Source organism: Chryseobacterium oranimense (genome assembly GCF_900129755.1).
GTDB lineage: Bacteria > Bacteroidota > Bacteroidia > Flavobacteriales > Weeksellaceae > Chryseobacterium > Chryseobacterium oranimense.
In genome coordinates, this window is sequence record NZ_FQWT01000001.1 from 230,686 (window position 1) to 288,356 (window position 57,671).

Here is a 57,671-nt window from a genome sequence, read left to right on the forward strand (position 1 = left end):
CATTTACCTTTAATGCTGCATATCCTTTCGACTTCAGAATTTTTCCAACGGCATCCAAAAACTTTTTTTTGCTGCGTTCCTTATTCCGGATACTGCCTGCTGCTGATTTTCTTTCCATGATTACAGATTCGATTATACAAGTTTAAGAAATTTTTAATTGTTTTAGACACTACATAGTGTCTTGTTTTGTATATTTGCACAAACTAAACCATTTTATATATATTTTTTAAAAACTATTTATGTTTTAAAAATGACTAATGATGAGGTATTTAAAAGGAAAAGTGATTATCATGCCATTTCAAATACCAAATACAAAGGTAAAAACACTAATGTAAACAGCACCATTTTAATGATGCTGTTTTTCTATTTTAAGACAAATATTATTTTATTTAAATTAAATTTCAAACCTACTGACACTCTCTTGTCACAACCTGACTTTACATTTGTGGAGTATTTAAAAACTTTAAAAAATGAATTTAGTATCAATCCGTATCATTACTTCCAACACCGAAAGCTTAGCAGCATTTTATGAGCAGATCACAGGGCTTTCAGCCATACGGTACACTCCGGATTTCGCGGAGCTGAAAACTCAGAATACCACTCTTGCTATCGGAAGCACTAAAACCCTCCAGTTTTTTGGCGGAGAAAGTATAGCTCAACCTGCTGAAAACCGCACTGCAATCATAGAATTTCTGGTTGATGATGTAGATAAGGAATTTGAAAGGTTAAAAAGTTTTCTATCGTCTACAGTTGTTCAGGAGCCCACTGTAATGCCGTGGGGCAACAAGTCATTGCTTTTCAGGGATCCTGACGGTAATCTGGTCAACTTTTTTACTCCGGTAACAAAAGAATCAATAGAAAAATTTAAAACTGGACCTGAGTAAATATTGCTAAAATGAACGAGAATAGAAGCAACTAACTTTACCCGTTCAGAAATTTGATTTAATTTTCTTAAAAAAGTGACCATTTGATAAATGGTCACTTTTATTGATCTAGTCAGATGAAAAATATCAACCTGAAAGAAAATATGTTTTTATATAAATGATTTGGTATTCATTATAATCAAACCAGCAATACCCAAACACCGATCCAGATTACGATAAGACCGAATATTCTTTCTTATTTGAAAAAACATCAATCATTACCTTTGCAATTCTTTCTTTGTCCTCGTCAGAAAGATTGGAACCTGAAGGCAGGCACAAACTGTTTCCAAATAGCTCCTCAGCTACTTTACCACCATAATATGGGGCATCTTTGAATATCGGCTGAAGGTGCATTGGCTTCCAGATAGGCCGGGATTCTATGTCATCTTTCAGGAATGCCAGACGCAGGTCCTCATAATTTTTTGATGTCTTTGTTTCATCAATGGTAATAACAGACAACCAGTGATTGCTGTAGAAATCGGAATTAGGTTCTGAAAACAGCTCCACTCCCTCGAAATTCTTACAAAGCTCAGCATAAAAGCTATGTACACCCCTGCGGCCTTCCACTCTTTCGTGCAAAACTTCCATCTGTCCGCGTCCTATTCCTGCACTGATGTTACTCATTCTGTAGTTATACCCAATTTCAGAGTGCTGGTAATGTGGCGCTTTATCTCTAGCCTGTGTAGAGAGAAATACAGTTTTATCTTTATCTGCCTGTGAATGGCACACCAACGCGCCTCCTCCTGAAGTTGTAATAATTTTGTTTCCGTTAAATGATAAAATACCAAAACGCCCAAAAGTACCACAAGCTTTTCCTTTATAGGTGGAGCCTAATGACTCGGCAGCATCCTCGATTAAAGGAATATCATATTTTGCAGCAATTGATAAAATTTCATCCATTTTTGCAGGCATCCCATAAAGATGTACTACAATGATCGCTTTGGGTTTTTTACCTTTTGAAATCCTGTCCTCTATAGCTTCCTGTAAAGCCTCCGGACACATGTTCCAGGTATCTTTTTCGGAATCGATAAATACGGGAACAGCTCCCAGATAAACGATAGGGTTAGCTGAGGCGGAAAAGGTCATCGACTGGCAAATAACTTCATCTCCATGACCTACATTGCACTCAATTAATGCCAGGTGTAAAGCAGCAGTTCCGGCAGAAAGTGCAGCTACTTTAACATCTTCATTCAGGAATTTCTCCAAATCCCGTTCAAAACCATCAACATTTGGTCCTAAAGGTGCTACCCAATTGGCATCAAATGCTTCTTTGATGTACTTTAATTCGCTTCCTCCCAAATGGGGAGATGAAAGCCATACTTTTGATTTCATATTTCTACTTTTACTATTCTATATTTTTAAACTTCTACTCTTTATTACTTTTCCGGGATTACCTACTACGGTAGAACCATCCGGGACATCGCTAATAATAACAGCTCCTGCACCAATGGTGCACCATTTTCCGATTTCTATTCCCTGTATTACGCTGGCTCCGATACCGATATGGGTTCCTTCACCTACATATACATTTCCTGCCAGTGCCACATTGGGAGAAATATGGACAAAATCTTCCAGAATACAGTCGTGATCAATGGAAGCGTTGGTATTGATGATACAATGCTTCCCTATTTTTACGGCTGCATTTACAGTTGCACCCGGCATTGCAACAGTACCCTCCCCGATCTTTACTCTTTTGGATATAACCGTCTTAGGGTGAATGAGGGTAACGTAGTTGAAGAGTTCAGCCTGTTTTACTATTCTTTTGCGCGTTTTATTATTTCCTATGGAAATAAGGATATCTATTTCATGTTGAGGAACCTCGTGAAGAACAGGATAGCTTAACACTCTCTCCTTCAAAGGATTTTCATCAATATAAGCTTCTATTTTGTAACCGGTTTCTTCAGCTACTTCAGCTACCACTTTGCCATGACCACTTGCTCCGTATAAATACATATTCTAACTACATTTAAATTAATTATTTCCGTTAAAAACTTCTGCAGTTGCCTGCCCTGCCTGGTTTATACCTTCCTTTTTTATTACTTTTTTTAAAGTAAGAAAGATCACCTTGCAGTCTGTTTCAAAAGACAAATGATCTATATACCAGATGTCCAATTCAAATTTTTTAGTCCACGAAATAGCATTTCTTCCATTCACCTGTGCCCAGCCTGTAATTCCCGGCCGTATTGTATGTCTGCGTTTTTGAGATTCATTATATAAAGGGAGATATTGCGGCAGCAGAGGTCGCGGACCTATAAGCGCCATGTCTCCTTTTAATACATTGATCAGTTGTGGAAGCTCATCCAGGGAAGTCTGACGGATAAAACTTCCAACCGGGGTCAAGCGTTCCGAATCGGGCAGAAAATTGCCCTTTTCATCCTTTCTGTCATTCATCGTCTTAAACTTGATGATATGAAATATCTTTTCATTAAGTCCCGGTCTGGCCTGAAAGAAGAATGGTTTTCCCTGGTTGGCAAAATACAGCAGGATGGTAACCACTATAAAAACAGGCGATAATAAGATCAGTCCTATTAAAGCGATCAGAAAATCTATCATCCTTTTAAAAAAAAATTTATACACGATATTCTCTTTCTTTAACCAGTTTATTATATTCTCCTAATAAAGCCTCCCAAACCAATGACTGCTCGTAACGGGACTGAATCATAGATCTTGCATTGATTTTTAACTGATCATAATAATTCTGGTCCGACATTATTTTTGTCATTGCCTCTCTGAGCTTTTCACTATTTTTTACCGGAACAATTACTCCGTTCTGGTTTTCTATGATAATTTCATTGCATCCGTTGATATCGGAAACAATACTTGGCAACCCCATTGCCCCCGCCTGCATCACTACATTGGGAAACCCTTCCCGATAACTTGGAAAAGCAAGTGCATGGGAAACCGCGAAATAAGGACGGACATCTTTCTGAAAACCTACAGAAAGGATATCGGGATTACGTTCTATTTCTTTCAGGGTGTCCGGATGCAACGGATCCAGCTCCTGCTCCAGAGGACCTACCAACAATAATTTGGAACGACGCTGTGGATTTTCTGCCTTAGTTAAAAGAGAAAATGCTTCAACCAACTCATTAATTCCTTTGTCGCCCACCAAACGGCCTACAAATACAAACACAAAATCTGTATCGTGTATGTCCAGTTCCTTTTTTAAATTTTCTTTCTGCTCATCAGTGATCTGTTCAGGCGAGAAATAGTTCAGATCGATTCCATTCACATTCCCGTTCCCGATAACTTTTAAAGGCTTTGACGTGATTCTGTAATTGAGCAAATCCTTTTTAACACCCTCTCCTTCAGGATAAATATGGGTAGCCGCCCAACATAACAACTGATCCATACTGATAAGAAGCTTCTGCACCGCACCTTTTCTTGTAGGGAAAATAAGCCCCGTAAAAGTGTGGATACGGATAGGCACACCGGCAATCTTACCTGCCAGCATGGTTAAAAGTCCCGCTTTAGGAGTGATGGAATGCACAATGACCGGTTTTTCTATTTTTAAAATTTTATACAATCGGCATAGAGAAACCAAGTCTTTCCAGGGACTTATTCCTCTTTCCATATTTACTTCAATCGTTTTTATACCTTCTCTCTGCTTCAGCTCGTCAAGCAAATGCCCTTCAGAAGTTATTCCCACAACTTCATAGAACTCATTGAGGAACTTTAACTGCCCTTTTAACAGAACATTTAAAGACAATGGTATGGTTGATGTCCGAATTAGTTTCATGTTTAGTATAAGGATTGAATATCTTTCAACAATCTATTTCTGCTTTCTGTAACCAGGCTCATCGACTGGTCCAGCTTCGATTTTATATGATCGTATTCTGAAATTGCCTGATCAAACATCTTGATCAGCAAATCAGGCTGCACATCCTGAATCTGAACTACATAATCATCCAGATTAAAGTCTCCCATTATGCCCAAGGCCTTGTTTCCTCCATATCCTATGGCAATGGAAGGAACCAGAGAGGTCAGTGAAAATATAATGGAATGAAAACGGGTCCCCACGAAAAAGTAGAAATTGGAATAAACCGCTTTCAGTATATCGCAGGATAAATTCTCATTGATCCAGATGATATTGGGATCCTGAATCTTGTCAAGTAAATCTCTTATAGCATTACGGTCATCTTCATGAGAATTCGGACCTAATGACTGGTTACACAATGCTACTTTATATCCTTTATCCAACAAATGCTTCGTAAGGGCTACCACTGAGTCTATGTATTTTTTGTACAGCGCTTCCGGATTCGACAGACCGGGAAAACGCCATGGACGGATCGTCACTCCTACAATTTTGTCCTCTTTTGTCAGATTATATTTCTGCAATATCTTTAGTGCCTCATCCTGGCTTCCTTTTTCCAGGAAAAATCCAAGATCCATTTCTACAGGGATATTTTTTTCCAGCAACTGACCTAAGCTTTTTGAAGAAACATTCTCACGCGCATAAACCAAATCCAACTGGTTGAATACGGTGCGCACCTGCTGTTTAACTGTCAGTCCAATAAAAGGTCCATATGAATTAGGAAGGAAGACAACTTTCTTTCCTAATGCTTTGGCAAGCCTTACATAAAACAAGAAGTACCACATTAGGTAAGGTGCTGTTTTTTCGCCATAAGCATGGATAAAACCGCCTCCTTTTACAAAAATGGTTTTTGCTTCATGAAACTGTTTAACCGTTTGGTAGGTTTTATCATCAAAGGATTTTTTTACTTTTTCCAGATCATTGCATATTTTAATTAAATGCCTGGTATTTTTAAAATCCATTCCTGCATTTCTAATTTGCTTTAAAAGCTCAAGTTTGGATTCTTTTATATGCTGATCAGCCTTATGCTGTCCTCTTCTGGGATGCTTTAGTATATTGGCCAACAACTTAAAACCATGATCCTCGGACTGTTGACACAACAATGCTCTTTCTTCGTCATTTTCACCTGCGTCCAGTATATATACTTCATCATAAAGTCCGGTATCTTTTGCCAGCCTCCAACTTTCCCAGACCAATGCCTGATCTCCTTTATTCAAATCCGTTACTCCCGGTACTATAATAGCATTATTCATTCTATATCAATTTTCCTTGTTTAATCCTGTGTGTATTTTGCTTTACTTTGCGGCTGATGTATACGTTCAGCAATACGCCGAAGGGAATAGCTATTAACGTATACAACTTATTAGGAGAGCCTTTAAAAAAATTCCATTTTTTGGCAAAAAGACAAGAGGATATATAGTGTATTGAGTTCTTCAGCACAACTTTTTTGTTGATCCCATACTTCATTTTTATTTTTCTGTATTCAATAAATGAGTTGGGGCTGTCTTTATATCTTTTATATAATCCGTTGGACAATCCGTCCTGTTGGTATTCTATAATGCAATATATTTCGTTTGAAAGAAGAAATTTATGATTCTGGTCAATCAGGGTAAAGATCCAGCTGACTTCATGAAAAATTTCATTTTCAAAATAAGGATACGGCAGGTACTTTTTATAGACTTCCGTATCAAAAATATATTTTTTGTCACCTTTGATTTTGTAGAGGTCTACCAATTCAGAATAGGTGGATTCTTTTTTATCAGGTAATTGTTCACCCGCTACAGAACCATCTTCATAAGCATCCAGACCGATGATTCCGGCAGAATCGGCTTTTTTATTAGCCTTCCAGAATCTCAGTATTTTTTCAACGGCATCATCCGGTATATAATCATCAGAGTCGATACATGTAAATAATTCAGTATCTATATAGTTTAAAGCTAAAATCTGGGCCGCCAGCTTTCCTTTATTCTTCTGATAGTAGTATTGTATTTCTATTTTACCTTCTTCTATCCACTGCTGAACCTTGTCGGAGGTATGATCGCCGGAGCCGTCATCCACAATGATCCATTTGAAATCAGGATTACTCTGACTGCATAAAGAGTTATAAAGTCTTCCTAAAGTCTTTTCTCTGTTAAAAGTTGGTGTAAAAATGGTGATAGACTTCATGATGCACTCAATTTTTTAAAGATTTTATCAAACTCCTCTACCTGGTTTTTCTTATCATAGTTATTGACGATCAATGCTTTTCCATTACCGGCAATAAAATTATACAGGTCCCTGTCATAGTATAGCTTACAGATGTACTCATAATAATCGTCTACATTATTATGGGTAGCGATATAGCCTGTAAAGTTGTGCAGGATATAATCTGTGACCCCTCCCACCGGATTGGCAATAACAGGAATTTCAAATGCCAAAGCTTCCATAATTACACGGGGTAATCCCTCAGTATCAGATGGATGAATGAGAATATCGCTGCTTTTAAAAATGCTGTATGGATCTTTCTGATTGAGCAGAATTTCTACATGACTGTCAAGTTTATACTGGCTAATCTCTGTGCGGATCTTATTTAAAAAATTCTCTGACACAGGGGTATCATATACGGCCCCCATCAGGATGATTTTAAAATTAATGTTATTATCCTTTAATTTTCTGGCTAAAGAAATTGACAGATCCTGCCCTTTTGCCGGTAAAAAACCACCGCAATGTAAAATCACTACAGGATCGCCTTCCTTACGTGCTACCCGTTCTCTTTTGTACTGTTCAACTTTCGTTAAATCAATTGCATTAGGTACAACAAATATTTTTTCTAACGGAGCCAAACCTCCTGTATAAATTGCCTGTCTTGTAGATTGAGATACTCCGATAAAGTAATCGGAATTATACTTAAACATCAGCTTTTTAAGAAAGCCTATCGAATTATAAGCGAACCAGCCTCTTGCAAAATATGCGATCTTATAATTTTTCCCTTTCTTTAGAATCGAATTGGTTTTGATATTATTAATAATAACCACATCCGGTTTAAAGGTGTTCTGAAATTTTTTAAATTCTTTTTTCAGCCTCACCCAATCCAATAAAAACGAAATAATGTTTACCCCAATTTTAAAGGGATTTTTGGTACTAAAAATCGCAATAGGACTATCGTTCTTCTTTAAAATATGTATTGGGATTTTATTGGCCTGTACATCTTCTACAAACTCACTGCAACTCCCCCAGAAATCTACGATAACCGAATTATGCCCCTCTTCATTTAGTCGTTTCGCCAATTCTATGGTACTTTTACGAGCACCACCATGAATTTGAACGGCTTCAAGGAAAATTATATTCATTTTTATATCACTTTCATTATTGTTATATAATTAGATAAAAATTGAGTTATAAGTTTTTTTTAAAGCTAAGTTTCACATGAATCAATAACCATCATCCCTTCAGGGCTAAAAGCCTGAAAATGTTATGATTATTTTCAATAATTAAAATGATTTTTTTTCAAATCTGTGTGTGCAGATATCAATAGCGATGTAACAAAAATTATCTTTAAAATAATGCAATTATTTAATTAATTTGTTACAATAATCACATTATGAATGAATTTTCTACTACATAAAACAAATATACAAAAAAATAATATCTCACAAATATTTGAATCAAAGTTTATTTTCAATAACTTAAGCAAAAAATTAAAATTTACACTCAAATATTAAATTTATGTGAACTCATTTAAAAAATTATGAACAATTTCATATTCCAGATTCACCTTAGATTCATTCCAATTGAGGGCTGGATCGAAGAATCCCTGGCACTGATCATAAACATACGGCTGAAATCCATAACTGATTTCTACCATTAAAGGCCGGTCTTCAGAATCAAATATAAAATCGTACGCAACGCATATCATTTTCAGCTGCCGGGCAGTTTTAAATGCGATATCCACTGCTTCAAGATTGAATTTTCCCGGTGCAAATTCCAGCCTGCCACTGCCGGATGCCCTGAAATCATTATCCCTGGTATTTCTTTTAAGATAATAGCACTTATCCCCAATTACAATAAGCCTTATATCATAAGTCAGTCCCGGGATAAATTCCTGGAAATAGACATAATTTCTCTGTTTAGGAAAAACCTTGTATTGTCGATCTACAAAAATCCCTTTGAATCCCCATTTCAGGACTCTGAGAAAATTGTGTGTGGTCTTCTGCCTCCAGAATCTCTCGATCGTATCAGTAAAAACCGTCCAGGAATCAAATGCAGCAAACCCGCTTCCAAATGCCTGGTTTACGATTTTTCTGGCCTGGCTTTTCGTTTTAATAAGCTTTACATTAATGGATCCCGCCCCACCTTTTAATTTAAAGACTTTCGGAAAAGATGTCTTTTCTATATACTCTTCCGCTTCTTTCTTATGGTAAAAAACATCTGCCTTTACCAACGGTACTTCCAATGCTTCCAAAAGATATTTCTGGGCCACTTTATCATCAAAATGCCAATAGGCGTCTTCACTCGGAAATGTCTTTATCCCGATCTGGCTGATGGATCTGAACAAGGTTCTCGCATGCAGCATATCTTCATAATAATTCTGGTTGAAATGCCACATAAAGTGGGTTACCTGATGTTCTTTTACCTGTGCAATGATATCATTATCAAAGGCATTTAATAAAACATACGGTATATTTTTCTCTTCCAGATACTCGATCCAGCGATCGGAAAAACTTCCTTTACGGTGATGTATTGCTATCTTCATTTCTTCTTTCTAAAAAATTTATAAAATAATCCTCCACCCATTATGCATCTGGCTAAAGACAAATTAATAGCAGCTCCCAATACAGAGTAAAAATGAATCAGGGGGTATGCCAAAATAAAACCTAAAACAGAAGCAAATAAGGTATTCGTCATGACTAATTTATCCTGGCGGTGAACAATAAAATAATTGAGCCCGAAAATATTATAGAGGGTATAACCAAACAATCCTATGGCCAGTATCAACAGTATCCAGAATGCATTTTCGTAGTTCACATTCAGATACCAGAAGATTAATTTATTAAAAACCAATACTCCGATGATCATAATGCTTATGGTGATCAGCATCATATTTTTGTACCATTGGAAGGCATCTTTTTTACGGTTCAGGAATGGAAAGAACACGCGGGAAAGAATTTCAATCAGGGTAACAATAAGATTCACTACCGTTAAAATAGCCTGATAAATCCCCACCAATTTCGGCGTTCCTAAAATTCCCAGCAGGAAAGTACTGGTGTTATTATACAGGTTAGGCACAAACTGGTTGATGAAAATCGGTGAGTTTGTTTTTATGGTTTTAATGATCAGTTTATAAGGCAGGAAAATGAATTTCAGCTTATATTTCTTTACCAGCACATACTGCCCCACCAAACCTGCTCCTACATAACCTGCACTTTGCAGCAGAGGATAGATCCAGAAATCACTTTCTTTTTTAATAAAAATAAAAACACACAGCGTAAAAAACAGTTTAATCCCCAGGTTCAGATAGGTAATGTAACGCATTTTTTCAATGCCCTGAAAGAACCATTCCGGGAATAATACATAGCCCAGCAAAAGGAGACTTGTATAAAAATAAATTTCCTTGTTTTCGTAAAAAGGCGGATACAGGAAGACTGCAATGGCAATAATAAGCCATGAAAGCAGCAGGAAAAGAGTTTTAATGGTTAAGACCTTACTGTAAATGATATTAAGCTTTTTCGGGCTGTCCCGGTAAATAGCCACATCGCGGGTAGCCGTGATCCTGAAACTGAAATCCGTTAAAGCCGTAAAATAAGCAATAAGCGATGCTGAAAAAACAATAACTCCATATTTTTCAAAGCCGATTACCCTTAAGATATAAGGCAGGGTAACCAGTGGCAACAACATTCCTATTAACTGCAATGCAGATAACGAAACGAAGTTTTCCAACAGCGCCTTCTTGTCTTTCGTATTAAAAATCTTTTTTATCCTGTTCACCATTATTTCAAGGTAATCGTTTCGGTATTATTTTTAAATCGCTGATCAAAGCCGTTTGCATTCCTGGAAGTTGCTCCCAGTTTTCCAAAGTCCATTTTCACATTAACCTGGTGGGAAGCTCCCTTAAATGATCTGAATTTTGCCGTTGCATTATTTTGTGATGAAAAATTACTGACCGTTATATTTCCATTTAGTTGAGGGAAACCTGCATTGGGCTTATCCCTTGTCATCGCCAGTCCAAAGCCTATTTTGGACCCGTTGTCTTTAAAATTGTTTATGGCTACTGAAATGGCCTTCTGCTGTTTGCCCACCATATTTCCCGGGGAAATAATGAGTCCGTAGTTGCCGTTGTTTTCAGTCTCAATATTGTTAAGTTTAACATTTTTTACTTCATAAGAATTGCTGTCCGGCTCAATGTCTATACCGGCCTGAGGATTGGTTCCTGAGGTGTTGGCAATGTAAGCGTTTTCAAGCAGCAGGTTGACCACTCCCCCAATGGTTAATCCGTTTCTGCGGTTATCTTTTAAGATGACATTCTTGATCGTTATATCTGAAGAATTAATGTTGTTCCTGCTTCCGATACAGATCCCGTCTCCCCAGTTGCTTTCAAAATAAGATCCGGTAATGTTGATCTGGCTGGACGACAAAATATAGATCCCCATTCCCCATTCTCCGGTAGTGGATAAGTGTTTGTGCTTATCTCCGGTAATGGTGGGATAATAGATATCTACATTCTGGATATTGAACAAATTTAGCATCCCGTTGCGGTCTTTGCTGTTGGGTTTCATAATCAGCTTCGAATTCTTCTGGAAGAGGATTTTCTGATTGGATTTCAATGCAAGCCCGTTCTCATTAATAAGAACCGGAAAATCAGGCATGATAAGGGTAGAGTTCTCATTGATCCCTTTCTGGATATAGGAAGTATAATCCGTATCTCCTTTTTTAGAATATCCTGCCGGCAAATAAGCCGTTAGATCCTTCGCTTTTTGAAAGTATGTATTTTTGACTGTATCATATCCCGAAAAACGGTCTTTAACATAATATTGACAGCTTCCTAAAAAATATATCAGTACGAAAAATAATAAGATCGGCTTTTTCATTTTGCTAGATTTAATTTGTTAATCATTGTAAAGAATGGTATAAACACAACTAAGTTGATAAATAACGTAGCGGAAAGGGAACCAATATTAATCATCATGGATGTTGCACAGCCAAAAGCTAAAATGATATATAAGAAAAATAAAACCGGTGAATTTGTGGTATAAGCTTTTGTCTCGAATTTAAAGGCCAGGATAGATAAAACAAAGATATAAATGTAAAAGAAGTACATAGAAAAATGATAAAGTCCCGCCACAGAAACCGGTACAATCTGATCCCTGGAACGTCCTGCTCCATAGATATGATTATTGAATTTAATGTTGGTCTTATAATTATCATTTGAAAACTTCGACAGTACAGGTATATTCTGTGTGATATCGGATATAAAATAATAGTATTTGTCAAAAGGGTTTACCTGGTTCTTCTGGTAGGAATCGAATCCTATGGCATAGTTGGCTACTCCGCCAAAATAAGCGTTCAGCTGATAGAGCTTAAAAAAGCCTCCCACATCAGCACTTTTTGCATTACTTGAAAATTTAGCCAGTGATGCTACCAGTAGAATAAGCACAAAGAAAGAAGAGGTATAGGTAACTATTTTCCTTCTGTAAACCGGGTAGAAATAAATAAGCAACAGGATTAAAGGAAAAGAAGCATATACAATACTGAAGCGGCTGATCCCGATAATAATGGTTGCATTGATCAATACAATCAGTATCGAAAGCATCAGCTTTGCGCCCTGCTTTATCTTAAACGAATTGATTAAAGAGAAAATATAAAGAACAATATAGGCCCTCATCACCGGGAACATAATACTGACTAAAGGAGAAACACTTTCCAGATCCCCTGAAATTTTAAGCTTTAAATAAGTAGCAATGTCCCATACGAAGCTTAATTTGTGTAGGAAACTCCTGTTGGTTGCTATAATCAGGATAAACAGGAAGAAAAGGCCGGTGCTAACCGTGTTTAAAGGTAAAAAATCCAGTTTCCCTTTCTGCGGTTTCGGTTCTTTTGATAAAGTACAGATATGATAGGCAATCAGTATAAACAGCAGCTCAATCAGCATCATAGCAACTGCGTAAGCTTCATTAACCGTTGTACTGCCGAATTTCAGCTTGTCTCCCGTGATAAAAAGAAAAGGAATCACCACGTACCGTACAATCTGCTGAATGGTAATGATCCAGAAAATAAAATAGGATTTAAGCTTTACAAAGATGTTTGAAATAAATAAAGTGAAAAAACCTAAACCTATGGGCAAAAAATAAACATCCTGATAGGAAGTATTACTGATCTTCCCATAGATAAAGAAACCTATAGAGAAAAACAAAAAACTTAAAGTGAATAAAACTAACTTATATGATTTATTTACCTCCATGCTCAACAGGCTGCTTACTTCTCAGTTTAAATAAATAGTATAATACGGTACAAACATTTCACAACGGAACAAGTCCGGAAAAGCCGGGAGAAAAAGCAACTTTAGCCTCTTCTCCCGGCTTTATTATATTACAGTCTGGAATCACATTCTTCCAGAACTCCCTTTACATCATAAATAATCCCTTCTTCCTTTAAATAATGGCTCAGATCCATATCCATAAATTCTTTGTGTGCAACCGTAAGGATAATGGCATCGAATTTTTCGTCCGGAATTTCATTAACGACATTCAGATCATACTCATGCTTTACCTCTTCCGGTTTTGCCCATGGATCAAACGTTGTAACGTGTAAAGCGTAGTCCTCAAGCCCGTGAATCACGTCTACAGCTTTGGTATTCCTTACATCAGGACAGTTTTCTTTAAAGGTAATCCCCAGGTTTAAAACTCTCGCCCCATTGATCGTGATTTTCTTCTTGATCATGGTTTTTACCAGCTGGGAAGCCACATACTGCCCCATAGAATCATTAAGACGGCGTCCTGCCAGAATAATTTCCGGGTGATATCCGTTTTCCTGAGCTTTCTGTGCCAGGTAATAAGGATCCACACCTATACAATGCCCGCCTACAAGTCCCGGTTTGAAAGGAAGGAAATTCCATTTCGTTCCTGCAGCTTCCAATACCGCATGGGTATCAATATCTAATAGATTGAAAATTTTGGCCAGCTCATTCACAAAAGCGATATTAATATCCCTCTGTGAGTTTTCAATAACCTTGGCAGCCTCTGCAACCTTGATGGTCGGAGCCAAATGGGTTCCTGCAACGATCACAGATTTATACAGGTTATTTACAACTTCTCCTATTTCCGGTGTAGAACCTGAAGTCACCTTCAGAATCTTCTCTACCGTATGCTCTTTATCTCCCGGATTGATACGTTCCGGCGAATATCCCGCGAAAAAGTCTTCATTGAATTTCAATCCTGAAACTTTTTCCAGAACAGGAATACATTCTTCTTCAGTAACGCCCGGATACACGGTGGATTCATAAATCACGATATCTCCTTTGGATAATACTTTTGCTACCGTTTCCGAAGATTTATATAATGGAGTCAGGTCAGGACGGTTATGCTTGTCAACCGGAGTAGGAACCGTAACAATGTAAATATTTGCATCCTGAATATCCCTGATATCTGCCGAGCAGTACAATCCGTTTTCAGAAGGCTGATTAAAAGGATTTTCCTGCTTTAATACAGCTTGTAATATTTCATTTTCCACTTCCAGAGTATTATCTACTCCTTTATTCAGCTCCTCAATCCTTCCCTGATTGATATCGAAACCTACCACCGGATACTGGGTTGCAAATAATCGTGCTAAAGGCAGACCTACATATCCTAAACCGATAACGGCAATTTTATATTGTTTTTCCACAAAAAGTCTATTTAAACTTGTTTATTTTAAATTTTCCCAATACCAGCTGATGGCTTCTTTCAAACCTTTCTCTATGGTATGGGTTGGCTGATACCCTAATAATTTTTCTGCTTTTTCCACTGATGCCAGAGAATGCGGGATATCTCCCACACGGTTCGGCCCGTAAATAACTTCTACATCGGCAATCTTCTCGTCGAATTCGCTTAGATAGGTCTTAAGGTATCCGATCAGGCTGTTCAGAGTTGTACGGTCTCCTACGGCTGTATTATACACGGTATTCACCGCTTCAGGATTATCCGTAAGCATTGCACGCTCGTTCATCTGAATCACATTATCGATATAGGTAAAATCACGTGAATAATCTCCTGTTCCGTTAATTGTAGGAGATTCGTGGTTGATCAGCTGCTTCACAAACAAAGGAATCACAGCGGCATAAGCTCCGTTCGGATCCTGTCTGCGTCCAAATACATTGAAATACCTCAGACCAATACATTCTATTCCGTAAGTTTTTCCAAATACATCAGCATACAGCTCATTCACATATTTGGTAATGGCATAGGGTGATAACGGCTTCCCGATCACGTCCTCCACTTTAGGCAATGATGCCGAATCTCCATAGGTAGAAGATGATGCTGCATATACAAAACGCTTTACTTTAGCATCACGTGCGGCAATCAGCATGTTCAAAAAGCCGGAAACATTCACATCGTTACTCGTAGCAGGATCTTTGATAGACCTTGGAACCGAACCCAATGCTGCCTGATGCAAAACGTAATCTACATTTTCCACCGCTTTCCGACAAACTTCCAAATCACGGATATCCCCTTCAATGAGCTTATAGTTCGGATTTTCCAGAAAAGGCTCAATATTATGACGGTGTCCTGTTGCAAAATTGTCCAGGCAAACAACATAATGTCCTTTATTTAAAAAATACTCCGTTAAGTTAGAGCCGATAAAGCCCGCTCCGCCTGTAATTAAAATTTTATGCATTTCTATGATTTAAAAATTTTCTTCCACCAGCTATTTTTATCCTTGGTCTGGCTATATCCATAACCGTAGCTATAGTTGTATCCATATCCTCCTGCCCGTCTTGAAACATCATTGATGACAAAAGATACATTAGAAAGTTTAGAATCCCTCACCAGATCGTTGGCGAAATCTATCAGTATATTTTTTGATATTCCTGATCTTACCACATATAATGTTGCATCTGCCGTATCTGCAATGCTCAGGGTATCTGAAACCAGCATCAATGGTGCAGAGTCAATAATAATATAAGCATACCTGGCTGACATCTGCTCAATAAGCTTTTGGTAACGGCCATTGGAAAGCAGCTCCTGTGGATTTGGAGGAATAGTTCCGGCATAGATAACGTCACATGAAGGGTTGGTGGTTGAAGTATGAACAAGATCTTCCACATTTACCGAATCATCATATAAGAACTCTGTAAGACCTTTTCTTTTTACCGGTTCACTGTCGTATCTCTGGATCTGGGGATTACGGATATCCGAACCAATCAGAAGGGCTCTTCCGTTTTTATTTGCTATCGTGAGAGCAAGGTTAACGGATACCAGGGTTTTTCCCTCTCCTTTTACAGAAGAAGTTACCATGATTACTTTAGCCGAATCTTTAGCCGGAAGAACAAATTTAAGGTTTGAAACCAGAACCCTGAACGCTTCTGCCAACTCAGAAAAGTCGTTTTTCTGCACCAGATGGTTTTCATTGTCCTTAAGTGACGGAATATCTACCAGCACGCCCAGTCGGGAACGTTCTTTGATGTCGTCTCTGCTGTAAATTTTGTCATCCAAAAGGAACAACAGATAGAAAATGGCAAAAGGAATTAAAATTCCCAGGAAAAAAGCACCTGGAAAAATAATATCTTTTTTAGGAGATACTGCTGCGTCTTCAGTAAATGCCGGGTTAACAATTTTAGCTTTCGGAACATCTACAGACAGATTAATTGCATTTTCCTCTCTTTTCTGAAGAAGGAATAAGAAAAGCTGTTCTTTAAGATTCTGCTGACGTTCAATTCCCCTGTATACTTTAGATTGTCCGGGAACTTTTTCTATAACACTATTGTTTGTTGTGATTTGATTTTGAAGCTGGGAGATCCCTGTCTGTACGGTTTGTTTCTGCTCACGGATATTATCACGGATAACATCTTTTAAAGAAGCAATTTCCCTGTTCATTTCTATAACAGCCGGGTTTTCATTCGTAGCCTGCTTCAGGGTTTTATTTCTGCTGATAACAAGTAAATTATACTGAGAAATCGTTTGCTCCAGTGAAGGATTAAGCCCCAGGTTTGAAGGCATAAGCTGGTTGTTACTTTTGGAAGCTTCCGCCGACAGCGAATTCAGAAGATCCAGCTGAGCCTGCTGCTGAAGAAGTGCCTTGGTGTTTTCGCTGGTATTCTGCAAGGCCAGCTCTGCCTGAGCCTGTAAATCAACAATACGGTTGCGGTTCTGGAAATCTTCTTTCTGGTTTTCTACTCCGGAAAGGTCTTTGGTGATTACTTCCAGCCTTTTATCGATAAATTCCTGGGTATTCTGAGCCTGAAGGTTTTTATCTCTCTGCCCGTCCAGGTTATATTGTTTGGTAACTTCGTTAAGAATAGCTTCGGATTTTTCAGGAAGAGTTCCTATCAGGCTGATGTCCATTAGCATAGCCTTTTCATCCGGCAGATTTACCTGAATTGTTTTTTCAAGTTTTTTTACTTTTTCAATAGGGTTCCAGAAGATAATTTTATACTCCGATTTTGCAGCAATTGGAGAGTTTCTCTGAAGAATCACTGTTCCGAAATCCAATCTTACAGGAACATTGAAGCTTCCTGTGAATTCCTTTTTTTTATCGTTTTGAAGGGTAAACTGGTCACCCTTTATTTCTGTAATGGTATAAGCGGCCGATACAAACTTTTCTTTGGTATAGTCTAATATCTTTGCCGTAATAGGTACTTTGGAAAAGAGCTGTGAATCTTTGATCTCCCCCGCACTATAGTATTCTACATTCAGATTAAGGTTTTTCACCACCTGCATAAGGATGGGCCTCGAATTCACAACAGCAGCTTCACTTTTCAGCTCATCTGAATTGCCCAGTCCTATTCCCAGGTTATCGAGATCTGCTAACGCTGAAGAAAGATCGTTCTGTTTTTTATCAAATTTAAGCGTGGTTTTGGACTGGTATTTAGGCACACTATACCTCAGATAGATATAAGCACCTGATAAAAAGATCAAAATAGAGGCAATAAACCACGGCCATTTATAGAGGTATTTGGAAATGGTTTTTCTGATGTTCAATTTTTCCTCTTTAGCCTGAAATTCTGTCTGCTGCATATTTTATCGTCTTGTTAAAGCAATAATAAGTGTACCCGCAGTGAGCAAAGCACCAATAATCTGGAATGTAAGTGCCCTGTTCGGGTTGGAATTCGCCTGCACCTGCTTGTTTTTATCCGGCTGTACGTACAATATGTCATTTTGCTTCATATAATAGTACGGCGAGCTTACGATATCCGACCTGGTAAGATCAATATTAACCACCTGATCAGCCCCATCCTCTCCTGTGCGGATAAGCTTCACGTTTGTTCGGTCTCCAAAATCCGTCATATCACCTGCAAGACCAAGCGCCTGGAAAACATTAATTTTTTGGGAAACACTAACTTTTTGCCCCGGTTCTTTCACTTCGCCCAAAACACTTACGTTGAAATTTTTCAGGCTAATGGACACCATGGGATCTGTAAGATATCTTTTAAGACGGGTTTCCAGCTCCTGTTTAAGCTGTACCTGCGTCATTCCCTTAGTATATATGTTTCCTAATACCGGAAAAGATATGTATCCCTCTTCATTCACCAGATATTCACTTGGCTGTACATACTGGTTGATTCCTGTATTAGTATCGCTTCCTACCTTATTGGCTGTATTAAGGTTGAATGGTTTTACTGCAATTTCATCAAGTGCAGAAACCAGGATAAGGAGAACATCTCCTTCCTGAATATGTAAACCCTGAAACTTTGCCCTGGACACTTCCTCTTCCATATTATCCTTCGACATGTATACCATATTCTGTTTGGGCTTACACGATAGTAAAACAACTGATAACAGGATTAGATACGTAATAATAGTTTTATTCATATGTTTTTTTAATCTATTGTTTTAACGCTCAGGTTATTAGAATTTATCATATATGGAGCGTACTACGAATATTTTTATTTATTATTTAAATCTCACGTATACGTGAAAATCTATGACGTGCTCTATTATTTAAAGATTAATTCTTTTCGTAGCAATTTTCGTTCCGATTAAAAGAAATCAGCAAAAATATTTGATTATTTTTATTTCTTTTTTTACATAATTAAAACTATGTTACTGACACACTTCATGTTCCGGTGTTTTATCCAAAATTTCAAATTCTGAATTATTGCTTATAAATTCCGGAACAATTACTTTTAAAATTTTCACGACCTGCAAACTGTCCTTTTTTATAGCCGAACGCATAATCTGCTTACATAAAATCTCGATATCTTCAAACTCCATCAAAGGATCCCTTGAGATCATTATTTTTTCATGATGGGTTGGAATAGTTGTGGAGTTATCTGTTAACAGCTCTTCATACAGTTTTTCACCCGGCCTTAAACCGATAAACTCTATCTTTATATCTACATCCGGTGTATACCCGGACAGCTTTATCATTCTTTTGGCCAGATCCAGAATTTTAACCGGTTTTCCCATATCAAAAACATAGATCTCACCTCCTTTTCCCATGGTTCCGGCCTGAAGCACCAATTCGCAGGCTTCGGGAATGGTCATAAAGTAACGGATGATATCTGGATGGGTAATGGTAACCGGACCTCCTTTTTCGATTTGTTTTTTGAAATGCGGGATAACAGAACCGTTGGACCCCAATACATTTCCAAAACGGGTTGTGATAAATTTCGTAATGTTTCCCGGAGAGTTTTGTAAAGACTGTACAAAAAGCTCAGCCGCCCTCTTGGAAGCTCCCATTACGTTAGTAGGGTTCACAGCCTTATCTGTAGACACCATCACAAAACAGTCCACGTTATATTGTTTGGACAGTAAAGCTAGATTTTTAGTTCCTCCTATATTAACAAAGATGGCTTCATGAGGATTATCCTCTATTAAAGGAACGTGCTTATAAGCTGCAGCGTGGTAAACTGTTGAAAACCGGTACTGCTCAAATAAACTTTCAAGCCTGTAATGGTTTGATATGTCTGCTAATACAAATTTGAAGTTTTGACCGGGAAACTTTTCCAGCAGCTCCAGTTTAAGCTCATACAAAGGAGATTCAGCCTGATCCACCACTACAATAAGCGATGCTCCCAACCGGGCAACCTGCCTCACAATCTCACTTCCTATAGACCCTGCTCCCCCGGTTATCAGAATACTTTTACCGGAATGGGTGCTTTTCACCTCTTCACTTTCTATTTTTATAGGTCTGCGTTCCAGCAGATCTTCAATCTGAAGCGGGCGAATACTTCCTACAAGACCCTCTTCCGTAACTTTGCTAATATCAGACGCTTTCAGTACTTTCAATCCCTTATCCAAAGCAAGATTGATCCATTCTTCCATTTTTGGCCTGCTCATCGTCTCCCTGATTAAAACCGCATCAAAACGGCTGGCCAGATGATCATTTTTAAGAAGTTCTTTTTTATTATATACCTTATGACCTAAAAGCATTGCCTTTTTAGAATCCGACCTGGCACTAAAGAAGCCTGCCAACCTATAGGCATGCCCGGGACTGTGGATAATAGCATTAGCCACCGACACAGATTCATCTTCTACCCCAGCAACAGCTACCCTTAATCCAGAAAAACCATTCCCAGCCCCCATAAACACTTTATAAATCTTCTTGGTAACCATTCTGAAAAAGAACATCAGAAAAACAGAAATGAAGAAAAATAAAAAAAGTGCCGGATACAGATAGACAGGCTTCCCTAAAGTCACGTGCGATATATAGCTTAATCCCAGCAATACCAGAAGAGTACTGCCTGAAGACCATAAAATCCTGAAAAAATCAAAAAAGGTGGAGTATCTTATAATTCCCGCATATGTTTTGAAAAGAAGCATAAACAGAACATTAACAAGAATAACCACAAAGATTTTCTCATTGGAATATTCAGTAAAATTAATTTTTACATGCAGGTTGATTAAGAATAAATACGTGGTTAGTACCGAAAAAGAAACAATTGAGATATCAATAAAAAAAACCAGCCACCTAGGTATATATCTTAATTCTTTGATTTTAAAAACATTCACCATACTACAAAAGACCTAAAACGTTATTTTTTTTGCTTAATTCAACATTTGGTGGTTTTTAATTTTGAGCAAATATAATTAATTATTAATGATATTTTTAAACAATATTTACTATTTTACATATAATACATTATAAATATTACAATATAATTAATCTTTAAATATTTATATTTCATTGCATTACAATAGCTTTAGCTTCAAAACCATATAACAAATACGGATAATATTTAACATTTTTTTAATAGTAATTGCAATGCCATCATGCCGTGAAAAGTAAAATAACAGATAGTGAAAAATTTTATATAATTCAAAAACAAAAGAGGCACTTTTGCATTAAACAACAGCACCTCTTTTTTACAGTTTTCCGCAAAAGATCCGGAACAGCTACCTTCTCATCTTTGCTTTTTAATTCTAATATAGATTTGTTTCAGACTTGTTCACCTATAGAAATAGAACCGAAAAGGTAAAGTATCAGCATTTCAAAAAAGATTAATTACGGATGGAAAACAGTTTAATGCATAAAGGAATAAGACCTAGTGACACTGCCATAAAAATCGCTACTCTGATATAATTAAGAAATTGCCATTTTGATATTCTGTCAGCAATATGATCGGCAAAAGAAGACTGATCTGCCATTTTTTGAAAATCTATAATATTGGGGGCAAAATACATTAAAGTCCAAACCCGCACCATGAAATGGATAAAGAACAATATGACCAGCCAGTTTCTGACCGGATCAATTTTCCAGCAGAAAATAATGGCCAGAATAAATGCAACCTCATGAATTGAATGAAATATTATCCAAAACGTTTTTAAATTCATTCCCTGGCCATCTGACAAGATATTCAGGCTTTGAGGCGGGGAAGCAGACCATTTAGGAACAAAAACAAGAGTTTCAAAAATTTGTGCCCCATTGATAAAAAAATAAATGACGATGGTTATACAAAGCCAGAGCTCAGCCCTGTGTAAATAATTGACTGTTATATTTTCCATGATTATTAATTTTGGTTATTTTTTTAAAGTTTCTGTAAAGTCCTTCATTACATTTGCTGCCAGAAGAAAATAACGCTCGATCACCTGTATTTCTTCTTCAGAAAAACTGCTGATAACAGGGGTTGTTCTCTCTTGCAGATCATTGAAGAATGGCTGAAGAAGCTTCATGCTATTCTCAAAATCAGGAACTATAATTATCTTCCGCCTATCATCTTTAGTCAGCTTCCTATGCAATAATCCTTTTGCTTCCAGACGATCCAGAAGCCCTGTTACCGCTCCTTTCGTTAATCCTGTCAGGTTCGAAACCTCACCTGCCGTCAGTTCTTTATGCTGCAGGATTAGCCCCAGATATTTGTGGTCAGAACCCATTAACCCAGCTTTTCTGGCAATAGTCTCATGCATAAGAACGGAAGCATCCGAATACATTCTGCTTGCAATCCTAAAACGCTCCAGCAATTTATCTAAATTATTGTTCATTTACTAAATAGTTTAGTTACAAAACTAAATATATTTTATCACATATAAAAATTTCTGATAAAATAGAATTGGGATAAGCGTTAAAATCTAGAAGCAATTTAGAATAAAGAATATTGTTTGTTAAATTTTATTTGAATAAACGTTTAACCAAAATTAACAACTCCATCAAACTGAATTAACAATTTGTTCATATTAAAATATATTATTATATATAAAATATTGAATATCAAATGTTTATAGTTTTATATAAAAAATCGCCAAAATTACATTTTTTTCTCAAACCACCAAAAAAACTCCCCTATTGTTTTTTGTATATTTTATAGAATACTTTTGTACCGAAAAATATAAAAATGAAAAGGTCATCCATAAAAGATATTGCAAAACTGGCAGGAGTTTCCGTAGCCACAGTATCTTATGTTCTCAACCGAAAGGAAGGACAGCGAATCAGCGAGGAGACCCGGAAAAAAATTTTCGAAATTGCTGAAACGATTAACTATACTCCCAATAAGATTGCAAAAAGTCTGAAAACCAATAAAACAAAGTTGCTGGGGCTTATTGTTGCAGACATCTCCAATGATTTCTATTCTCATATGGCAAGAAATCTGGAAGATAAAGCTTTAAAACTGGGCTATACTCTAATTATCGGCAGCTCTGATGAAAATGCAGAAAAATTTGAAAAACTTACTGAGCTTTTTTCACAGCAGCAGGTAGACGGGATGATCGTTGCCCCCGTAGCAGGATCGGAAAAGACACTTGAAAACCTTATTCATATTAAATATCCTGTGGTTACTATTGACCGATATCTTAAAGGAGTGGCTGTTCCTGGAATTACCATAGATAATCAGGAAATAGCAGAGAGTACTACCAGTCTGCTTCTTAATAAAGGTTTTGATAAAATGATCTATGTAGGCTACGAAACCGAACTTCCACACCTGCTGGACCGCCAGTATGGTTTTGAAAAAACGGTAAGCTCTTCCAAAAATGCAGTTGAAATACAATATCTGCTGGTAGGATTGGAAAATATCGCGCAGGAAGTACATTTACAGCTTGAAAAGATGGTTGGGAAAACCCCTGAAAATACAGCTTTATATTTTTCCAGCAATAAACTTGCAGTAGCAGGGCTTTCCTACCTCGTTAAAAATAATATAAAAGTTCCTGAGCGGGTCTCAGTACTGGCATTCGATGAAACTGATGCCTATAATCTCTTCCCTACCGAGATTACCTATATCCAGCAGCCAATAGAAGAAATGGCCGAAGAAGCAATTAAGCTACTGGATGGACAAATCAACAATTATGTGCCAACCGGAAAAAGAGTAACATTATCCGCAAAATTGGTTTCTAAAGCATCTTTAAAATAATCAACTTTAAACATAAAACATTTTTTTTAAATATTAACTTAAACGTTTAACCTAATATGATAACAAATAAATCAAACTACGTGGTGTGCTTCGGAGAAGTTCTGTGGGACATCTTCCCTACCGGTTCCAGAGCTGGTGGTGCGCCATTTAATGTTGCCTACAATCTTTTCAAAATGGGAATCGATACCAAAATGCTAAGCCGGATAGGAAATGATGAATTAGGACACCGTCTTCTTAATCAGATTCAGGATTGGGGAATAACCACAGATTTTATACAGATAGATCAGGAAAAGGCCACAGGAACTGTCATTGCTGATTTTGATGAGCATGGAGAAGCTGTATATGACATTGTAAAGGATGTTGCCTGGGATTATATCCAACCTTTGCCGGAGCACAAGGAACTGATCCGGAATTCAGAAGCATTCGTTTTTGGAAGTCTGATCACAAGAAGTGAAGCATCTCAGAATACTCTGCTGGAACTCTTGGAATATTCAAAATTCAAAGTTTTTGATGTTAACTTCCGACCTCCTTTTATTGATTTTGAATTCATTAAAAAATTATTACATAAAGCTGATCTTGTTAAAATGAATAAGGCAGAGCTCAGAACAATTCTAGAATATCTCGGTGAAGAATATATTGACGAAGATACCAGCATCAGACATCTCCAGACTTATTTTAATCTGAATGAAATTGTCCTTACCAAAGGAAGTAAAGGCGCCAGATATTTTGTGGGAGACACTGCCTATAATTTTCCGGCGGTTCATATTGAAATTGCAGACACGGTGGGTAGCGGAGATTCTTTTCTGGCCGGGTTCCTGTCTAAAAGAATTCAGGGAAGATCTCCGGAAGAGATCATGAAACAGGCCACGTCATTAGGTGCTTTTATCACTTCTAAATCTGGGGCATGCCCTGATTATACTTATGAAGAATTCAGAGCATTCAGAGAAAAAAACAGCTGTAAAACCTCTTAAAAAAACATACGATATGAATACTCCAAAATTTACAGATAAGAAATATTATATCATCCTGTCTTTTGTTACCTCTCTATTCTTTTTCTGGGCCATTGCGCTCACCATGGGTGATGTCCTGAACAAGCATTTTCAGAACGTTCTTCACATCTCAAAGTCCAAATCAGGGCTGGTGCAGCTTTCCATTTTTGGAGCTTATGCATTGATGGGCATTCCGGCAGGTCTGTTTATGAAAAGATTTGGTTATAAATTGGGGGTCATTCTGGGGCTTTCATTGTTTGCACTGGGAGCCTTTCTGTTTATTCCGGCCGCCGACACATCCTCATTTAACTTTTTCAGACTGGCTCTTTTTGTTCTGGCAATGGGAATGGCAACCCTTGAAACGGTAGCCCACCCTTTTGTAGCCGCTTTAGGGGATGAAAGAACAAGTGATCAGAGGGTTAATTTTGCACAGTCTTTTAATGGTCTGGGAGCCATAATCGGCCCTTTGCTTGGAGGATATTTCATTTTCGGAACTCCTGATTCCGGATCTGGCTCCCTGGATTCCGTAAAAAGTCTTTATACATGGATTGGGATTGTCATTCTCGCGATTACCATTATTTTCAGCTTTATCAGAGTGCCGGACCTTAAAGATCCTCATGCGGAAGATATCATCATTTCAGAAAATGAAAAAGGAGAAGATGTTTCCGTATCAGATCCTCATGCACCACTTTACAAACAGAGACATTTTATATTTGCCGTTATTGCCCAGTTTTTCAATATTGCCGCACAGGGTGGAACATGGGCTTATTTTATCAATTACGGTGTCGAAAAAATGCATCTTCCGGAAATACAGGCTTCCTATTATTTTTCTTTAAGTATGGCGATGATGATGATCGGAAGATTTATCGGAACCTTCCTGATGAGATTCATCGCTCCCAACAAACTGCTGGCTATCTTTACAGCTTGTAATATTGTTCTGTGCCTGATTATTTCCCAGAGTTTCGGATGGGTATCATTTATCAGTCTTATTTTACTTAACCTGTTCCTGAGTGTAATGTATCCTACCATCTTCAGTCTTGGACTTAAAAGATTAGGGTCAAAAGTTCAGCAGGCTTCCTCATTCCTGGTTATGGCGATGTTTGGAGGTGCTGTTTTCCCTCCGATCATGGGTAGAATTGCAGAAAAAGACATTGCCCATGCCTACCTCCTTCCTATTCTCTGCTATGTCGTTATTTTATTATTTGCATTAAAATTCTACAAGCCCAAAACACTTAAATAATCCCTATGAAAACAAAGCTTTTATTAGCCTGGTGCATTTTACTTATATGCGCCGGCAGGGGAATTAATGCCCAGATCGTAATCACCAACAAAAAATTTTCCTTTGGTACAACCGGGAGAATCGGAGCTGTTTATTCTCCGAATGCCGATGGAAAAACAGGAAGACAGCTGAATCTGAACAATCAGGGATCTTTAGGAGGCAGAATGGATCAGGGAGATTATGTTGACTTTTTACCGGCTTTCCATTTTAGTCCGGTGGTAAACGGTGACAGTACAAAAAGTACAAAGATCGATATGCAGGCGAGGCTGAGCTTTTATTCAGGAGGAACTTTCCTGGGAAATGTAGATTCAAAATCCAATCAGGGGATGATTGTGGCCTTACCTGAAGCCTTTGTAGAAGCAAGAAATATTATGGGAAGTGACTGGGATGTCTGGGCAGGATCAAGATGGCTGAGATATGATGACATTCACATTGCAGATTACTTTTATTTTGATGACCATTCCGCAACTGGTTGGGGACTAAGACATAAAAACACAAGGTTTTCAATGTTTTTCCCGGCAGCTATTGATACTGCAGCCAGCAACTCAACTCCTTATTCTTACACCAATGTGATCAGCGGATCAAAAAATCTGATCTACAGACAAAGAGAAGTTTTTGTCCTTGAGCAGACCCTTCCATTTAAAAATACAAAGCACAAGCTGAAATTACTGGCAGAGTTTCATCATGTAGAAAAATCAGGGAAAAATTCTGTAGAGCAATATCCATCGGATCAGGGCTGGGTTTTTGGAGCTAAATTAAATACAGATATTGCAACAAAAATTCCGGGTTCATTCAATCAGCTTTCTGTAAGATACGGAACCGGAATCGCCAATGGAGGTGATAATGGTAATACACAGACCTGGCGAACCTACGGAGCTCCTGATGAGGTCACAAAAACATATAAAGGAGCTTACTCTTTTACGGTTGTTGAACATTTCCTCTGGAATATTTCAAACCGGTGGTCGCTTAATCCCTATGCCGTTTTCACCAAAAGTAAGGGAGGATCAACCAGTACTGATAAAGCGCTGGATTACTATAACCGTGAAATTTTCAACAGGAAAACAGAATTTAATACGGGAATCAGAGCCACTTATTATTTAAACAACTGGTTTCATATTCTTTCCGAATTTCACTATGCAACGAGAAAAAACGGAACGCAGGATGCAGCATCGATGATGAAACTGGTTTTAGCTCCCACCATTGTTCCTACGGCGGAAAGAAGTGTCTGGGCCAGACCGCACATTCGTTTTATTGCAGAAGTATCAAGGTATAATGATGAGGCTATGAACAGTCTTTACTCACCGTTTTTACAGCAGTCTGGAGCCAAAAGATATGGGACCTATTTCGGAGTACGGACAGAATGGTGGATTTTTTAAATTAAAATAAAGAAATATGATGAATATAAAATTAGGGGCTTCCCTACTCTCCTGGATCACTCCGCTATGGAATGCAGAATCAGGAAAATATGCGATAGAAAAAACTGCACAGGCCGGGTTTGATCTTATAGAAATACTGTTACCCGGATCAATGGATTTTGATGCATCCACGGTAAAAAAACAATTGAAAGACAACCATCTGGAAGCTGTCTGTTCGCTGAATCTTCCAAAAGATGCTCATATTGCGTTTGAGCCTGAAGCTGCGGAAAAGCTTATCAAAAAAGCCATCGATAAAGTATATGAACTGGAAACCAATCTTCTGGCTGGTGTCTTGCATGGCGGAATCGGTGTTTTTACAGGAAAACCAATTACAGAAAATGAAAAAGAAATCATTGCTGATGTATGGTCTAATTTGGCAGATTACGCCCAAACCAGAAGTATAGATATCGCCATAGAACCTATCAACCGCTATGAATCCTATGTCTGCAATAGGGCTGAAAATGTACTGGAACTTATAAAAAAAACAGGTAAAAATAATCTCTTCCTTCACCTTGATACCTTCCATATGAATATCGAGGAAGATAATTTTTATGACCCGATTATCAAATCCGGAAAAATGCTGAAGCACATTCATGTGACAGAATCTCACCGGGGCATGCTGGGAGAAGGGACCATCAATTGGGAAGAGTTTTTCTCTGCATTGAAAAAAATCAATTTTGAAGGAAACCTGGTTCTTGAAAATTTCAGCTCTTCAATTCCGGGAATGCAGGAAAAGGTTTCATTATGGCAGAAATCACCTTATGATGCTCAAACATTGGCAGAAGGAAGTCTTGCCTTTTTAAAGAAGCATCTCAGCTGATAAAATTATCTGTTATATTAATCTGAAACTTATGGAAAGCGGAAATTGTCCGCTTTTCACCGATTGATTCTGCCCGTTCGCCGAAAATACATATTGTTTTCCAAGATTATGGCTGACCTTTACATCAGAAAAAGGCAATAATGCTCAACTAAAATCTTATTATTATGAAAACAAAAATCGGAATTACAGAAAAAAACACGGAAGCTGTTGCAGAACAATTAGCAAAACTATTAGCAGATGAAACGCTGCTTTACATTAAAACAAGAAATGCCCACTGGAACGTAACCGGAGATAACTTCCATGCCAATCACATTTTCTTTGAAGAACAATACAAACAGCTGGATGAACTGATAGACAGCGTTGCAGAAAGGATGCGTAAAATCGGGCATTATGCACCGGCGACTATGAAAATCTATTTGGAACTGACTCATTTAACGGAATACAGTGAAAGAACAAACGATGGTTTGGGATATATGAAAGACTTGTTAAGTGATCATGAAAGCATTATCGAATTTCTTCGTGGAAATATCACTCCATTTGCAGAAAAATACAAAGATTACGGTACCAGCGATTTTATTACAGGCCTGATGGAAACCCATGAAGAAATGGCATGGATGATCCGTTCCTATTTCAGATAACACAATATAAAAAAGTTATAATTATCTTTGTGTAAACCATAAACAACTATACCTATGAAAGCCTTAATCGTGGATGATAATGATATTGCAAGAACAACATTAGCCCACCTCGCGAAACAGGTTCCGGATCTTTCCATTGTCAGCGAGTTTTCCAATGCTATAGAAGCTTATCATTATCTTCAGTCCAATTCAGTCGATCTGATATTTCTCGATATTGAAATGCCGGAAATGACAGGGATTGAGCTCACGAAAACCCTTTCCGGTAAAGAGACCATCATCATTTTCACAACCTCAAAAAAGGAATATGCACTGGAAGCCTTTGAACTCAATATTGCAGATTATCTTCTTAAGCCCATTATGCCGGTAAGATTTCTGCAGGCAGTAAGCAAGGCACAGACGATTCTTGAAAGCAGAAAAGAAAATGTGGAAATCACAAGAGATGAGTTTCTTTTTGTAAGGGATTCCAATATTACAAGGCGCTTAAAACTGGATGATATTTTCTATGCTGAGGCCATGGGTGATTATGTAAAGTTTTATACCAAAGAAAAGATGTTTGCCATTCACGGTAAAATGAAAACTGCTGAAGAACGTCTTCCTAAAGATCATTTTATAAGAGTCCATCGTTCTTATATTGTTTCTGTAGGCAAAATTGATACTCTTCAGGACGGTGGTATTATGATCAACGGTAAATTCATTCCCGTAGCAGATGCATACAGGAAAGCACTTAATACAAGAATGAATGTCTTTTAGCGGTTACAGGCAATCAAACATTTGAATTCGGCTTGATTTAAGCCAGTGAACAGTTCCGGGTCCGTCTTGACTTTTTACCGGTATTTTATCTTAAAATCAGACCGTTAATTATGAAAAATATATCATCAGTAATGGATAACAAGCGATTCAGCTATTTTATTATCCTGACATTTATTGCGGGCTCACTCCTGTTGATAGCTGTTCAGCTCAATTCTGCAGGAAATACCAAAGCGCTGATTCAGAATAACAATACTTTGCTGAGCGAATTACGTTCCAGCAATCATTTAAGGGAAATTGACCGTGATATTCTTGGAGTGGAAAGCAGAATAAGAGCTTCTATTGCAACGAATGACACCACGCATCTCGAAGGCATTGATCAAAAAATCAGTCAGATCGAAAATTTCCTGGATTCTCTGTCCAAAGACAATGTAAATGCGGAAGAAGAAAAACTGATCCACCGGCTAAGCGTTCTTGCCATGGAAAAGAAGACAACCAAAGACAAGCTATTGCATCGTTATATCACTTTGGGAAATATGGACGACAATACCTCCATTGCCAATCCTCGTGCAAGGAATATTTCCAATGAGATCACCAGAATCACGGCTAAAATATACGAAAGCAGAAAGCTGAATATGGTTGAACTCAGCCAGAGAAGTGAAGAAATGGGACAAAAAGCAAGATTTTACGACATCTCAATACTGATCTTACTGATTTTGGGCGGTTCTGTTGTTGGATATCACATTCTTCGGCAGTTTAAACGTCAGAGATTACTCATAAGCGAACTTGATATTGCCGAGAAAAAAGCATTGGTGGCGGCACAAACCAAAGAAAATTTCCTTGCCAATATGAGCCATGAAATCAGAACTCCCTTAAGCGGAATTCTCGGGTTTACCAATTTGCTGCAAAAACGTCCGCTGGATGAAACTTCAGCAGAATTTGTCTCTTCAATACAGCGTTCCGGGGAAAACCTGATGGCCATCATCAATGATATTCTTGATTTATCCAAAATAGAAGCAGGAATGATGCGCATTACCCCTGGAATTTTCAGCATCAACGGTCTGGTTAATTCCGTAGAAACATTTTTTACCGAACGGGCCAAAGAAAAAGGACTTACCATCTCCAGTACCATTGATCCTTCCATTCCTGACACATTGGTAGGAGACGCTACAAGACTGACACAGATTTTAGTTAACCTGATCGGAAATGCCATAAAATTTACCCACCAGGGAAATATTTCTGTTGAAATCTACAGTAAACAGCAAACAGATAAGAAAGCCGTTCTCGGATTCAGGATTTCAGATACAGGAATTGGAATTGACAAAGAAAAGCTTACTGAAATATTCGAAAGATTCAATCAGGGAGAAGACTCAACGACAAGAAATTACGGAGGAACAGGATTAGGTTTATCCATTGTAAAAAGCTTAATTCTCCTGCAGAACGGAAACATTGAAGTAAGCAGTGAACCGGGGAAAGGAACTACCTTTCATTTCTACATTCCTTACGGAGTTGCTGAGGAACAGCTTACTGTGCTGCCAACTGCTGATCCGCATTATTTTAAGGATAAATCCAACACACCTCTGAAAGTTCTGGTAGTTGATGATAATGTGATCAATCAAAGCCTGATGAAACATCTGCTTTCCCAGTGGAATATTGATTTTCATATTGCATCGAACGGTCTTGAAGCAGTAAGTTATCTTAAAAGCAATGCATGCGATCTGGTTTTAATGGATATACAGATGCCTCACATGGACGGATATGCAGCTACCCAGAAAATCCGGGAAGAACTCAGACTGGATATTCCGATCATCGCAATGACCGCCCATGCCCTGGCAGGCGAAAGAGAAAGATGCCTGAGCCGTGGGATGAACGAATATATTTCCAAGCCTGTCAATGAAGAAGAGCTGTTTACACTGATTTCAAAATTCGGAATTAAAGAAAAAAAGAAACCAGATAAGAAAACTGAAATACCATCAACTGATTACCATTATATCAATCTCACTTATATGCAGACGGTGAGCGGCGGCGACAAAAGTTTCGAAAAAATGGTCACGCAACAGTTTATTGAGAACATTCCCAATCATCTACAGAAACTGATAGTGGCTTACGAAAACAAAGATTTTCAGGAGGTGAAACTGTGGGCTCATGATCTGAAATCCAGTATTGCCATTATGGGATTACATCCTCTTTTAAAAGAAAAACTCGATATTCTTGAAACAGCATCAGAAGGAAACCCTGATCTGCAAAAAATACTGACAGAAGTACAGAAAGTTCTGTCAGAAGCGGTTTCCGAAGCTGAAGCATTTTCAAAAACAATTTAAAAAAAGAAAAAATGAATTTATTTTCACCCATACACATTCGCAATCTTACCCTAAAGAACAGGATTGTATTATCTCCTATGCAGCAATACAGTGCTAAAAACGGAGTTCCCGGCAACTGGCATCTCGTCCACCTCGGAAGCAGGGCTGTTGGCGGCGCAGGATTAATTCTTACCGAATGTACAGCCGTTTCAGAAGAAGGTCTGGCTACATTATCTGATGTAGGAATCTGGAATGACGAACAGAAAAATGCATGGAAAAACATCGTGAATTTTGTACATGAACAGGATGCTAAAATAGGAATTCAACTTTGGCATGCAGGAGGAAAAGGAAGCCTGAAACATCCCAATGAAAGAATGAAACCCCTCACTCCGGAAGAAGGGGGCTGGACTGTAAAATCCTCCTCAGCTCATGAGTTCAACGGAGTTTTTGCAGAAGAACTCACCATTGATGAGATACAGGAACTGAAGACGAAATTCGTTAAAGCAGCTCTTCGTGCCGTTGAAACAGGTTTTGATACCATTGAACTTCACGCAGGCCATGGTTATTTATTCCATCAGTTTTATTCCGCAGTAATCAATAAAAGACAGGATGAATATGGCGGAAGTTTTGAGAACAGAATCCGTTTTCTTGTAGAAACCGTTCAGGAAATCAGGAAAGTTATTCCTGCTGAAATGCCTCTGTTCGTAAGAATTTCTGCAGTTGACTATATAGAATCGGATGAAGCCTGGACTTTGGAAGACAGCATTAAACTTTCAGAAATCCTTAAAGAAAATGGTGTAGATTTCATTACAGCATCCGGCGGAGGATTTACCAATGTAAGCAAGGATAAAGTATTTCCGGGATATCAGGTTCCTTTTGCAAAAGCCATTAAAGAACAGACCGGGATTTTAACAGGAGCTGTGGGAATGATTACGGAAGCAGAACAGGCCAATGATATTATTGTCAAAGGAGATGCAGATCTGGTAATCATTGCCCGGGAACATCTGAGAGATCCTTATTTTGCTATTCATTCTGCCAAGGCATTAGGTATTGAAACAGAAATTCCGTGGCAGTATAAAAGAGCGTATTAAATTAACCAGTAAAAAATCAGTTATGGAAAATCAGGGTGCCTCAGTAGTCATTACCCATCATATTCTGGATGGAAAACAATCACAATATGAAAAATGGCTGGACGAAATTATTCCTGTCACCAGGCATTCGGAAGGCTTTATTGATCTTCAGATTATTCGTCCTATTCCCGATCTGACTTTTGTGTACACTGTCATTATCCGGTTTGATACGATTAACCATCTTAAAAGCTGGATGGAATCGGATAACCGGAAAAAACTCATTGAGAAAGCCAATCCGCTGTTCAGAAAAAACGACCATTACCAGATCAGATCAGGGCTTGATTTTCTTTTTACTACAGAAAATGAAGGGAATAAAGTTCCGGTACGCTGGAAACAGTTTCTGGCAACCTGGTCTGCCATTTATCCGCTGTCTGTACTTATTCCTGCTTTGATCATTCCTTTTTTACGGTTTTTACATATTCCGCCCAATCATTATTCCGACGGATTCATCAATTCCGGGATCATTGTTTTTCTAATGGTGTTTGCTGTGATGCCCAATTATACCAAACTGATTAAAAAATGGCTATATAAATAACTCTATTTAAAAATTATCCATTATCAATCACTGTAACCCACAGTGATTTTTTGTTTTCAGGAACCCCACCCTGTTACTATTTGAACATCACCAGCTTATTCAACGATACTTTTCGCCTGTTGACCGAACAGCATTTAAAATTAAAACAACCGGTTTGTAGCTTTACATCATCAATAACATAACAATCAAAATCAACAACTATGGAAATCTTACAAACTCCCGAAAACGCACTATCTCACTCAAGCGTAAGTGCCATCATCCATGCACCCATTGAAAAAGTGAATATCGCAGACTGGCTGCTTAATCTGCCGGACGCCGAATACCAGCGCTGCTCTACCCAGCATATCGGAGCTGCTATTTCTGTTACTTTTGATGGTAAGCCGGTATCCTTAAATGTAGAAACCATTGGGGATGCACTGATGGTACAGCATTATGTTGCAGATCTTCACCGTCCTGATTACTGCCGCATGCTTTCCATCTCTGATTCAATTACAAGAAACGGACGTACAAAAGTTCAGGTTCTGTGGGAGCTGAAAGTGACAAAGATTGACGAAAACACCTGTCTTTACACCAATGAAATTCACGCGACAGCTACTCCAGAAATGTTTGAATATTTGAAAGAACATGGGATCAACCTTGCAGATGCTGCCGCATCCAGACAGGCTGCTTCTGACGCCCACAATCATGAAGAAACACCAAACTTTGCAAAAAGTATTGAAAATAAAGCACTGACAGGGCAATATAACCAGCCTTTTTAAAAAAGTGGCAAGCCCTTCATATCCTCAACGACTCATTTTGCCTTTTCACCGAATAATATAAAAAAAAGGCAAGATTTCGGGATAGCTTTACCATAACAAAAACAAAGAGCATTAATCACTAAAAATAATACTATGAATCCTTCATCATTAAGTTTCAGATACGAATTAGAAAAAAAAGAACCGCGTACCAGTGACGGTGGTACAACAAGAGGTGCTTCCGTAAAAGAATTCCCTGCTTCTGTAGGTATTGCCGGAGTTTCCATGAGATTACAGCCCGGAAGCATGAGAGAACTTCACTGGCATGCCAATGCCGCAGAATGGGCTTATATGATTTCAGGAACGGTACGTACAACGATTATCCATCCGGACGGACGAAGTTATACTGATAATTTTGAACCTGGTGACGTGTGGTATTTCCCGAAAGGTTACGGACATTCCATTCAGGCTACCGGAACAGAGGAATGTCATTTCATTCTGATTTTTGACAACGGTAATTTTTCGGAAGACCATACCTTCAGCGTTACAGATTTTGTGTCAAGTATGCCTCCTGAAATCGTTGCACAGAATTTAGGACTAAGCCTTGAAGAAGTAGCAGAACTCCCTCAGAAAGAAGTTTACTTTGCAGCAGGAGTTGTTCCGGACGAACTCTCGGTGAATGCCGCAGCCCGTCCTGAGGAATCTGATATTGAGCTGACAAGCCTTCACCGCTATCCTCTGCATTCCCAACAGCCAAGAATCATTCCCGGGGGTGGTCTTCAGAGATTGGTTACCCGTAAAGAATTTCCGATCAGCACCACAATGGCCGGTTCTGTATTGGAACTTCAGCCTGGAGCTTTAAGAGAAATGCACTGGCATCCGAATGCGGATGAGTGGCAGTATTTTATATCCGGACAGGCAGAAATGTCGGTATTCCTGGCAGAAGGAGTTTCTGTTACAGAACAGTTCAATGCCGGTGATGTAGGCTATGTCCCTATGGGAGCTGGACATTATATCAAAAATACAGGAGATACGGTCTGTAAAGTATTGATCGGATTTAATAGCGGCACCTACGAATCCATTGATATCAGCGAATGGCTGGCAGGAAACCCTAAAGATGTGGTCATTACGAATTTCGGGCTGAAGGAAGGAGAAATAGAAAAATTTCCGGAAAAGAAAGTATTCATCAAACCTGGAAAATAACTCCTGTGCTTCCGGAAACAAAAATCCTGCTTCCTGACAAGACCGTCAGAACACGGGAGAAACTGGCAGTATTCCTTGCTTTTATCGCAGGATATACAGATGCTACAGGGCTGATACAATGGAAAACCTACGTTTCTTTTATGAGTGGCAATACAACCCAGTTAGGTGCAGCAGTTTTCAGTGAAAAATATGGTGTTATCATCAGTTCTGTCATTGTAATCAGCTTTTTTCTGGCGGGGATTTATACAGGAACGTGTCTATCATTATCAAAGAAGTTCAGAAGTACAAAGATGATCTTCTACACAGTTTCCGGCATCATGATCCTTTACAGTATCACTGATTATTATGAGCATATTGCCAATGAAGTGTCTATAGCTGTTATCGGTTTCTCAATGGGTCTTATGAACACCATTGTCACTTCGGTAGGTAACCAAAAGATCAACACCGATTTTGTGACAGGAACTTTAAACAGCCTCGCAAGAACAGCTGCTCTTTTTGTCATGAGTGATCACGCAGAGGAGCGGAAGGAATACAAAATAAATATTTTTCATTTGTTATTCTTATGGATGGGCTTTCTCTCCGGTGCTTCAGCAGCTCCTTTCCTGCTCTTTTATTCAGGAAACTGGACACTGATCTTTCCGGCAGCCTTACTGCTCATCTGTGCATTCACAATACCAATTCCAACATTTAAAAACTAATCCTATGCTACAAAAAAATATGGTTGCGCCTGATTTTACATTATTTGCAACCCCGGATCAGAAGATTACCTTATCCGAATTCAGAGGACGAAACGTTATCCTTGCATTTTACCCGGCAGACTGGAGCCCGGTGTGCAGTGACCAGATGGCATTGTACAATGAAATGTTGAAGTATTTCAAAAAATATGATGCGGAGATTTTCGGAATTTCCGTAGACAGCAAATGGTGCCATCTGGCATTTTCACAATCCAGAAATCTACACTTTCCACTGCTTGCAGACTTTGAAGCCAAAGGAGAAACAGCCAGGAAATATGGTGTTTACAATGACGAAGAAGGAGAATGCAACAGAGCCCTTTTTGTCATCAATAAAGACGGTCTCATCGAATGGAGCTATCTCTCTCCCACCGCCATCAATCCTGGCGCAGACGGAATTTTAGAAGCATTAGAAAACCTTAACACGAAATAATTATGTCACTTAAACCATCAGTCAGCAATGCTGACCACACTCAAGGCAACTCAGGTGCCAGCTTAGTCATTGTAGAATACGGGGATTATCAGTGTCCTTACTGCGGAGCAGCCTATCCGGTTCTTAAAGAGTTAATGAAGGAATTCGGAGGTCAGATCAGATTTGTATTCAGAAATTTTCCGCTGTCAGAAATGCATCAGTATGCAAGAACGGCAGCACTGGCAGCAGAAGCAGCAGCTTTGCAGGGAAAATTCTGGGAAATGCATGATGCTATTTATGAAAATCAGGAATATCTGAATGCTGATCTTCCTTTAAAGCTTGCAGAAAAACTGGGATTAAATATTCCCCAATTCAAAGCTGATATTCATAAGCAGGAATTAGCAGAAAAGGTAGACTCGGACTTTGAAAGCGGTATCATCAGCGGAGTGAACGGAACTCCTTCTTTTTTCATCAATGGAAATAAATTCAATGGTGGCGCCGAAGACCTTTTTCAGTTGGTACGTGAAAATACTGCCTATTAATCAGAAAAATATTTAAACAAAATCAATTTAACATTAAAAATAAACAACAATGAGCACATTAACATTAAAAGACGGAACAGAAATTTTTTACAAAGATCAAGGACAGGGGCCTGTATTGATGTTTCACCACGGATGGCCTTTATCATCAGACGATTGGGATGCACAAGTGATTTTCTTTTTACAGAAAGGCTACAGAGTGGTTACCCACGACAGAAGAGGTCACGGGCGTTCCAGCCAGAATATTTATAATCATACTATTGAACAGTATGCTTCTGATGCTGCAGAACTGGTTGAATTCCTTGATCTGAAAGATGTTATACACATCGGGCACTCAACAGGAGGTGGTGAAGTGATCCGTTATGTTAACAAATATTCTAATGGAAGAGCTAAAAAAGCGGTTCTGATCAGTGCTATTCCACCGGTAATGGTGAAAAGTGAAAACAATCCTGACGGTGTTCCTATGGAAGTTTTCGACAACATCAGGGAACAGACGATGAACAACAGAAACCAGTTTTATTATGATCTTACTTTCCCTTTCTATGGCTACAACAGAGAAGGTGCCAACGTAAAAGACGGAGTACAGAGAAACTGGTGGAGACAGGGACTGATGGGTGGAATTGTTGCCCATTATGACGGGATCAAAGCTTTTTCAGAAACAGATTTAACCGAAGACTTAAAAGCTGTTGACATTCCGGTTTTGGTAATGCATGGCGAAGATGACCAGATCGTTCCTATTGCCAATGCTGCATTAAAATCAATTAAATTATTAAAGAACGGAAAATTGATCACGTATCCTGGTTTCCCTCATGGAATGCCGACTACAGAACATGAGACGATCAACAAAGACCTTTTGGAATTCATCAGATCCTAAATACTGATTATTTTAAAAATATTAAAGATGAACCTTAAGGGTTCATCTTTAATATTCAGAATGGCATAATACATTGAAAATTGGTTCTTATTCAGCCTTTATTTTCGAAAGATCAAGCCCTAGTTTTGTAAATTCCTCTGTTCCTTTATCTGTAATGTAATATTGCCGGTCGGCAGGATTATCCTTGGCAATCCAGCCCTTCTCTACAAATTGTTCCAGCAGGAGCTGCCCTAATTTTCCTCCAATATGCTCATAGCAGGGTTTGGCGGGTTTTCTTACGGTTGACTTGTTCATATTCTTATATTTAATCGTGTTTCTGGTATTATTGTTTTTAGGAAATATTAATTCAAATGCAGATAATCCTTAATTGTTTTCAGAACTCCGAAGCTGTCATTGGTACATGCTTCAAAATTAGCGATCTGTTTTACATTCGGATGCGCATTCTTCATGGCGTAGGAATATTTGGCATTCTTCAGCATTTCTATATCGTTCATGTAATCCCCGAAAGCCATTGTATTTTCAGGAGAAATATCCAAAGATTTCTGTAAGATTTTCAGAGCGTTTCCTTTATTGATATCCTTATTCATAACATCCAGCCAATGCGCTCCTGAAACCACTACCTCGAGACCGAATTCTTCAAATTTTTTAAGAGCCGGATACAGGTGTTTTTCTGAACCATCAGGATGATAAACTGCTATTTTAAAAGCTGTATCATCAATTTTTTCCGTAAGATCATCCGTTTTCATATTTTCAGTATAATACTTTGAGAAAAAATCTACAAACTGCTGATCTTCGGTCTCATAATAAGCCATTTTTTTGGCGGATAATACAGCTTTGGCTCCTGGTATTTCACGAACAGCTTTGATGATTTCAACAATATATTTGTATTCCAGTATATCAGCAAAAAGCTCCTGGTCTTTATAGATCACGTAGCCGCCGTTTTCAGCAATAAAACCAATTTCACTTTCTATTTCTCCAAAATAATGGGTAATCCCCGGCATCTGTCTGCCGCTTGCCGGAACAAACAGGATATTCCTTTTTTTCAGTTCTTTATAAACTTCTGCAAACTCAGGGCTCATTTCATGGCTGGAATTGAGAAAGGTCCCATCCATATCCGTCACAATTAATTTAATCTCTTCCATAATTCTATTGGGAAATGCAATTTGCTGTAGGTATCAGAATTACAATTTGCATATTCTTTTTCAAAGATATCGATTTATTATTTTTTTCTTGTAATGAATAGTGGGAAGACTTCTTAATATAGCTGCACTTTGTTCCGGGGTAATGTCCCGCTGAGGTTCGGCCAGCATTTCATATCCCACCATAAATTTTTTAACTTCCGCGCTTCTGAGCAACGGCGGATAAAAATGCATATGAAAATGCCATTCCGGATGTTCTTTTCCATCTGTGGGAGATTGGTGGATACCCGCAGAATATGGAAATGATGTTTCAAAAAGATTGTCATACCTTGTAGTCAGGTCCTTGATAATGACTGCAAAAGATTCTTTTTCTTCTTCGGAAAATGTTGCAATATTTTCTCTTTTCTGCTTGCTGATAATCATCGTTTCATAAGGCCATGATGCCCAAAACGGCACCAATGCTGCAAAATGTTCATTTTCTGTGACGATGCGCTCACCAGCCGCAATTTCCTGCTCAAGATAATCTTCCAGCAATGTTCTCTTATTCTTTTCAAAATAAGATTTCAAATGATCCTGTGTTTTCTGAACCATAGCGGGAATTGACGACTGTGCCCATATCTGGCCATGCGGATGGGGATTGCTGCAACCCATAATGCTTCCTTTGTTTTCAAAAATCTGAATATAGTTGATATGATCCAGAGCAGCCAGTTCATTAAACTGCTCCTGCCATACATCCACCACATTTTTAATGTGTTCCACAGGCATTTCCGGTAAAGTAAGACTGTGATTTTCAGAAAAACAAACCACCCTGTTGATTCCGCGTTCAGGAAGAAGGGCAAAAAATCCGGACTGTTCTTCAGAAAAATCAACTTCTTCATTCAGCAATGCCCCAAAGTCATTATTAAAAACATAAATTCCTTTATACTCAGGGTTCTGGGCTCCGTTAGCACGCATATTTCCTGAGCAAAGATAGCATTCCGGGTCGTATACAGGACGATCTTCTTCTGTTGTTATCTCTTTCTGCCCCTGCCATGGCCGGTTTGCCCGCTGTGGAGAAACCAGTATCCATTCATCCAAAAGAGGATTATATCTTCTGTGGGGATGTTTATTACGATCAAATGATGTATTCATTGGTGTATTCTTTTATCCCGTCTGAGATTTTAACCTGATAAATTTTCATCCGAATATTAAAATGTTCAAGATATTTTTCACTAATGGCTTTAATCACTTCTTCAGCTTTATCTTCCTGAATAAGGTTGATGCTACAGCCTCCGAAACCGCCTCCCATGATTCTTGCTCCCAGCACACCTTCCTGCTGCAATGTGTTTTCAACCAAAAAATCAAGCTCATTACAGCTGACTTCAAATTCTGTTGAAAGCCCTGCATGGGTTTCTGTGAGAAGTGTTCCCAGGTATTCAATATCTCCTGCTGAAATAGCTTTGGCTGCCATTTCCACTCTTTGGATTTCTTTCAGAAGATAGAGACATCTTTTGTATGAAATATCTCCCATTTCATCTTTTACACGATCAAGCATCGGCAACGTAAAATCCCTGAATTTTTGGGTTTCCGGAAAATTTTTCCACAAGACTTTTTTTCCGTGTTCAACATCTTTACGCCTTTCATTATAACCGGATGTCAGATGGCTATGCTTTACGCAGCTGTCAAAAAGCAGCAGGCTGTATCCTTTAAGATCAGCATCAAAATATTGATGTTCCAGGGAATTGCAGTCGAGCATAATTACTTTATCTTCCTTCCCGAATACAGAGGCAAACTGATCCATAATTCCGCACTGAACTCCTGCAAAAGTATGTTCCGATTTTTGTCCGATCACGGCAATCTCTTTTTTTGTCAGCTGAAGATCAAAAAGATTATTGAGGATGTATGCAAACCCGCATTCAAGGGCTGCCGAAGAAGAAAGGCCGGATCCCATCGGGATGGTACTGCTGAAAACAATTTCCATTCCGCAAAACTTGTTTCCCGGCTTCTGCAGCTGACTGAAAACGCCCAGGATATAATTCATCCACATCTGCTGAACGGGCTTTATCTCCACGGTAACATCAAAGGTATATTCTTCTCCAAGATCTTTGGCTATGATGGTACAAAAGTTTGTCCGGGGAAGTTTACGGACAGCAAAACAGATGTATTTATCTATCGCTGCGGGCAATACAAAGCCATCGCTGTAATCCACATGCTCACCGATAATATTAATTCTTCCCGGAGAAAGAAATAAGTGTTCCGGTTCTGCCTTAAATTCAGCATTAAACTTTTCTATGGTTGGTCTGATTAACTGTTCATGAATATCCATCTTTTCTCTTCCTGATCTTATTTCATTTTCTGTGAATCTTTGATAAACTGGTCCAATCCTGAATCTGTGAGCGGATGTTTAAGCAGAGAAAGTATAGGAGCCAGCGGACAGGTCACTACATCAGCGCCAATCTTCGCGCAGTTGACAATATGCATGCTGTGACGGACAGAAGCTGCCAGTATCTGAGTCTGAAAAGCATAATTATCATAAATCGTCCTGATTTCCGAGATCAGTTGGAGACCGTCTGTTGATACATCATCCAGTCTACCTAGAAACGGAGAAACATAGGTAGCCCCAGCTTTGGCAGCCAACAATGCCTGCCCGGCTGAGAAAACAAGCGTACAGTTTGTCTTTATTCCTTTTTCAGAAAAGTACTTAATAGCTTTGATTCCATCTTTTGTCATAGGAACTTTTACGACAATTCTTGGATGTAATGCAGCGAGCTCTTCCCCTTCTTTAACCATTTCCTCAAAAGTAACGCCAAGTACTTCGGCACTTATATCTCCATCAGCAATTTTACAGATTTCAAGGTAGTGATTATGGATATTCTGCTTTCCTGAAACACCTTCTTTTGCCATCAGCGACGGGTTGGTGGTTACACCGTCCAGAACTCCAAGGGCACTGGCCTCCTCTATCATTGCCAGATTAGCGGTATCAATAAAAAATTTCATAGATTATTTATTATTTATAAGTGTTAAATTTACACTTATATTTTAATAAATCATAATGCAGAGGTAATTTTTTACAGATCTGCAAAAAATTATTCCATGAAAAAATTAAATTCTTTCCTGTATTGAGAAGGGCTTTTTTGAATATATTCCTTAAAAGTTTTATTAAAATAGCTGAAATTATTAAAACCGGATTCAAAACAGACCTCTGTAATGCTTAAAGGCTGCTCTGCCAGAAGCTTGAGTGCATGGGTAATCCTGTATTCGTTTACAAACCGGGTAAAGGTTTTATTGGTAATTTTTTTAAAATAGCGGCAGAAAGACGGTACTTTCATATTGGCAAGATCAGCCACTTCTTCCAGGGTTATGGCTTCTTTGAAATGATCTTTCACATAATTGAATATAAGATTGATTCTTTCATTGTCTTCAATCTGTGTCTGCAGGTAGTATTTTCCTGCATTCAGGATCCTGTAATCCTGTGTAAGAGACAATTCATCCAATATTTTCAGGAATCTGCAAAGCCTATCCAGAGAGGAAGCCTCATGCATCTCTACAATATCCTTTCCTATCGTCTTTTTTACCTGTTCGCCAAATACAATTCCTGCCTTGGATTTTTCCAGCAAAGCAGAAATCCTCTGCATCTCCGGGATGTTCCAGACAGGTTCCCCCAAAAAATCCGGTTTAAACTGGATCACCATTTCATAATCATTATGCGTATTCTCATTGGTAAGCCCGCAGTGTGGAAGATTACTTCCTATCAGCACAAGGTCTCCGTCTGAAAAATAAGAAATACTGCTTCCGATCTGTCTTTTACCGGAACCTTTACAGACAAAGATCAGCTCAATCTCGGGATGATAGTGCCATACGTGAGATTTTATATTCTCATTCGTGAGAAATTTCAGGCTGGTAAAACTACTTCCTATAGTAGGCCTTACAGCTTCAAAAGATGGATTTACATGCTTCATAGGAGAAAAAACTTAGTCTCATATGTAAAATTAACAAATAATACATCAATAATAACAATTGAAGTTAATATAAGACATAAATATGAAAATTTACTTATAGCCTGAGAAGTATTGCTACCATAGCTTTGCAGTAATAATTCTAAAAGCGTTAACCCATGAGCACATTATTAAAAGCCGTATTTTTTGCAGGAGCCTTATTGTTCTCAGCAAATGTAATGAGTAAGGACAGAGATTTTTCCCTTTCCTTTGGAAACGTACAAGCCAAAACGTTAAGCTTTGAGCTTTCTAATGCCAAGAATGTATCCGTTTTTGTTTATAACAGTGCCCATGACGAGTTATTTTCCGAAATTCTTGCCAATGGTGACCATGTGACAAAGACCTATGATCTTCAGAGTTTTGAGCCGGGAACCTATTATCTGGTAGCAGAATCGGAAGTGAAGATAGAAAAATACAGAATAAAAATCACTGACGGAAATGAAATGGAGGTTGAAAAAACGCCTGTAAGCGCAATCAACAAACCTGAATATTCTGTTTCCGGGCATATGGCAAAGCTGCGTATGTCTGATGTGAAAGGGCCTGTAAGCATTTCAGTATATGATCTTTCCAACACGACTTATTATACTTCAAACAAAGAATATGCTGATGGAAAAGTGGATATTACTTTTGATCTGGACCCAAAAACAGCCGATCAGTATATCATCCGCGTTGAAGAAAAAGGGAATGTTTTTAATAAAATAATTTCTCTAAAATAAATTCGCATTTTCAGACTAATTATATACCCATTCCGGATTATACGGAATAAAATTTTTCACGTACAGTTTAGTTTCTTTTATGAGGCAGCTTTTCTTTTTTAATCACGGAAAAAGAGCTGCCTCATTTTTTAATTGTGATGCCCCATATTCAATTTAATCTTCTTCAGATCTTCCAGTTCATGAACAGGGCGTTCAATGTCATAAGGGATCGGCTTTCTGGAAAAAGTCTGGAAGTACAGCAGGCAGGCATCTTTCCACCATACCGCATCCCTGGACTGGATTCTGAGCTTTGACTGAACATCGGTAAATCTCTGTTCATCTATATAAGGTTCCATCCTATCCCATGTTTTCTTATAATCCCTAACCTTTTTCACTCCGGAATCATAAGTATAACACAGTTCATCCCACAGCGTTTTTCCGTCTTTCATTGTATAATCCCATGGAACATGGTGAAACCAGAGAATAAGATTTTCCGGGCAGGTTGAGATATTCCCGTATCTTTCATTCAATGGTGGAAAATACTGTGAAACAGCGTTGCTTCCTGTTTTTGTTCTGTTGAAACCCACTCCCTGGGCATCAGCCTGATGATAATAGACAGGCGACCAGTCCGGTCTTCCGCCTTTGTAATCTCCCCATGGTTCAGGGCCGTAATGATGTCCTCCCGCAAAGATATGGTGCAATCCTAAAGGCATCATATAATCCACAGCGGTTTCTCTGGAAGAAAGCATGATCTCCTTTACCGGATTCAGAAAGTTCTTATCATCTGTGAAGGTCATTTTAATCCATTCATCGGCAATCTGCTCTGAACTCAGCTGATGGTTCCATGATAATCTCCCGAATGCATACCAGTTGGCCTGAGCAAAATGATGTCCCGTCCAGTTGGTATCTTCCCCGATATTGGCAACGGCTGAAATAGCCGAAATTTTTGCGGGTCTTAAAGTACCGTCTGTTATTTTAGCAATTGTGGATCCCTGACCGTCAGAATAAGTATCGCTTTCCAATGTTTCTTTGAATAGAGGAGCCAGAAAAACCAGATGATTTGAAAAGCCCAGATATTCCTGGGTGATCTGAAATTCTACCATTTCAGAAGTTTTTCTTAATGCTCCGAAAAGTGGATTAAAAGCTTCACGGGGCTGGAAATCAACAGGTCCGTTTTTGATCTGAATAATCACGTTATCCCTGAATTTACCATCCAGAGGAACAAATTCCAGATAAGCCTGTTTAGCTCTATCATCTTTGCTCGGACTGTAGACAAAGGCTCTCCACATGACGATCCCGTTGTAAGGTTTCAGGGCATCGGCCATCATATTGGCTCCGTCCGCATGGGTTCTTCCATAATCCTGAGGTCCGGGCTGCCCTTCTGAATTGGCTTTCACCAAAAATCCACCAAAATCGGGAATCAGTTTGTAAATTTCAGCAGCTTTATCCTTCCACCATTTTTGTACGTCTTTACTCAGCGGATCTGAATTTTGTAACCCGCCCAGCACTTTAGGTGAAGAAAAATTCACGGAAAGATATACTTTAATGCCATAAGGCCTGAAAATATCGGCCAAAACCTTTACTTTTTTAAGATAATCTTCCCTAAGCATATTGGGTGATGCGTTCACATTATTCAAAACAACGGAATTGATTCCTACAGAGGCATTCGCTCTTGCATACTCTTCATAACGCGGAGAAATTTTTCCGGGCAGATCTTCCCATTTCCAAAGGGATCTTCCGGCGTATCCTCTTTCAATGCTTCCGTCCAGATTATCCCAATGATTCAGAATCCTTACATCATATGAAGGTTTTTCAATGGTGTTTAAGTGAGACAGGTCGACCTTTGTCTGCTGTAATCGCAAAATATGATAGACTCCATACAGTAGTCCTATTTCTTTGCCCGCAGAAATAACAATTTTTTCAGGGGTGGAAACTATCCTGTAACCGTCTTTCAGATTTTTCTCTTTGTTTTCTGTACGAAGTTCCACCGCCTGTCCCTGCCAGTGGCCGCTCAGCTCTTTTCTGGCAATGTTCAGCGTGGGACTGTTCCCTTTGGAAATAATTTTATCTGCCGATATTCCGTTTTTGGCAGGAAAACGGAGCCATAGCTGACTTCCATCCTCCGCGAAGGCCATCAACGGAATGATCAGAAAAAATAGAATGTTAAGTCTCAGATACCGCATTGAAAAATTTTAAATTATTAAAGATGACTATGACTGGTCTTCCAGACCTTCAATCGTTTTGATTTTCCCTTCCTGATCGTATTCCAGTTCAATAACTTTCATACTTCTCAGCCATGTTTTACCACCACTCGGAACAGAATCATGGAAAAACAGATACCATTTCCCTTTGAATTCCACAATACTATGATGGGTAGTCCATCCTACCACCGGAGTAAGAATTTCTCCCTGAAAAGTAAACGGACCGTAAGGATTATTTCCGGTTGCATAGCAAATCAGATGGGTATCTCCTGTAGAGTAAGAGAAATAATATTTACCATTATATCGATGCATCCATGACGCTTCAAAAAAGCGGTGCTTATCACCATGAAGCAATGGTTTTCCGTTTTCATCGATGATGACAACGTCTTTAGGAGCTTCAGCAAACTGAAGCATATCATCGCTTAGCAAAGCTACCTTTGAATGGATTGCGGGTTCATCATTTTCTGGAATTACAGCAGATTCAAGCGCTTTATTATCTCTGTAACGCTGTAATTGTCCGCCCCAGATCCCTCCGAAGTACATATAATATTTCCCGTTATCTTCAAAAATGCAGGGATCGATGCTGTAACTTCCCATCATCGGATGTTTTTCAGGGATAAAAGGCCCGTAAGGTTTATCACTTACGGCAACACCGATTCTGAAAATGTCATTCTGATCTTTCAGGGGAAAGTACATATAATACTTTCCGTCTTTAAAGGCTACATCGCAATCCCAAAGCTGTCTTCCCGCCCATGGAATATCTTTTACCGAAAGGACTACGCCATGATCTTTAATTTCTCCACTGTCCACATCATCCATTGAGAAAACATGGTAATCATTCATGTCAAAGTGATCCCCGTTATCGTTTTCTTCAATTCCGCTTTCGCGGTCGTGGGATGGATAGATATAGATTTTATCTTCAAAAACGTGAACGGAAGGATCTGCCATATAATCTTCCGGGAATAAATATTTTGATTTTTTCATTAAGTAAAAATTCTATTGATTTTAATTTTTCTCTGCCAGTTTTATTATTTTTTGTACCACAGGTTTTTCCTGGTCTTTCCTGTCAAAAAGTAACGGGTAATCTGTTCTTCCTTTTACCGGGAAATCGTTTTTCCAGGATTGTTTGTCGGTAACTCCCCATAAGGTTACTCTTCTTATTTTATCTTTATGCTTTAAAAACAAGCCAAAGAAATCGAGATAACGTTTTTCCCATTTCGCTTCTACTTCTTTGGGAAGTCCTTTGGTGTAAGGATTCATTTCTTTCTGATAGGCAACCGTATCCGAAACATTGGCGGAACTTCCCCACGGAGAAGGCAGCGCACTTATTTCCAGTTCTGTTATATTGACTTTAACACCAGCATTGGAATAATTTACAATTGCTTTTTCATACTCATCTATAGAAGGGTTATCCATTCCGACATGGGACTGCATTCCCACCCCATCAATACGGATTCCTCTTGATTTAAGTTTTTCAACCATTGTAATGACTGCTTTTACCTTTTCAGGATACCATTCATTATAATCGTTATAATATAGTTCTGCATTGGGATCGGCCTCCTGTGCATACTGAAATGCCAAAGGAATAAAATCTTCACCTAGGATTTCGTAAAACTTACTTTTTCTGTAGGTTCCGTCTTCAAGTATGGCTTCATTCACCACATCCCATCCTTTTACTTTTCCTTTGTAACGGGAAACTACGGTTGTAATGTGGTTTTTCATACGCTGTTTCAACACTTCCGGAGAAACATCCTTTCCATTTTTATCTAAAAAAAACCATTTTGGAAGCTGGGAATGCCAGATTAACGTATGCCCGATGATGAACATATTATTTTTCAGCCCGAAATCAACAAATTTATCGGCATCATCAAAGAAGAACTTTCCTTCCTGAGGCTGCAGGAACATAGATTTCATACAGTTTTCAGCGACAACAGAGCTGAATTGTTTTTTGATAATCGCTGCTGCCCTCTGATCTGTCCCGTCAATCTGGGGAAGGCTCATGGCAGTTCCTATGTAGAATTTATCCTGAAATGCTTTTTTTAAAGTACTGTCAGACTTCTGTGCCGACAGACCGGACGCGGTAATGGCCGCCAAACCAATTAAAATACGTTTCATATTAATCTTTTTATTTTCTTCTTTCAGCCAGATCTTTTTCAATCTGAACTTCCATTTTTTTATTGATTTTGTAGAATAAAAGCAGTCCGCAGGCAATGAAAAACGGAATGGACGGGAAGATGCTCACAAGCATTTTCGCTCCTGCCGCCACTGTTTCAGGCTGAATCACCTGCTCACTTCCATGTACTGAAATGTATCCGTATTTTCCTATAATTAAAGCTACCAGAGAGCTTCCAATGCTAAGACCTACCTTCAGTCCTACCATCATGGCAGAGAAAATAATAGCCGTTGCCCTGCGGTTGTTCTTCCATTCCGAATAGTCGGCAACATCAGCAATCATGGCCCACAAAAGCGGCGTACTGATTCCGTAAAAGAATCCGTGTAGAATCTGAGACAGGAACATAATTCCCACTGCTTTCGGAGGATAGAATATAAAAGCGAGGATAAACAATGTAGAAATGAATAATGAAGCAATAAAAGTATCTCTTTTTCCAAACCGGTCTGCCAGTTTTTTAGAGAAGGTAATGCCGAGGATCATCATCACAATTCCTCCCGCATTAAACAATCCGAATCCTGCAGACTTTGGGTCTTCCCCAAAGAAATTCATCCCTGCAGAATTAAAAAATGCTGTAATTGGCGAAATAAAACTTTTGAGTGCATTTTCATCCACATAGTTGTTGAAATAATATACATACGATCCTCCTTTCATAGCCAGTGTGATGAATATAAATGCGGTCACGGTAAGCATAATAATCCACGGTCTGTTCTGGAATAAATCTTTTAAATCTTCTTTCAGACTTGATTTCTGCTCCGGCTTGGGAATGATTCTTTCTTTGGTGGTAAAAAAGGTGATCAGTAACATTACAGATCCGATTACAGCCAGCCATGTCATAACGGTCTCAATTCCCTGAGCTTTATCTCCGTGTCCTACATATAGAATGATAGGAAGCATAAATACCTGTACAAAGAACTGTGCAAACATCACAGCCACAAAACGGTACGAAGAAATACTGTTCCTTTCCCCCATATCTCCTGTAATAACACCGCTTAATGCAGCATATGGCAAATTATTGGAAGCATATAATAACAATAATAATGAATAGGTAACCGCAGCATAGATCATTTTACCCTGATAGGAAAAGTGAGGCGTGCTGAAAGCTAATAGTGCTGCAATACCAAGCGGTACAGCGGTAAATAAAATCCATGGACGGAATTTTCCCCATCGTGAGCTTGTACGGTCCGCCAGCGCTCCGATAAGCGGGTTAAAGCCAAACCCGGCAATTAAACCTACGGTAAGGGTGATCACAGAGGCATCTTCTGCCTTGAGTCCGTAAATATCTGTATAAAAATAAGTCAGATAGGTTACTAAGGTCTGAAAAACAAGGTTGGCTGCCAGATCTCCCAAGCTATACCCTACTTTTTCTATTACCGATATCTTTTGCGGTTGATTATCCATTGATTTTGATGAGATTTTCTATGTTAAATTAATTTTTTTCTGTTGTAAAAGGTGAAGCAGGAAGCCCGCTTTTGTTTTTAAGATTGCCGTCCGGATTATCTGCCCAGTCGTAGCGCACATTGACAGGGTTTGTGACCTGATCATTCCATACCATGACTTTATTTCCTTTTGCTTCTGCTTTTGCCCATTGATAGCTGCCGTCTTTCTGCTGTATGGCAAAACCTTTCAGTTCTCCCTGTATTAGATCGTCTGTTCCGGGTTTAAAGGATAAAATAATGGTATTGCCTTCTGTTTTCATCGACTGATAAACGGGTCCGTCAGCTATGATTTTTTTGCCTTCCCCGATTTTCAGGGCCTGTAAAGCAAGCCTGTCACCTACTGCTTTTTTATTGAGCGGATGAATATCGTTCCATTCTCCTACATCAATCGTTACAGCAAGTCCTGAATATGGAACATTCAGGGAAACCTGTCTCTGCTGTTCTCTCAACTCAGCCCAGTTGCTTTCAATCGGTTCATCTTTTTTCTCCATAAAATTGGCCAGCTGTACAATGAAGAACGGCAAATCGTTCTTATTCCATTTTGAACGCCAGTCTGAGATCATGGTTGAAAGCAAATCTCCGTATTCTTTTGGTTTTCCGGTATTGCTTTCGCCCTGGTACCAGATAAATCCTTTGATTTTATAATTGATCAGCGGATTAATCATCGCATTATAAAGCCCTACCGGTTTCCAGCGGATAAATGTCTGTCCGGGAGCCATTTTTTCCATTTTTGCTCCTATCTTATATTTCCACTCGCCTTTAAGGTCTGTTTTTTGTCCGTCAATTTCCAAGTAATACGGTTTATCAGCAATAAACTGTCCTTTTCCACTGCCATTGATCACTCTTACCGTAATGATATTTTTTCCTTCTTTTAAAACGCCTTTGGGAATGTCGTACCAGCGTGGCGGATATTCATAGGTTACATTTCCCACTTTGATTCCGTTGATGTAAGTAATATCGGCATCTTTTATTCTTCCCAGATTGAGAAATGCTGTTTTCTGGTCTGCTCCTTTTGGCAAGATAATTTCTTTACGAAACCATACCGACCCGTCAAACGGACCTTCCTGATCTTCCCATGATCCAGGCAGCATTATGGTTTTCCATCCAGCATCATTTCCGTTATTTTTTTCCCAGTGCTGATTGAACCCAATGTCACTCTGATCCAGCTCTGCATACCATGCTTTGCTCAGTGATCTTTCCTGGGATTCTGTAGATTGTATCAGATCATCATTTTTCCATTTTTCTGCTTCAGCAAGGTATTCTGGGTATTTTTTCAGTGATTTTTCATCCATCCAGGCCTGAACCGGAGAGCCTCCCAGACTGGTATGAATAATTCCTACCGGAACTTTATTTTTTTCATTCAGTTCTTTGGCAAAGAAATAGGCAACCCCAGAAAAATCAAGTATCGTCTGAGGATTTGTACTTTCCCATTTCCCGCCGTCAAGATCATTTTGCGGAGCTTTAAAATTGTATTTCTGTGGAACTGTAAAGAATCTTATATTCTGATTATTGGCATTTTTAATTTCATTTTCATACAGAGGTGTCAGTCTGCGCATCGGAAGCTCCATATTAGATTGTCCTGAAGCCAGCCATACATCACCAATAAGAATATCTTTAAGGGTGATCTCATTAATCGTCATGGTATATGGGCCTCCGGCTTTAAGCTTTGGAAGCATAAGAGACCAGTTTCCACTTTGGTCAGCAGTGGCATTATATGTTTTATTGATAAACTTAACAGTAATTTTTTCTCCTGCATCCGCATATCCCCAGATTTTAAGATCCTGATTCCTCTGAAGGATCATTCCGTCTGAAACCAAAGCAGGCAGCCTTACTTTTGCATCAAAACTGCAAATGGCTGCAAGAAAAAATAACAAGTATAGGATTCTGTTTTTCATGGAAAAAATCTGTTTTAATTCTGTATTTATTTCTTTCCGTAATTTTCTTTCAGTAAACGGACTTCAATGACTTTAGCAGTCATCAATTTTTCTTCTGCGAGGAATTTTACAGTAAGATTTTCTTTATTCTTTTCTGAATCCGGTATTGGAATGACCAGATGTTGAGGTAAGGTTCCGGACTTTCCTTCCAGATTTTGAGTCATGATTTTTTTACCGTTGATCTCAATATTCAGCGTACGGTTGGTATTCGCATCAAAATAAAGCAAGTAAAGGTATGAAGCATTTTTTTCGTTATTTTTCATCTGGTAACTGAACCAGCCCTTAGCGTCACGGAAATGACGGTCTTCCATATATCCTGTGCCAGAGTCTTTGCTTTCTATAAAATGGTCTGATTCCGGCTGCTGTTCGCCCAACTGGATCTTATCTGTAGTAATCATATCCAGCTTTCTGGTTTCCGCTTCTTCTTTTGCTCTCTGCTTCAGCATATTTTCTATCCCATTTTTGTCAGCTTGCGGCCAGTACAGAATATATCTTTCTGCCTGAATACTGTAAAACGGCACAAGATTTAGTCCTTCCCCGAATTTTTCAGACGGATAAAGACCCTTAACGGCAAAGTTGAGCGGTTTATTGTTCAAAGGCGCAACATGACTGACCATCTCAGAAGGATTTCCAAGGATAACTGGAATTTCGTTTAAAGGAATCTGCGGACCATGAGCAATATGGCCGCCTCTGCTATCGTCCGCAAGAAGTCCCTGTTGGTTTTCCGTACCGTATTTTGCGGCAAGCACTACAGGACCGTATTTAAATGCATAATAATTGGAATGGTCAGGAAGTTGTTCTGCAGAAATATGCATCGGCAAGGTCATTTTCACAACATCACCTTTTTTCCATTTTTTAGTCAGCGTAAAATAGCCATCGGAACCACGCTGTACTTTTTCCTGTTTTTCGTTGATCAGAATTTTTACTTCCGAAGGTGTGGTCCATTCGGGACATCTAAGTTTTAAATCAAATTCTGATTTTCCCGCGGCATCAAAGATCAATGTTGTTTCAGGAACTTCCGGAAAATTATTGACCTGTCGTAGCACTACTTTTTGATGTTTCCATGTCAATGTGGAAGGAATAAACAGGTTCACATATAAATCCTTCTCTGACCGGGCATAAATCATTTCCCCATATTTGGCATGGTTTTCCATTCCGGATCCTACACAGCACCAGAAGCTGGTCTGAGGCTGTGAATACACGCGATAGTGTCCGGGACGCATTGGCGTAAAGTACACGAAGCCTCCCTGATCATGATTTTCTGTGGAAAGGATATGATTGTATAGTGCTTTTTCGTAATAATCGATATAGTAAGATTCAGGCAGTGTTGCATAAAGCTCTTTGGTCAGCTTCAGCATATTATAGGTATTGCAGGTTTCCGGACCTTCAATACTTTTGATCATGCTGCTGAAATCATTGACAGGATTAAAATGCTCACTGACACTGTTTCCTCCAATAGCCGATGATCTTTTCTCGGTAACATTATGCCAGAAAAAATCAGCGGCATTGCTCCAGGACTCGTTATTTTCAAGATCGGCAATCCGTTTGTAACCAATGACTTTCGGAATCTGTGTATTGGCATGAAGTCCTGTAAGCTTATCTTCTCCTGATAAAAGCGGTGTAAGAATTGCCTGATGGGAAAAACGGTGAGCCAGTTTCAGATATTTCCCGTCATGAGTGATATCGTAAACATCTGCAAAAACTTCATTAAGTCCTCCATGTTCACTGCGCAACATATCCTGAATCTGCTTATCAGAAAGATCTGACACTTCATTCATCATCCAATCTGTAAGCCTTATAAGCATTGCTTTTGCTTTTTCATTTTTGGCATACCAATACGCATCACGCAGTCCTGAGTAAAGTTTGTGAATATTATATAAAGGTACCCATCGGTCATTCAAACCGAAGCTTGAAGCGCGTATATTTCCCTGTTTTATTTCTTTCCAGATCTTTTTTCCATCCGGAACTCCTGAAATATACCCGTCCGGAGAGGTATTCTGGCAGCGTTCCAGCTCACTGATCATATAATCAATTCTGTGTTGTATTGCAGAATCTCCTGTAGAGGCATACATCAGGGATAATGCAGAAAGATAGTGTCCTCCTATATGACCGTCCAAGCCGGTGTTTTCCCAATTGGGGTAATTATCTGCTTTTGGTTTCAGTCCGGCTTCTTTAAGATAGGGAGCCAACAGTCTGTCCGGCTCTATTGCCATGAGATATTTCCGGTCTGCCATCATCGCTTTGTTGAAAACACTTTCTGATAACCTTACCGTTTCTAAAGGAAAATAATTAATTTTCTTCTTTACCTGGGCTGAGGTAAATGAAGCAAAACATAATAAAATAACTGAAAGTTTTGGAGTCATGGATAAATGTTAATTCAACATTTCTAAAATAATAGAAAGAATCTATATACCCAACATTTTTTGAATGCAGCCGTGCCATTTTTCTAATTAAAACCTTTTATAAAGCCCTAAAAACAGCCAAAAACACACTACCTTATCATAAAAAATAAGATAATTAATTGACAGAAAAACAAAACCTTAAAATCATGGGATTCCCTATGAAAATGAATTCAGGATATGTTTTATTCAAAATTTTAATAATATAGTAAATACCTTATCGTATTTTTAACGTTAAGCTATTTTGAATGATTATTATTAATCTTCAAATTCTATTTTAACACAATTTTAACATTCAATTCATACATGATTAACCTGATTTCGGTAATATTTTTCATTTTCAATGACTGTTTTAGCTCCCAAAATACCCTTAGAGAATAATTTTAATGAAATAAATGATCCATATTAAAAAGTGTATGAAACACATTTATATAAAATCTTATCCATAAAAGCTTTACCTTTGTATGAAAATATAAAAGATGACTGAGGATTACTCCCAATATCCCAAACACCTCGTTGCCGTTGACTGTATCATTTTCGGTTTTGACGGCGAAAATCTAAAAATCTTACTTGTAAAAAGAAATTTTGAACCGCAGATGGGCGAATGGTCACTCATGGGTGGCTTCATTAGCAGTGACGAAACCTCTGATGAAGCAGCTAACAGAGTTTTGCATACCCTGACAGGTCTTGAAAACATCTATCTTGAACAGCTGAAATGCTATACGGAAATCAATCGTGAGCCAACAGCCAGAATTATGTCAATCTCCTACTATGCACTGATCAATATTGAGAAAGATATTCAGATCAATGAACAATACAGCGCAGAATGGGTTGAGCTTCAGAAGGCACCAGACCTTATTTTCGATCATAATAAAATGGTAAAGGATGCTGTGGCCAGACTTAGAAGAAGAGCATCTACAGGACCTATAGGTTTTGAGCTTCTTCCCGAAAAATTCACGATGAAAGATCTACAGAATCTTTATGAAGCAATTTTTGATGAAAAATTCGATAAACGGAATTTTACCAGCAAGATCAACAGTATGGATATCCTTGTCAACACCAATAAAAAGGATATGACCTCATCCCGAAAAGGCTCTTTCCTCTACCGCTTTGACGAAAAAAAATACAACAAAAAGATCTCACAGGGATTTATGTTTAAGATGTAATACTTACAAACTGTATCATTTAAAAAAAAATTTGTAGAAAATCAACAATTTAGATTTGTAAAAAATTCCACATACATTTATTTAAATCTCATATAAGTGATATTTTTTGTGTTCTTATAGGAAATTTCAAGGTGTGTAAACAGTTATTTCGTCTTTTTTAGCATTATTGTAATAAAAATTTATGATAAGGTTTTTTATTTTCTCCTACCACAAAATACATTATGATTATATGGCTTACAATTCTATTTATGATATGTAATTTTTTGTTAATTTTTAATAAAGTATTGATTTATATTTAATATTATGTTTATTTTTATACAAAATTAATAACCATATTTAACAAAACTTAAATTTTAACAAACTCCATACTTACATATGCAGGAACCCAGAAAAAGAGAAGAAAAAGATTTTCAATCAGAAACTGAATAAAATGGTTCCATTGTTCTACCGAAACCAGTGCCGAAGAATTAGATACAGAAAGCCGGGAGACAAGCAGATAGTCGGTTTAATAGAATATGACAGCAGTCCTTATTCAAACCCTACGTCAATAAATTAAGAAATTTTACTATTTGCCTCATACTCCTGTGTGGGCTAGGGAATTGAGATGTTAATGGCTAAAAAATACCCAATCTTAAATATTTAAATTATGAGAACAAACAAAATGTGGCTACTTCTGGCCTCTCTTCTGTTAATCATCCTTTCAAGCTGCTCCCGGATGGAAGAAAAATTCTTACAAGAAGAATCTGAACAAAACCTAAGTGCCAGCGCAAGAGCATTGGCAGCAACACCAATGTTGCATGTTGGAGGCAGATACCTTAAAGATCCCTGCGACAATAATGTTGTCTTACATGGTGTTGCCATAACTCCCAGCCCCTGGTTTAACGGCTGTCAGTATGGTGCTAATTCCGGCTACTGTACTTGGGATAATTACAATGTACAGGGTGCTCTGAACTACAATAAAGCTGTCATGAACAAACTCAGCAGCGCTTCCGATGGCTGGTATCTCAATTACATCCGCCTTCATATTGATCCGTATTGGACCAATGATCCCGGACCGGCTATCCCTGAGAACGATATCTCAAGATTCAATTATAACCGCCTAGTTACCTATACAGATCAGGTGATAATCCCACTGATCAACCATGCCCGAAGCCTGGGAATGTATGTCATCCTGCGTCCACCAGGGGTATGCCCAAATCGTATTGCTGTGAACGATGCCTATCATAGCTATCTTAAAACCGTATGGACCTTTTTGTCGCAACATCCGAGCCTAAAGAACGCTGACAATGTGATGTTCGAATTAGCCAACGAACCTGTTGAGATTCTGGGAACAAACGGCACATGGGGATCAACGGGGAACGAGCACTTTGCTGCACTTAAAAACTTCTTCCAGCCGTTGGTTAACATTATTCGCAACAATGGAGCCAATAATGTCTGCTGGATACCGGGTACCGGGTGGCAATCCCATTACCAGGGCTATGTCAATAATCAGATCACCGGTGGTAATATTGGCTATGCTGTTCATATTTATCCCGGTTACTGGGGTGGTCTCAGCAACTATCAATCCTTTCAAAATGCATGGAATATCAATGTTAAACCAATTGCAGATATAGCACCAATCGCCATTACTGAAACTGACTGGGCACCTCAGGGATATGGTACCTTCGGCATCGGTACAACAGGTACGGCAGGCGGAAGCGGATTTGGTGCCAATTTAAAATACATCGTGGATCAGTCAGGCAATGTAAGCTGGAATGTTCTTGCCCCTGATAATCTCCTCCACAAAGGCGATCCTAATGCAGGAACAGCCTACAACAACGATTGGGAAGCCTGTGCTGCACCAGTTAAACAGTGGTTCCAGCAATATGCATCCTCCAATTATCCTGTTGGAAACTGTAATACTAACAACAGCCTGGTCAACAATGGTATTTACGAAATCGAGTTTCAGACTGATGCCAATAAAGTACTTGATTTAAAATCCGGAGAAGATACCAACGGCGCAGTGTTAAGACCATGGACAAGGAATGGCGCTTCTGCACAGCGGTGGGTTGCCATTGACGCAGGTAATGGCTACTGGCGTTTTGTATCCAAAGCGAGTGCGTCTAATCGCTGCATTGATCTGGCTAGTAACAGCAATACACTGGGAACTTCAATCCGTCTTTGGCAGAACTATAGTAATGATGCACAGGCCTGGCAGGTAGTCGCTGTTTCCAATGGTTATTACAAAATACTATCCAAGGTGGATCCTACCCGTGGCTGGGATATCCCCAACTGTACTATGGATGGCAATTCAAACTTACACCTTTGGGATTATTACGGTACTTCATGTCAATTGTTCAAGTTCAAATATATTGGGATGAACTAGATACCAGAAGATATAATAAAAAAACAGGATGCTTAAAAAGCATCCTGTTTTTTATTGATGTGAAAGCTAATTTTATTTCACAAGTTAATAGTAATTTTTTTGAAGATTGACAAGTGAAACGAATCCACTATTGACTATTCACTTTTAGCATATATTA

At 38.6% G+C, this 57,671-nt stretch carries 51 protein-coding genes (1 of these 51 running past the window's edge); 20 read left to right on the forward strand and 31 right to left on the reverse strand.

What is annotated here, in order from left to right; genetic code table 11:
* On the reverse strand, positions 1 to 118 hold the 5' portion of the coding sequence (locus BUB03_RS01130; RefSeq protein WP_073059650.1) for a TetR/AcrR family transcriptional regulator. 512 nt of this gene lie to the left of the window's left edge; 118 of the gene's 630 nt are visible here — the first part of the coding sequence; it begins with the start codon at positions 116 to 118; the stop codon falls past the left edge of the window.
* A gap of 352 nt (positions 119 to 470) precedes the next feature.
* Between BUB03_RS01130 and BUB03_RS01135 the strand changes: the two genes are divergently transcribed.
* A complete protein-coding gene (locus BUB03_RS01135; RefSeq protein WP_073059651.1) occupies positions 471 to 884 on the forward strand; it encodes a VOC family protein in 414 nt (137 codons plus the stop codon).
* A 210-nt stretch (positions 885 to 1,094) separates the two neighbouring features.
* Here BUB03_RS01135 and BUB03_RS01140 read toward each other — a convergent pair whose 3' ends face one another.
* The 18 genes from BUB03_RS01140 to BUB03_RS01225 all read right to left on the reverse strand — a co-directional run bounded on the left by BUB03_RS01140 (position 1,095) and on the right by BUB03_RS01225 (position 22,328).
* Positions 1,095 to 2,255: an aminotransferase class I/II-fold pyridoxal phosphate-dependent enzyme gene (locus tag BUB03_RS01140; RefSeq protein ID WP_073059653.1), complete on the reverse strand. Its 1,161-nt coding sequence runs from the start codon at positions 2,253 to 2,255 to the stop codon at positions 1,095 to 1,097.
* A gap of 18 nt (positions 2,256 to 2,273) precedes the next feature.
* Positions 2,274 to 2,876, reverse strand: a complete 603-nt coding sequence (locus tag BUB03_RS01145) for an acetyltransferase (RefSeq protein WP_073059655.1) — start codon at positions 2,874 to 2,876, stop codon at positions 2,274 to 2,276.
* Between the two features lie 18 nt (positions 2,877 to 2,894).
* Positions 2,895 to 3,500, reverse strand: coding sequence for a sugar transferase (locus BUB03_RS01150; protein WP_073059656.1), 606 nt, complete (start codon positions 3,498 to 3,500; stop codon positions 2,895 to 2,897).
* A complete protein-coding gene (locus BUB03_RS01155) occupies positions 3,493 to 4,662 on the reverse strand; it encodes a glycosyltransferase family 4 protein (protein ID WP_073059658.1) in 1,170 nt (389 codons plus the stop codon). Before BUB03_RS01155 ends, BUB03_RS01150 begins: the two co-directional genes overlap by 8 nt.
* A 2-nt stretch (positions 4,663 to 4,664) precedes the next feature.
* Positions 4,665 to 5,990, reverse strand: coding sequence for a polysaccharide pyruvyl transferase family protein (locus BUB03_RS01160; protein WP_073059660.1), 1,326 nt, complete (start codon positions 5,988 to 5,990; stop codon positions 4,665 to 4,667).
* 1 nt (position 5,991) lies between these two features.
* Entirely contained in the window at positions 5,992 to 6,903 is a 912-nt protein-coding gene (locus BUB03_RS01165) for a glycosyltransferase family A protein (protein WP_073059662.1), read from the reverse strand.
* On the reverse strand, positions 6,900 to 8,066 hold the full coding sequence (locus BUB03_RS01170; protein WP_073059664.1) for a glycosyltransferase family 4 protein: 1,167 nt from the start codon (positions 8,064 to 8,066) through the stop codon (positions 6,900 to 6,902). The genes BUB03_RS01165 and BUB03_RS01170 overlap by 4 nt, the downstream gene beginning before the upstream one ends.
* A 374-nt stretch (positions 8,067 to 8,440) precedes the next feature.
* Positions 8,441 to 9,469, reverse strand: coding sequence for an ATP-grasp domain-containing protein (locus tag BUB03_RS01175; RefSeq protein WP_073059665.1), 1,029 nt, complete (start codon positions 9,467 to 9,469; stop codon positions 8,441 to 8,443).
* Positions 9,466 to 10,704, reverse strand: a complete 1,239-nt coding sequence (locus tag BUB03_RS01180) for an oligosaccharide flippase family protein (RefSeq protein ID WP_073059667.1) — start codon at positions 10,702 to 10,704, stop codon at positions 9,466 to 9,468. The genes BUB03_RS01175 and BUB03_RS01180 overlap by 4 nt, the downstream gene beginning before the upstream one ends.
* Positions 10,704 to 11,801, reverse strand: a complete 1,098-nt coding sequence (locus BUB03_RS01185; RefSeq protein WP_073059669.1) for a right-handed parallel beta-helix repeat-containing protein — start codon at positions 11,799 to 11,801, stop codon at positions 10,704 to 10,706. The genes BUB03_RS01180 and BUB03_RS01185 overlap by 1 nt, the downstream gene beginning before the upstream one ends.
* Positions 11,798 to 13,123, reverse strand: coding sequence for an O-antigen polymerase (locus BUB03_RS01190; RefSeq protein ID WP_139258734.1), 1,326 nt, complete (start codon positions 13,121 to 13,123; stop codon positions 11,798 to 11,800). Before BUB03_RS01190 ends, BUB03_RS01185 begins: the two co-directional genes overlap by 4 nt.
* Before the next feature lie 176 nt (positions 13,124 to 13,299).
* Positions 13,300 to 14,592, reverse strand: coding sequence for a nucleotide sugar dehydrogenase (locus BUB03_RS01195; RefSeq protein ID WP_073059673.1), 1,293 nt, complete (start codon positions 14,590 to 14,592; stop codon positions 13,300 to 13,302).
* Positions 14,593 to 14,613: 21 nt separating this feature from the next.
* The gene (locus BUB03_RS01200; protein WP_073059674.1) at positions 14,614 to 15,582 is read right to left on the reverse strand and encodes an SDR family oxidoreductase; all 969 of its coding nucleotides are present in this window, start codon (positions 15,580 to 15,582) and stop codon (positions 14,614 to 14,616) included.
* Between the two features lie 2 nt (positions 15,583 to 15,584).
* Positions 15,585 to 17,921, reverse strand: a complete 2,337-nt coding sequence (locus BUB03_RS01205; protein WP_073059676.1) for a GumC family protein — start codon at positions 17,919 to 17,921, stop codon at positions 15,585 to 15,587.
* Positions 17,922 to 17,924: 3 nt separating this feature from the next.
* Entirely contained in the window at positions 17,925 to 18,635 is a 711-nt protein-coding gene (locus BUB03_RS01210; RefSeq protein ID WP_228374799.1) for a polysaccharide biosynthesis/export family protein, read from the reverse strand.
* A 312-nt stretch (positions 18,636 to 18,947) separates the two neighbouring features.
* Entirely contained in the window at positions 18,948 to 20,861 is a 1,914-nt protein-coding gene (locus tag BUB03_RS01215; protein WP_073059679.1) for a polysaccharide biosynthesis protein, read from the reverse strand.
* A gap of 486 nt (positions 20,862 to 21,347) precedes the next feature.
* Positions 21,348 to 21,851 (reverse strand): transposase, encoded by a 504-nt coding sequence (locus tag BUB03_RS01220; RefSeq protein ID WP_073059680.1) that lies wholly within the window; start codon positions 21,849 to 21,851, stop codon positions 21,348 to 21,350.
* 15 nt (positions 21,852 to 21,866) lie between these two features.
* Positions 21,867 to 22,328 carry a MarR family winged helix-turn-helix transcriptional regulator gene (locus BUB03_RS01225; protein WP_040994595.1) on the reverse strand — a complete coding sequence of 154 codons (462 nt, stop codon included), beginning with the start codon at positions 22,326 to 22,328 and terminating at the stop codon, positions 21,867 to 21,869.
* A gap of 350 nt (positions 22,329 to 22,678) precedes the next feature.
* On the opposite strand from BUB03_RS01225, the gene BUB03_RS01230 reads away from it, so the two are divergent.
* The 16 genes from BUB03_RS01230 to BUB03_RS01305 all read left to right on the forward strand — a co-directional run bounded on the left by BUB03_RS01230 (position 22,679) and on the right by BUB03_RS01305 (position 38,032).
* Positions 22,679 to 23,686: a LacI family DNA-binding transcriptional regulator gene (locus BUB03_RS01230; protein ID WP_073059682.1), complete on the forward strand. Its 1,008-nt coding sequence runs from the start codon at positions 22,679 to 22,681 to the stop codon at positions 23,684 to 23,686.
* Positions 23,687 to 23,742: 56 nt separating this feature from the next.
* The gene (locus BUB03_RS01235; protein WP_073059684.1) at positions 23,743 to 24,657 is read left to right on the forward strand and encodes a carbohydrate kinase family protein; all 915 of its coding nucleotides are present in this window, start codon (positions 23,743 to 23,745) and stop codon (positions 24,655 to 24,657) included.
* A gap of 13 nt (positions 24,658 to 24,670) precedes the next feature.
* Positions 24,671 to 25,915: a sugar MFS transporter gene (locus BUB03_RS01240; RefSeq protein WP_073061226.1), complete on the forward strand. Its 1,245-nt coding sequence runs from the start codon at positions 24,671 to 24,673 to the stop codon at positions 25,913 to 25,915.
* A 5-nt stretch (positions 25,916 to 25,920) separates the two neighbouring features.
* The gene (locus BUB03_RS01245; protein ID WP_073059685.1) at positions 25,921 to 27,330 is read left to right on the forward strand and encodes a carbohydrate porin; all 1,410 of its coding nucleotides are present in this window, start codon (positions 25,921 to 25,923) and stop codon (positions 27,328 to 27,330) included.
* 16 nt (positions 27,331 to 27,346) lie between these two features.
* Entirely contained in the window at positions 27,347 to 28,189 is an 843-nt protein-coding gene (locus BUB03_RS01250; RefSeq protein ID WP_228417728.1) for a sugar phosphate isomerase/epimerase family protein, read from the forward strand.
* 164 nt (positions 28,190 to 28,353) lie between these two features.
* A complete protein-coding gene (locus BUB03_RS01255; protein ID WP_002978775.1) occupies positions 28,354 to 28,827 on the forward strand; it encodes a Dps family protein in 474 nt (157 codons plus the stop codon).
* A 54-nt stretch (positions 28,828 to 28,881) separates the two neighbouring features.
* Positions 28,882 to 29,577, forward strand: coding sequence for a LytR/AlgR family response regulator transcription factor (locus BUB03_RS01260; protein ID WP_002978774.1), 696 nt, complete (start codon positions 28,882 to 28,884; stop codon positions 29,575 to 29,577).
* A 110-nt stretch (positions 29,578 to 29,687) separates the two neighbouring features.
* Positions 29,688 to 31,895: a hybrid sensor histidine kinase/response regulator gene (locus tag BUB03_RS01265; protein WP_073059687.1), complete on the forward strand. Its 2,208-nt coding sequence runs from the start codon at positions 29,688 to 29,690 to the stop codon at positions 31,893 to 31,895.
* Positions 31,896 to 31,906: 11 nt separating this feature from the next.
* Positions 31,907 to 32,965: an NADH:flavin oxidoreductase/NADH oxidase gene (locus BUB03_RS01270; RefSeq protein WP_073059688.1), complete on the forward strand. Its 1,059-nt coding sequence runs from the start codon at positions 31,907 to 31,909 to the stop codon at positions 32,963 to 32,965.
* Positions 32,966 to 32,987: 22 nt separating this feature from the next.
* Entirely contained in the window at positions 32,988 to 33,539 is a 552-nt protein-coding gene (locus BUB03_RS01275; RefSeq protein WP_073061231.1) for a putative antibiotic biosynthesis monooxygenase, read from the forward strand.
* A gap of 200 nt (positions 33,540 to 33,739) precedes the next feature.
* Entirely contained in the window at positions 33,740 to 34,297 is a 558-nt protein-coding gene (locus tag BUB03_RS01280; RefSeq protein ID WP_073059690.1) for a hypothetical protein, read from the forward strand.
* Between the two features lie 132 nt (positions 34,298 to 34,429).
* Positions 34,430 to 35,476 (forward strand): cupin domain-containing protein, encoded by a 1,047-nt coding sequence (locus BUB03_RS01285; protein ID WP_073059692.1) that lies wholly within the window; start codon positions 34,430 to 34,432, stop codon positions 35,474 to 35,476.
* A gap of 5 nt (positions 35,477 to 35,481) precedes the next feature.
* Positions 35,482 to 36,174 (forward strand): YoaK family protein, encoded by a 693-nt coding sequence (locus BUB03_RS01290; RefSeq protein WP_073059693.1) that lies wholly within the window; start codon positions 35,482 to 35,484, stop codon positions 36,172 to 36,174.
* Positions 36,175 to 36,178: 4 nt separating this feature from the next.
* Positions 36,179 to 36,640, forward strand: a complete 462-nt coding sequence (locus BUB03_RS01295) for a redoxin domain-containing protein (protein ID WP_073059694.1) — start codon at positions 36,179 to 36,181, stop codon at positions 36,638 to 36,640.
* A gap of 2 nt (positions 36,641 to 36,642) precedes the next feature.
* The gene (locus BUB03_RS01300; protein ID WP_073059696.1) at positions 36,643 to 37,161 is read left to right on the forward strand and encodes a DsbA family protein; all 519 of its coding nucleotides are present in this window, start codon (positions 36,643 to 36,645) and stop codon (positions 37,159 to 37,161) included.
* A 49-nt stretch (positions 37,162 to 37,210) separates the two neighbouring features.
* Positions 37,211 to 38,032 carry an alpha/beta fold hydrolase gene (locus BUB03_RS01305; RefSeq protein WP_073059697.1) on the forward strand — a complete coding sequence of 274 codons (822 nt, stop codon included), beginning with the start codon at positions 37,211 to 37,213 and terminating at the stop codon, positions 38,030 to 38,032.
* A gap of 87 nt (positions 38,033 to 38,119) precedes the next feature.
* Here the strand turns inward: BUB03_RS01305 and BUB03_RS01310 are convergent, their stop codons facing one another.
* The 6 genes from BUB03_RS01310 to BUB03_RS01335 form a co-directional block, all read right to left on the reverse strand.
* On the reverse strand, positions 38,120 to 38,326 hold the full coding sequence (locus BUB03_RS01310; RefSeq protein WP_073059698.1) for an ArsR family transcriptional regulator: 207 nt from the start codon (positions 38,324 to 38,326) through the stop codon (positions 38,120 to 38,122).
* A 47-nt stretch (positions 38,327 to 38,373) separates the two neighbouring features.
* A complete protein-coding gene (locus tag BUB03_RS01315) occupies positions 38,374 to 39,174 on the reverse strand; it encodes a Cof-type HAD-IIB family hydrolase (RefSeq protein WP_073059700.1) in 801 nt (266 codons plus the stop codon).
* A gap of 60 nt (positions 39,175 to 39,234) precedes the next feature.
* Positions 39,235 to 40,302 carry a UDP-glucose--hexose-1-phosphate uridylyltransferase gene (locus BUB03_RS01320; protein ID WP_073059702.1) on the reverse strand — a complete coding sequence of 356 codons (1,068 nt, stop codon included), beginning with the start codon at positions 40,300 to 40,302 and terminating at the stop codon, positions 39,235 to 39,237.
* The gene (gene galK, locus BUB03_RS01325) at positions 40,286 to 41,476 is read right to left on the reverse strand and encodes a galactokinase (protein WP_317041462.1); all 1,191 of its coding nucleotides are present in this window, start codon (positions 41,474 to 41,476) and stop codon (positions 40,286 to 40,288) included. Before galK ends, BUB03_RS01320 begins: the two co-directional genes overlap by 17 nt.
* A gap of 17 nt (positions 41,477 to 41,493) precedes the next feature.
* Positions 41,494 to 42,147 carry a fructose-6-phosphate aldolase gene (fsa, locus tag BUB03_RS01330; protein ID WP_073059703.1) on the reverse strand — a complete coding sequence of 218 codons (654 nt, stop codon included), beginning with the start codon at positions 42,145 to 42,147 and terminating at the stop codon, positions 41,494 to 41,496.
* An 89-nt stretch (positions 42,148 to 42,236) separates the two neighbouring features.
* On the reverse strand, positions 42,237 to 43,109 hold the full coding sequence (locus tag BUB03_RS01335; RefSeq protein WP_073059705.1) for an AraC family transcriptional regulator: 873 nt from the start codon (positions 43,107 to 43,109) through the stop codon (positions 42,237 to 42,239).
* A 155-nt stretch (positions 43,110 to 43,264) separates the two neighbouring features.
* Between BUB03_RS01335 and BUB03_RS01340 the strand changes: the two genes are divergently transcribed.
* Entirely contained in the window at positions 43,265 to 43,861 is a 597-nt protein-coding gene (locus BUB03_RS01340; protein ID WP_073059707.1) for a hypothetical protein, read from the forward strand.
* 128 nt (positions 43,862 to 43,989) lie between these two features.
* Here BUB03_RS01340 and BUB03_RS01345 read toward each other — a convergent pair whose 3' ends face one another.
* The 6 genes from BUB03_RS01345 to BUB03_RS01370 are packed head-to-tail and all read right to left on the reverse strand — an operon-like array spanning position 43,990 to position 53,947.
* Positions 43,990 to 46,023 carry an alpha-glucuronidase gene (locus BUB03_RS01345; RefSeq protein ID WP_073059709.1) on the reverse strand — a complete coding sequence of 678 codons (2,034 nt, stop codon included), beginning with the start codon at positions 46,021 to 46,023 and terminating at the stop codon, positions 43,990 to 43,992.
* Positions 46,024 to 46,050: 27 nt separating this feature from the next.
* Positions 46,051 to 47,025: a glycoside hydrolase family 43 protein gene (locus BUB03_RS01350; RefSeq protein WP_073059711.1), complete on the reverse strand. Its 975-nt coding sequence runs from the start codon at positions 47,023 to 47,025 to the stop codon at positions 46,051 to 46,053.
* 21 nt (positions 47,026 to 47,046) lie between these two features.
* On the reverse strand, positions 47,047 to 48,156 hold the full coding sequence (locus tag BUB03_RS01355) for an endo-1,4-beta-xylanase (RefSeq protein WP_073061236.1): 1,110 nt from the start codon (positions 48,154 to 48,156) through the stop codon (positions 47,047 to 47,049).
* A 10-nt stretch (positions 48,157 to 48,166) separates the two neighbouring features.
* The gene (locus BUB03_RS01360) at positions 48,167 to 49,612 is read right to left on the reverse strand and encodes an MFS transporter (RefSeq protein WP_073059713.1); all 1,446 of its coding nucleotides are present in this window, start codon (positions 49,610 to 49,612) and stop codon (positions 48,167 to 48,169) included.
* Between the two features lie 28 nt (positions 49,613 to 49,640).
* Positions 49,641 to 51,545, reverse strand: coding sequence for a sialate O-acetylesterase (locus tag BUB03_RS01365; protein WP_083538849.1), 1,905 nt, complete (start codon positions 51,543 to 51,545; stop codon positions 49,641 to 49,643).
* A gap of 26 nt (positions 51,546 to 51,571) precedes the next feature.
* On the reverse strand, positions 51,572 to 53,947 hold the full coding sequence (locus tag BUB03_RS01370; RefSeq protein ID WP_073059715.1) for a glycoside hydrolase family 127 protein: 2,376 nt from the start codon (positions 53,945 to 53,947) through the stop codon (positions 51,572 to 51,574).
* A 515-nt stretch (positions 53,948 to 54,462) separates the two neighbouring features.
* Here BUB03_RS01370 and BUB03_RS01375 point away from each other — a divergent pair.
* Both BUB03_RS01375 and BUB03_RS01380 read left to right on the forward strand, forming a co-directional pair.
* The gene (locus BUB03_RS01375) at positions 54,463 to 55,149 is read left to right on the forward strand and encodes an NUDIX hydrolase (protein ID WP_073059717.1); all 687 of its coding nucleotides are present in this window, start codon (positions 54,463 to 54,465) and stop codon (positions 55,147 to 55,149) included.
* A 646-nt stretch (positions 55,150 to 55,795) separates the two neighbouring features.
* The gene (locus BUB03_RS01380) at positions 55,796 to 57,514 is read left to right on the forward strand and encodes an RICIN domain-containing protein (protein ID WP_073059719.1); all 1,719 of its coding nucleotides are present in this window, start codon (positions 55,796 to 55,798) and stop codon (positions 57,512 to 57,514) included.
* Positions 57,515 to 57,671: the final 157 nt, after the last annotated feature.

Bases quoted from the DNA above. Each gene is read 5' to 3' on its own strand.
- BUB03_RS01215 (WP_073059679.1), bottom strand. From the start codon at position 20,861: ATGGTGAATGTTTTTAAAATCAAAGAATTAAGATATATACCTAGGTGG.
- BUB03_RS01315 (WP_073059700.1), bottom strand. From the start codon at position 39,174: ATGGAAGAGATTAAATTAATTGTGACGGATATGGATGGGACCTTTCTC.
- BUB03_RS01180 (WP_073059667.1), bottom strand. From the start codon at position 10,704: ATGGTGAACAGGATAAAAAAGATTTTTAATACGAAAGACAAGAAGGCG.
- BUB03_RS01225 (WP_040994595.1), bottom strand. From the start codon at position 22,328: ATGAACAATAATTTAGATAAATTGCTGGAGCGTTTTAGGATTGCAAGC.
- BUB03_RS01285 (WP_073059692.1), top strand. From the start codon at position 34,430: ATGAATCCTTCATCATTAAGTTTCAGATACGAATTAGAAAAAAAAGAA.
- BUB03_RS01340 (WP_073059707.1), top strand. From the start codon at position 43,265: ATGAGCACATTATTAAAAGCCGTATTTTTTGCAGGAGCCTTATTGTTC.
- BUB03_RS01155 (WP_073059658.1), bottom strand. From the start codon at position 4,662: ATGAAACTAATTCGGACATCAACCATACCATTGTCTTTAAATGTTCTG.
- BUB03_RS01310 (WP_073059698.1), bottom strand. From the start codon at position 38,326: ATGAACAAGTCAACCGTAAGAAAACCCGCCAAACCCTGCTATGAGCAT.
- BUB03_RS01355 (WP_073061236.1), bottom strand. From the start codon at position 48,156: ATGAAACGTATTTTAATTGGTTTGGCGGCCATTACCGCGTCCGGTCTG.
- BUB03_RS01165 (WP_073059662.1), bottom strand. From the start codon at position 6,903: ATGAAGTCTATCACCATTTTTACACCAACTTTTAACAGAGAAAAGACT.
- BUB03_RS01210 (WP_228374799.1), bottom strand. From the start codon at position 18,635: ATGTCGAAGGATAATATGGAAGAGGAAGTGTCCAGGGCAAAGTTTCAG.
- BUB03_RS01135 (WP_073059651.1), top strand. From the start codon at position 471: ATGAATTTAGTATCAATCCGTATCATTACTTCCAACACCGAAAGCTTA.
- BUB03_RS01235 (WP_073059684.1), top strand. From the start codon at position 23,743: ATGATAACAAATAAATCAAACTACGTGGTGTGCTTCGGAGAAGTTCTG.
- BUB03_RS01275 (WP_073061231.1), top strand. From the start codon at position 32,988: ATGGAAAATCAGGGTGCCTCAGTAGTCATTACCCATCATATTCTGGAT.
- BUB03_RS01360 (WP_073059713.1), bottom strand. From the start codon at position 49,612: ATGGATAATCAACCGCAAAAGATATCGGTAATAGAAAAAGTAGGGTAT.
- BUB03_RS01230 (WP_073059682.1), top strand. From the start codon at position 22,679: ATGAAAAGGTCATCCATAAAAGATATTGCAAAACTGGCAGGAGTTTCC.
- BUB03_RS01345 (WP_073059709.1), bottom strand. From the start codon at position 46,023: ATGCGGTATCTGAGACTTAACATTCTATTTTTTCTGATCATTCCGTTG.
- BUB03_RS01380 (WP_073059719.1), top strand. From the start codon at position 55,796: ATGAGAACAAACAAAATGTGGCTACTTCTGGCCTCTCTTCTGTTAATC.
- fsa (WP_073059703.1), bottom strand. From the start codon at position 42,147: ATGAAATTTTTTATTGATACCGCTAATCTGGCAATGATAGAGGAGGCC.
- BUB03_RS01240 (WP_073061226.1), top strand. From the start codon at position 24,671: ATGAATACTCCAAAATTTACAGATAAGAAATATTATATCATCCTGTCT.
- BUB03_RS01175 (WP_073059665.1), bottom strand. From the start codon at position 9,469: ATGAAGATAGCAATACATCACCGTAAAGGAAGTTTTTCCGATCGCTGG.
- BUB03_RS01295 (WP_073059694.1), top strand. From the start codon at position 36,179: ATGCTACAAAAAAATATGGTTGCGCCTGATTTTACATTATTTGCAACC.
- BUB03_RS01370 (WP_073059715.1), bottom strand. From the start codon at position 53,947: ATGACTCCAAAACTTTCAGTTATTTTATTATGTTTTGCTTCATTTACC.
- BUB03_RS01220 (WP_073059680.1), bottom strand. From the start codon at position 21,851: ATGGAAAATATAACAGTCAATTATTTACACAGGGCTGAGCTCTGGCTT.
- BUB03_RS01265 (WP_073059687.1), top strand. From the start codon at position 29,688: ATGAAAAATATATCATCAGTAATGGATAACAAGCGATTCAGCTATTTT.
- BUB03_RS01255 (WP_002978775.1), top strand. From the start codon at position 28,354: ATGAAAACAAAAATCGGAATTACAGAAAAAAACACGGAAGCTGTTGCA.
- BUB03_RS01260 (WP_002978774.1), top strand. From the start codon at position 28,882: ATGAAAGCCTTAATCGTGGATGATAATGATATTGCAAGAACAACATTA.
- BUB03_RS01160 (WP_073059660.1), bottom strand. From the start codon at position 5,990: ATGAATAATGCTATTATAGTACCGGGAGTAACGGATTTGAATAAAGGA.
- BUB03_RS01280 (WP_073059690.1), top strand. From the start codon at position 33,740: ATGGAAATCTTACAAACTCCCGAAAACGCACTATCTCACTCAAGCGTA.
- BUB03_RS01205 (WP_073059676.1), bottom strand. From the start codon at position 17,921: ATGCAGCAGACAGAATTTCAGGCTAAAGAGGAAAAATTGAACATCAGA.
- BUB03_RS01140 (WP_073059653.1), bottom strand. From the start codon at position 2,255: ATGAAATCAAAAGTATGGCTTTCATCTCCCCATTTGGGAGGAAGCGAA.
- BUB03_RS01245 (WP_073059685.1), top strand. From the start codon at position 25,921: ATGAAAACAAAGCTTTTATTAGCCTGGTGCATTTTACTTATATGCGCC.
- BUB03_RS01170 (WP_073059664.1), bottom strand. From the start codon at position 8,066: ATGAATATAATTTTCCTTGAAGCCGTTCAAATTCATGGTGGTGCTCGT.
- BUB03_RS01185 (WP_073059669.1), bottom strand. From the start codon at position 11,801: ATGAAAAAGCCGATCTTATTATTTTTCGTACTGATATATTTTTTAGGA.
- BUB03_RS01250 (WP_228417728.1), top strand. From the start codon at position 27,347: ATGATGAATATAAAATTAGGGGCTTCCCTACTCTCCTGGATCACTCCG.
- BUB03_RS01350 (WP_073059711.1), bottom strand. From the start codon at position 47,025: ATGAAAAAATCAAAATATTTATTCCCGGAAGATTATATGGCAGATCCT.
- BUB03_RS01200 (WP_073059674.1), bottom strand. From the start codon at position 15,582: ATGCATAAAATTTTAATTACAGGCGGAGCGGGCTTTATCGGCTCTAAC.
- BUB03_RS01145 (WP_073059655.1), bottom strand. From the start codon at position 2,876: ATGTATTTATACGGAGCAAGTGGTCATGGCAAAGTGGTAGCTGAAGTA.
- BUB03_RS01335 (WP_073059705.1), bottom strand. From the start codon at position 43,109: ATGAAGCATGTAAATCCATCTTTTGAAGCTGTAAGGCCTACTATAGGA.
- BUB03_RS01365 (WP_083538849.1), bottom strand. From the start codon at position 51,545: ATGAAAAACAGAATCCTATACTTGTTATTTTTTCTTGCAGCCATTTGC.
- BUB03_RS01320 (WP_073059702.1), bottom strand. From the start codon at position 40,302: ATGAATACATCATTTGATCGTAATAAACATCCCCACAGAAGATATAAT.
- BUB03_RS01270 (WP_073059688.1), top strand. From the start codon at position 31,907: ATGAATTTATTTTCACCCATACACATTCGCAATCTTACCCTAAAGAAC.
- galK (WP_317041462.1), bottom strand. From the start codon at position 41,476: ATGGATATTCATGAACAGTTAATCAGACCAACCATAGAAAAGTTTAAT.
- BUB03_RS01300 (WP_073059696.1), top strand. From the start codon at position 36,643: ATGTCACTTAAACCATCAGTCAGCAATGCTGACCACACTCAAGGCAAC.
- BUB03_RS01305 (WP_073059697.1), top strand. From the start codon at position 37,211: ATGAGCACATTAACATTAAAAGACGGAACAGAAATTTTTTACAAAGAT.
- BUB03_RS01375 (WP_073059717.1), top strand. From the start codon at position 54,463: ATGACTGAGGATTACTCCCAATATCCCAAACACCTCGTTGCCGTTGAC.